The organism is Micromonospora sp. DT68 (assembly GCF_049847245.1).
Lineage (GTDB): Bacteria > Actinomycetota > Actinomycetes > Mycobacteriales > Micromonosporaceae > Micromonospora > Micromonospora profundi.
Genome location: NZ_JBNCNZ010000016.1, coordinates 1 through 56,338, shown reverse-complemented (window position 1 = coordinate 56,338; position 56,338 = coordinate 1). Strand labels below are relative to the sequence as shown.

Here is a 56,338-nt window from a genome sequence, read left to right as displayed (position 1 = left end):
CGGGTGACCGCGACGGGGGGTGGGTTGCCGCATGTCCGACCAACGGGTGCCACCTGGCGCGCGTCAGGCGTCGCAGGGATCGCCCGGAGCGTTCGAGGTGGCCCGCGGCGGCGCCGAGGCGCAGACACTGCACGACCTGGCCGGGCTGCTGCGCCAGCTGCGCCGCCGGGAGGCCCGTCAGCAGGGCGAAACCCGGCTGACGTACCGCCAGTTGGCGGCTAAGACCGGTTGGTCGCGGGGGATCATCGGGGAGTACTTCGCCGGCAACATCCTGCCTCCGCCGGAGCGGTTCGACGCCCTCATCCGACTGCTCGGGGCGACGCCGTCCGAGCAGGGCGTGCTGGCCACCGCTCGGGACCGCGTCGAGGAGTTGCGGCGACGCCCGAACCGGGATCCGGTGCCTACGGGGCGGCCGGCGGCCGGTACGGCACCCGCCCGGTTTCCCGTGCCCCGCCAACTGCCCCCGGCGCTGCCCGGATTCGTCGGACGTATCGCCCAGCTCGCCCAGCTCGATGCCGCGTCCGGGGCCTGCGGCGACGCCGGGATGGCTCCGGTCACTGTGATGACGCTGTCCGGCACGGCAGGGGTCGGCAAGACGACGCTCGCCGTGTACTGGGCGCACCGGGTGGCCGACCGCTTCCCGGACGGCCAGCTCTACGTCGACCTGCGCGGGTTCGACTCCACCGGTTCGGTGACGACCCCCGTCGAGGCGGTACGCGGCTTCCTCGAAGCCCTCGAAGTGCCACCCGAGCGGATCCCCACCCACCTGCCCGCGCAGGTGGGCCTCTACCGCAGCCTGCTCGCCGGCCGGCGGATGCTGGTGCTGCTCGACAACGCGCGAGACGCCGACCATGTCCGACCCCTGCTTGTCGGCAACCCGAGCTGCGTGGTCCTGGTCACCAGCCGCAACCGGCTCGCCGGCCTGGTCGCCGCCGAAGGCGCCCGGCCGATCGGCGTCGACCTGCTCAGCACCGCCGAGGCGTGGCAACTGCTGGCCCGCAGGCTCGGCACCGACCGGCTGGCCGTCGAGCCGAGTGCGGTGGACGAGATCATCGAGCGGTGTGCACGGCTGCCGCTGGCGCTGGCGGTGCTCGCCGCCCGGGGCGCGGCGAACCCGGCGTTCCCGCTGACCACCCTCGCCGCCGAGCTGCGCGAGGCGCCGCGCCCGCTGGACTCGCTCGACGGTGGGGACGCCGGCACCGACGTACAGGCCGTCTTCTCCTGGTCGTACCGGAGTCTGACACCCGCGGCGGCCCGCCTGTTCCGGCTGTTCGGCTGCCACCCGGGCCCGGAGCTGGGGGTTGCGGCAGCGGCCAGCCTGGCGGGCCTGCCCCGGGACCAGGTTCCTCGGCTGCTGGCCGAGCTGGCTCACGCGCACCTCGTCACCGAGCACGCCTCCGGCCGGTTCGGCGCGCACGACCTGCTCCGGGCGTACGCGGCCGAGCAGGCCGAACGCCTCGAACCGGCGCAGGAACGGCTGGCCGCGATCCGGCGCGGGCTCGACCACTACCTGCACACCGCCCACGCCGCCGCGCTGCTGCTGCAACCGGGCCGGGATCCGGTCGCCCTTGCCGCCGCCGCGCCGGGAGTGCTGCCCGAGGAGATCACCGACCACCCTCAGGCGCTGGCCTGGTTCACCGTCGAGTACCCGGTGCTCCTGGCGGCGGTCACCCACGCGCGGCGGGCCGGTTTCGACGGCCACGCCTGGCAGCTGGCCTGGACCCTTGTCGACTTCCTGCAACGACGGGGACGCTGGCCGGACCTGGCAGCCGCGCAGCGGACGGCCCTGGCCGGGGCGGTCCGGGCCGGTGACCGACACGGGCAGGCCAACGCGCACCGCGACCTCGCCCGGGTGCTGTCCCGGCTGGGTCAGGTGGACGAGGCGGCGAGAAACTACCGGCAGGCTCTGGTGATCTCTGAAGGGCTCGGTGACCACACCGGGCAGGCGCGTACCCACCGCGCGTTCGGCGCGATGCTCGACTGGCTCGGCCGGTACGCCGAGTCGCTGGACCACGGGCAGCGGGCCCTGGCGCTGTACCGGGCTGCCGGTCACCTGGCCGGCGAGGCCAGCGCCCGCAACGCGGTCGGCTGGGCGCATGCCCAACTCGGCCAGTACGGCCCGGCGCTCGCGCACTGCGAGCAGGCGCTGGCGCTGCTGCGCCGGACCGGTGACCGGCACGGCGAGGCGAACACCTGGGACAGCCTCGGCTTCATCCACGCCCGGCTGGACGACCACCACCAGGCGATCCGCTGCTACGGGCGGGCGCTCGCCCTGTACCGGCGGATCGGCGACCGCTACGACGAGGCGGACACCCTGTCCCGGTTGGGCGAGAGCCGACACCTGGCGGGGGACGTGGCCGGCGCCACCCGTACCTGGTGGCGTGCTGTCGGCATCTTCGACGATCTGGGCCACCCCGACGGCAAGCGGGTCCGCGACCTGCTGGCCCGGACCGCGCCCGAGCCTCGCCCGGGGTCGGGCCGGTGACGCTGGGCACACCGGTGGCTGCCGATCGAGGTACGCCGACCGGCGCGCGACCGCGTACTCCGTAGACTGGTACGGCACTGCACGTCCCACCCATGAAGGAGCCGTCCCGCGTGACCGTCCAGCCCATCCGTCTGTTCGGGGATCCGGTGCTGCGCACGCCGGCCGATCCGGTGGTCGATTTCGACGTCGAGCTGCGGAGGCTCATCGCCGACCTGACCGACACCATGCGTGAGCAGAGCGGCGCCGGCCTCGCCGCCCCGCAACTCGGTGTGGGTCTGCGGGTGTTCACCTTCGACGTCGACGACGTGCTCGGGCACCTTGTCAACCCGGTGCTCGAATTCCCCGACGAGGAGGAGCAGGACGGCCCCGAGGGCTGCCTGTCCATCCCCGGGCTCTACTTCGACACCAAGCGCCGCCAGAACGTCATCGCCAAGGGCTTCAACGGCTACGGCGACCCGTTGCAGATCGTCGGCACCGGGCTGATGGCCCGCTGCGTGCAGCACGAGACCGACCACCTCGACGGTGTGCTCTTCGTGGACCGGCTGGACGCCGCCGGTCGCAAGGAGGCGATGAAGGCGATCCGCCAGGCCGAGTGGTACGACGCCGCCGCCCCGCCAGTGGTCAAGGTCAACCCGCACGCCGCGGACAGCCCGTTCGGTCTGGGGCGGTGACCGGGATGCGCGTGATCTTCGCCGGTACGCCGGCCGTTGCCGTTCCCGCCCTGGCCGCCGTGGCGGCCTCCCAGCACGAGCTGGTGGCAGTGGTCACCAGGCCCGACGCGCCCGCCGGGCGGGGGCGCGGTCTGTCCCGCTCCCCGGTCGGCGCGTGGGCCGACGAGCACGGCGTCGAGGTGCTCACCCCGGCCCGCCCGCGCGACCCCGAGTTCCTCGACCGGTTGCGCGAGCTGGCACCGGACTGCGTGCCGGTGGTCGCCTACGGCGCGCTGGTGCCGCCGGCCGCGCTGGAGATCCCCACGTACGGCTGGATCAACCTGCACTTTTCGCTGCTGCCCGCCTGGCGTGGCGCCGCGCCAGTGCAGCACGCGGTGCTGCACGGCGACGAGCTGACCGGGGCCAGCGTCTTCCAGCTGGAGCAGGGCCTGGACACCGGGCCGGTCTTCGGCACCCTTACCGACGAGATCCGTCCCGCCGACACCTCCGGCGACCTGCTGGAGCGGCTCTCCGACTCCGGCGCGGGCCTGCTGGTGGCGGTGCTCGACGCGATCGCCGACGGCACCGCGCGGGCCGAGCCGCAGCCCGCCGACGGTGTGTCGCTGGCGCCGAAGCTGACAGTGGAGGACGCCCGGGTGCGCTGGGCTGACCCGGCCTTCGCCGTGGACCGGCGGATCCGCGCCTGCACTCCGGCACCGGGGCCGTGGACGACCTTCCGGGACGAGCGGGTGAAACTCGGCCCCGTCGTGCCGGTTCCCGACGGCCCTGACCTGAAGCCGGGGGAGCTGCTCGTGGAGAAGTCCCGGGTGCTCGCCGGCACGGCCACCGTGCCGGTGCGCCTCGGTGAGGTTCGTGCCGCGGGCAAGCGGGCCATGCCGGCGACGGACTGGGCGCGCGGCGTCCGGGTCAGCGCTGGCGAGGCCCTCGCGTGACGGCCCCCGAGGGCACCCGCCCGAGCCGTGGAGGCCCGTCGGCCGGCCGCGGTGGGGACCGCCGGCCCGTCCGGCCCCCGCTGGACCGGCCACGGCGCGCGGCGTACGAGGCGGTGGCCGCCGTGCACCGCGACGACGCGTTCGCCAACCTGGTGCTGCCCATCATCCTGCGTGACGAAGGGCTGTTCGGTCGGGACGCGGCCTTCGCCACCGAGTTGACCTACGGCACCCTGCGACACGTTGGCACGTTGGACGCGATTCTCAGCGACGCGGCCGGCCGGGACGTGGAGCGCATCGACCCGCCGGCCCGCGACGCGCTGCGGATCGGCGCGTACCAACTGCTGCACACGCGGGTGCCCGCCCACGCGGCTGTCTCGTCGACAGTGGACCTGGTCCGCTCGGTCGCGCCGGGTGCCACCGGGTTCGCCAACGCGGTGCTGCGGGAGGTGTCCACGCTCGACTCCGACGGGTGGGTGGCCAAGTTGGCCCCGCCGATGGAGACCGACCCGGTCGGGCACCTGGCGCTGGCGTACAGCCACCCGCAGTGGATCGTGCGGGCGTTCTCCGAGGCGCTCGGCGGTGACCTGGGCGAGACGGCCCGGCTCCTGATCGAGGACAACGAGCGCCCGCCGGTGCACCTGTGCGCCCGCCCCGGCCTCATCGACCCGATCGAGCTGGCCGACCAGGTGGGCGGTGCGCCGGGCGCCTTCTCGCCGTACGCGATCTATCTGCCCGGAGGCGCGCCGGGTGACGTGCCGGCGGTGGCCGACGGCCGCGCCCATGTCCAGGACGAGGGCTCCCAACTCGTGGCCGCCGCGCTCGCCGACGCACCGTTGGACGGCCCGGACGGGCGCTGGCTGGACCTGTGCGCCGGCCCGGGTGGAAAGGCCGGTCTGCTCGGCGCGCTGGCCGCGCAACGCGGCGCCCGGCTGACGGCGGTGGAGGTGGCCGAGCACCGGGCCCGGCTGGTGTCCCAGGCGACCCGGGGCCTGCCGGTGACGGTGCTTGCCACCGACGGCCGTGAGGTCGGCGCGGACCCGAAGCTGCCGGAGGAGCACTTCGACAGGGTGCTTGTGGACGCCCCCTGCACCGGGCTCGGGTCGCTGCGCCGCCGGCCGGAGTCGCGGTGGCGTCGTCAGCCGTCGGATCTGCCGCAGTTGACCCGGCTGCAACGGGAGCTGCTCGGCGCGGCGTTGCGGGCGGTCCGCCCCGGTGGGCTCGTCGCCTACGTCACCTGCTCGCCGCACACCGTGGAGACGCATGTGACGGTGACCGAGGCTGCGCGTCGCAGCGGCGTGTCGGTGGATTTCGTCGACGCCCGGCCGCTGCTGCCGGCGGGCATGCCCGGCCTGGGTGACGGTCCCACGGTGCAGCTCTGGCCGCACCGGCACGGCACCGACGCGATGTTCCTGGCCGTCCTGCGCCGAGGCTGAGTCCGCGCCAACGCGAAAGGAAGGGTCCCTTGTTAACGCGCAGCGTTAACAAGGGACCCTTCCTTTCAGCTCAGCTTGAAGCTCAGGTGACCGGGAGGCCCTTGGTGCCGGCGTTCTTCATCGAACGGGTCAGTGCCCGGTCGCTGATCCAGAGGAAGCACTGCACGCCCCGGTTGCCGTTCTTCCACTCCTGCTCGTACGGCTGGTAGAAGATCGTTCCGACGCGGAAGTCGAGCTGCGAGTTGTCCGGCACCTTCGCGTACTTGGCGGTCATCGACTGGCAGGCCCGGTGGGTCCGCTTGGCGGTGCGGTTGAACTCGGCGTAGCTGATGTCCGGGGCCTGCCAGATCCCGACGAACTCGGCGTGGTGCTTGGCGGTGCAGGAAACCGCCACCATCTCCTCGATCTTGTCCTTGACGAGCTTGGGGTTGAAGCAGCGGTACGCCAGCGGCGCCGCGCCGGTCAGTGACCCCCGGAGGCTGCCGGTGCGAAGGTCGACGGCGGTGTCGTCGATGCTGGCGATCTCCGCGACGTCGCAGCGGTACCAGCGCGCGCCGCCGGCCCAGGCGGGTTCGGACGGCAGGACGACGGTCAGGCCGAGGCGACCGCTGCGCCGGTCGGCGCCGACGGCTTTGCTGACCTCGGCCTCGCAGGCGTCCTGCGCGGCCCGCATGCCTGCCGAGCCGGGCGGCGGGGGCGTGCCGCGTTCGGCGGCCGGGCCGGTGAGCGTGCCCACGTGCATGGTCTCGACCCGGTGCGACTCGTCGCATCCCGTCGGGTTGTAGCCGCTGAGGAAGCCGACCTGCTGGGAGGCGTGGTGGCAGACGCCTGCCTCGGGTACGAACTGCTGCGCGGCGACCGGTGCCGGCCAGTCGTCGACGAGGTCGCGGTCGACTCCGGCGGGTGCGCCACAACCAGCGAGGCCCAGGGCCAACGCCGCGCCCCCGGCCACCGCCGCCAACCACCGTCGCATCTCCGACCTCCCGCCGCTGGTGGCCTCCCGCCAGCCCTCAGCCGGCCGGTAGCGCCACGGCGCAGCAGCATACGGCACCGTGGCTCAGATCGCGGGTAGTCCCTCGGGGCCGGCGCCGCGCATGGAGCGGGTGAATTTGCGGTCGTCCGTCCACAGGAAACACCGGACGCCACGGTCACCCTCCTCCCACTCCCGCTGCGACGGTGGGTAGTAGATGGAACCGGCCCGGTACGGCAGGTCGCTGTTGTTCGGCACGGCGGCGTACGTGGCGATCAACTCCATGCAGCGCTGGTGCGCCCGCTCTCCGGAGCGGGCGAACTCCGCCCAGGTCATGTTCTCTTCCTCGTAGACGCCGACGAACTCGGCGCGGTGCGGCTCGGTGCAGAGCACCGGTGCCATGTAGTTGAGGTTGTCGCCGATCAGCTTGGGGTCGAAGCAGCGGTGGAACAGGGGAGCGTCGCCGATCAGCGCGCCGCGCAGGCTGCCGACGCGGTTCACCGGACGGGTGTTGTCGATGCTGTCGGTCTCGGCGAGTTCGCAGCGGAACCAGCGCGCCCCGCCCGACCACGCGGGAGCCGAGGGCAGCGAGACCGACAGGGTGAGCCGTGCCGTGTGCCAGTCACCGCCGAGCATCTCCCGGGCCCGCTGGTCGCATTCGGCGCGGGCCGCCCGCAGTGCCGCCGAGCCGGGCCCTGGGCGGGCGGGGGCCAGCGCGGCGGGGCCGGTGAAGGTGCCGACGTGGATCGCCTCGGCGAGGTGGCTGCGCGCGCAGTCCACCGTCTCGTACGTGCTTGCCTGCACGATCGAGGTGACCCGGGGCAGGCAGGTGTCGCTGGCCGGGGTGAACGGGCGCGGAGCGCTCAGCGCGGGCCAGTCGTCGGTGAGGTCACCGTCCGCGCCGCGCGCCTGCCCGCAGCCGGCCAGCAGCATCGCGGTGACGCCGGCCAGCGCCAGCGCTGGAAGCCACCGTCGCATCGTCCGCCCTCCCGGAGCTGGCGGCCGGTCCCCGCGTCCCGCGGCGAGTCCCCGGCGGGCGTGCAGCCTATGGCACCGTCCCCGTTGGAGTGTCGTCGCGTTTCCGTCGATCGGCCAGCCACTGATGTCTGTTCGTCCGGATTTGATGGTCCGGGTCAGCCAGTTCTGCACTGTTGGTCACTGCCAGGTCACAACGCGCTCCAGGTGGTGCCGCGATGCGGGCAACGGATGGCCGCGTTCGTACACTGGCCCCGTGACCGTACCGCCGCCGATCGTCGCGCCGAGCATCCTGGCCGCCGATTTCGCCCGCCTCGCCGAAGAAGTCCGCGCCGTCGAGGACGCCGCGGACTGGTTGCACGTGGACGTGATGGACAACCATTTCGTGCCGAACCTGACCATCGGGCTGCCCGTGGTGCAGAGCCTGCGTGCCGCCACCACGATGCCGTTCGACGTGCACCTGATGATCGAGGACCCGCGTCGGTGGGCCCCCGGCTACGCCGACGCCGGCGCCTACAACGTCACGTTCCACGCCGAGGCGGCCGACGACCCGGTGGCGCTCGCCAAGGACCTGCGGGCCGCCGGCGCCAAGGCCGGGCTCGCCATCGACCGGGACACGCCGATCGAGCCGTACCTCGACCTGCTGCCCAGCTTCGACACCCTGCTGATCATGACGATCAAGGCTGGCTTCGGCGGGCAGCGGTTCATCCCGCAGATGCTGGACAAGGTCCGCGCCGTACGCCGGCACGTCGACGCCGGGCACCTGGAGCTGCGCATCGAGGTGGACGGCGGGATCGCCGCCGACACCATCGAGCAGGCCGCGGCCGCCGGCGCCGACGCGTTCGTGGCCGGCACCGCCGTCTACGGAGCCGCCGACCCGGCGGAGGCGGTCCGGCACCTGCGGGCGTTGGCGGAGCGCGCGGCCCCCGGCGCCTGAGGTGGAGCCCGACGGCGACCGTAAGGACGTCATCCTCGTCGTTGACGACGACGAGGACATCGCTCGGTTCGTCGAGTTCAACCTGCGCGTGCACGGCTTCGAGGTGATCCTCGCCAGCGACGGCCAGGAGGCTCTGGACGTCATCGAGCGGGAGCGACCCGACCTGGCGGTGGTCGACCTCATGATGCCCCGGATCGACGGTCTGGAGCTGACCCGCCGGCTGCGCGCCGACCCGATGACCTCCGCCCTGCCGGTGATCATGTTGACGGCCAAGGGGATGACCGTGGACAAGGTCCACGGGCTCAGCGCGGGGGCCGACGACTACCTCGTCAAGCCCTTCGACACCGCCGAGCTGGTGGCCCGGGTCTCCTCGACGCTGCGCCGCAACAAGGAGTTCCGCGAGGTCTCCCCGTTGACCGGGCTGCCCGGCAACAGCAGGATCCGCCGGGAGATCAGCGACCGGGTCCGGCAGGGGGTGGACTACGCGGTCGGCTACGTCGACATCGACCGGTTCAAGAGCGTCAACGACCGGTACGGCTTCGTCCGCGGCGACGACTTCATCTCCACGCTGGCTCGCAGCCTGCACCGAGCGGTGGTGGCGGTCGGGTTGCCGCCGGCCTTCCTCGGCCACGTCGGCGGCGACGACTTCGTCATCGTCTGCACCCCGGGCCAGGTGCGCCCGCTGACCTCCCGGGCGGTTGTCGACTTCGAGAACTCCGCCGACACGCTCTACGACCCCACCGACCGCGAGCGCGGTTTCGTCGAGCTGAAGGACCGCCGGGGCACCATCCGCAGGGCGGCCCTGGTCACCCTCTCCATCGGCGTCTCTCTCTCCGACGCCGGCAAGCGATTCACCGACCCCCTTGAGGCCATCGCTGTGGCCTCGGAGATGAAGACGGTCGCCAAGAGCCAACCCGGGTCGTACGTCGCTGTCGACCGCCGCCGTGGCGTCCCGTGAGCGTGACGAGGCTGTGAAGTAGCTCGCCTGGAGGAAGACGGAACCCCGTCGGCGTGTAAGACTTCGGAGTACCCACCACGCGCTGGCGGGACTCGGTGAAATTCCGAACCGGCGGTGATCCACGGTCCAGACCGTGGTCAGCCCGCGACCCGGACGGCTCTGCCGCCCGGTGGACCTGGTGAAACTCCGGGGCCGACGGTTGGGGGCGGCTCGTCTGCCCCCAGACAGTCCGGATGGGAGACAGCGCGCGGGACGGACGGGTCCGAGCCGGCCGCTGGCTTCAGCGTGCCGTGCCGACCTCCCGGGGGCGGCTCTGCCGTTCCCGGAATCCGCCGCCGCCTGCCCGCGGCCCCATGCCGCCTCCCGACCCGCCGCGCGCACTGGCGAGCGAGAGGGCAGGGCAGGACGATGGCCAGCGTCTCCGTCGATGAGGCGATGCGGCGTGCGATCGAACTGGCGGCGCGCGGTCTGGGCACCACAAGCCCCAACCCCGTGGTCGGCTGTGTGCTGCTCGACGCGGACGGCGAGGTCGTCGGGGAGGGCTTCCACGCCTACGCCGGCGGGCCGCACGCCGAGATCGTCGCGCTGGCCCAGGCCGGGCGGCGGGCCAGGGGCGGCACCGCTGTCGTCACACTGGAACCCTGCGACCACACCGGCCGCACCGGCCCCTGTAGCTCCGCGCTCGTCCAGGCCGGGGTGGCCCGGGTGGTGATCGCCGTACCCGACCCGAACCCGGTGGCCTCCGGTGGCGCCGCCACGTTGCGCTCCGCCGGGGTCCGTGTCGATCTGGGGGTACGCCGCGACGAGGCCGAGGCCGGAAACGTCGCCTGGCTGACCTCGATGCGCCGGGGCTGGCCGTACGTCATCTGGAAGTACGCCGCGACGGTGGACGGGCGGTCCGCGGCGGCCGACGGCACCAGCATGTGGATCACCTCGGAGGCGGCCCGGATGGACGTGCACGCGTTGCGCGGCACTGTCGACGCCGTCGTCGCCGGGGTCGGCACCGTGCTCGCCGACGATCCCCGGCTGACCGCCCGCAACCTGCGCGACGGCAGCCTGGCCATCCGGCAGCCGCTGCGGGTGGTGGTGGACAGCTCGGGGCGTACCCCCTCCGACGCCCAGGTCCGCGACGGCGCCGCACGGACGTGGATCGCGACCGCCGCCGAGGTGGGCACCGGCCCGGACGGCCGGGTCGACCTGCCGGCGCTGCTCGCGGAGCTGCACCAGCGCGGGGTCCGCGCGGTCCTGCTGGAGGGCGGCCCCCGGCTGGCCGGCGCGTTCCTGGCCGCCGGCCTGGTCGACAAGATCGTCGGGTACGTCGCGCCCCGGCTGCTCGGCGCCGGCCCGACCGCCCTTGTCGACGCGGGAGTGACGACCATCGCTGAGGCAATCGATCTGGAGTTCGTCGACGTTACGCAGATCGGTCCGGATCTCCGGATCACCGCTTTGCCCCGAAAGAGGGAGGGCTGACATGTTCACCGGCATTGTCGAGGAGCTGGGCGAAATCGTCGGAGTGACGCCGACTGCCGACGATTCGGCGCTCGTCGCCGTACGCGGCCCGCTCGTCACGTCCGACGCCCGGCACGGCGACTCCATCGCCGTCAACGGTGTCTGCCTGACAGTCGTCGAGGCGGCCGACGGCGTCTTCACCGCCGACGTGATGGGCGAGACGCTCCGCCGCTCCGCGCTTGGCGCGCTGCGCGCCGGTGACCCCGTCAACCTGGAGCGGGCCGCCGCGCTGGGCAGCCGCCTCGGCGGGCACCTGGTGCAGGGCCACGTCGACGGTGTCGGCGAGCTGATCTCCCGGGAGCCGGCCGAGCAGTGGGAGACGGTCCGGTTCCGGCTGCCCGCCGCCCTGGCCCGGTACGTGGTGGAGAAGGGCTCGATCACCATCGACGGCGTCTCGCTGACCGTTGCCGAGGTGGGCGCGGACGAGTTCGCCGTCGGGCTGATCCCGACCACCCTGAAGCTCACCACCCTCGGCGCCAAGGGCGTCGGCGACCCGGTGAACCTGGAGGTCGACGTGGTGGCCAAGTACGTCGAGCGGCTGCTCGGCGCCCGGCTCACCGACACCGACGCCGGGCTGGCCGGCACCACGGGCGGGGTGGCCTGATGGGCCCGCTCGGTTGGCTGCTCGACGCCCAGGTGCAGGTGGCCGGCTCGCCGGTGCTGGTCCGGGAGATCGTCGGCAACGGCTTCGGACTGCTGTCGGCGCTGCTCGGGCTCCGCCGGGTGGTCTGGGCCTGGCCGGTCGGCATGATCGGCAACGCGCTGCTGCTCACCGTCTTCCTCGGCGGGGTGTTCGCCACCCCGCAGGCCCACGACCTGTACGGGCAGGCCGGCCGGCAGGTGTTCTTCTTCTCGGTGAGCGTCTACGGGTGGTGGCGCTGGCGACGCAACCGCCGTACCGACGCAGGGCAGGCCGCTGTGGTGCCGCGCTGGGCCACCGGCCGGGAGCGCCTGGCGATGCTGCTGGCCGCCGTGGTGGGCACCGCGCTCGCGTACCCGGTGCTCGCCGCCCTGGGCTCGTGGGGCCCGCTGCCGGACGCCTGGATCCTCACCGGCAGCCTGCTGGCCACCTACGGCATGGCTCGCGGCTGGGTGGAGTTCTGGCTGGTCTGGATCGCTGTCGACGCGGTGGGCGTGCCGCTGCTGCTGCGTGGCGGTTTCTACCCGTCGGCTGCCATGTACCTGGTCTACGGCGCCTTCTGCGCCTGGGGTTTCGTCGCCTGGTGGCGCACGTCGCGCGTGACCCGGCCGAGAACCGTACTCCCGCCCACCTACACGGAGGCCGTCGCATGAGCGAGCGCAGCGAGCGAATCAGCAGGTTCAGCGCGGAGGTGCCTCATGGTGGCACGGAGCGAAGCGGAGTGTCGGCATGAGCGAGCGAATCAGCAGCTTCGGCAGCATCGAGCAGGCGATCGCCGAGATCGCCGCCGGGCGGCCGGTCGTCGTGGTCGACGACGCCGACCGGGAGAACGAGGGCGACCTCATCTTCGCGGCCGAGTTGGCGACGCCGGAGCTGCTGGCGTTCATGGTGCGCTACACCTCCGGGTACGTCTGCGTACCGCTGACCGAGAGCGAGGCCGACCGGCTCGACCTGCCGCCGATGCACCACACCAACCAGGACCGGCGGGGTACCGCGTACACGGTGACGGTTGACGCCCGGGAGGGTGTCAGCACCGGCATCTCGGCTGCCGACCGCGCGCACACCATCCGGCTCCTGGCCGGCGCGACCACCGACCCGACCGATCTGGCTCGACCGGGGCACGTGGTGCCGCTGCGGGCCCGCGAGGGTGGGGTGCTGCGCCGGCCGGGGCACACCGAGGCGGCGGTGGACCTGACCCGGCTGGCCGGGCTGCGTCCCGCGGGCGTGCTCTGCGAGCTGGTGAACGACGACGGCACGATGATGCGCCTGCCGGACCTGGAGAAGTTCTGCGCCGAGCATGGGCTCACCCTCGTCACCATCGCCGACCTGGTCGCCTACCGGCGACGTACCGAAAAGCAGGTCGAGCTGGTCGCGGACGCCCGGATGCCGACGCGGCACGGGGTTTTCCGGGCGCTCGGCTACCGCGCCGAGCACGACTCGGCCGAGCACATCGCGATGGTGCTGGGTGACCTCGGCGACGGCCAGGACGTGCTGGTCCGGGTCCACTCCGAGTGCCTGACCGGGGACGTGTTCGGCTCGCTGCGCTGTGACTGCGGCCCGCAGTTGGACGCCGCGCTGGCCCGGGTAGGGCGTGAGGGCCGGGGCGTGGTGCTCTACGTGCGCGGGCACGAGGGGCGCGGCATCGGGCTGCTGCACAAGTTGCAGGCGTACCAGTTGCAGGACCAGGGCCGGGACACTGTGGACGCGAACCTCGACCTGGGTCTGCCTGCCGACGCCCGCGACTACGGCACCGGCGCGCAGATCCTCTACGACCTGGGCGTGCGGTCGATGCGGCTGTTGACGAACAACCCGGCCAAGCGGGCGGGTCTGGAGGGCTACGGGCTGACCATCACCGGCCGGGAGGGGCTGCCGGTCGGCGCGCATCCGGAGAACCTGCGCTACCTGCGCACCAAGCGGGACCGGATGGGTCACCTGCTGGAGGAGTTGGACGAGATGTCCGAGGCGCCGTTGGGGCGTCCGGTCGTCGACGACGAGATCGGAGCATGACGATGGCGGGTTTCGGTGAGCCGGGAGTCGACGCGGTGGACGCCGCGGGGCTGACCGTCGGGGTGGTGGCCGCCCGGTGGCACGGCGAGCTGACCGACCACATGCTGGAGCGCGCGGTCGCGGCGGCGGAGGCGTGCGGAGCGCGGTCCGTAGTGGCCCGCGTCGCCGGCTCCGTCGAGCTGCCGGTGGTCGCGCAGGCCCTGGCGCGCCGCTGTGACGTGGTGGTCGCCCTCGGCGTGGTGGTGCGCGGCGCCACCGCCCACTTCGACTACGTGTGCCGGTCGGTCACCGACGGTCTGACCCGGGTGGCGCTCGACGAGGGCAAGCCGGTGGCACACGGTGTGTTGACAGTGGAGACCATCGAGCAGGCCCGGGACCGGGCCGGGCTGCCCGGCTCGGCCGAGGACAAGGGCTGGTCGGCGACCGTGGCGGCCCTCGACGCGGCGCTGGCCGTGCGGAGCGTGGCCACTGGCAACGTCCAGCGGGTCGGCTTCGGCGGCTGACCCTGGGCCGTCACAGTCGGCCGGCTTCGATGATCCGGCGCAGGAACTGCCTGGTACGCGGCTGGGTCGGCTCGCCGAGCACCTGCTCCGGCGGGCCGCTCTCCACGACCCGTCCCGCGTCGAGGAAGCAGACCTCGTCGGCGACCTCCCGGGCGAAGCCCATCTCGTGGGTGGCCAGCACCATTGTCATCCCGTCGGCCTTCAGGTCCCGGATCATCGACAGGACCTCACCGACGAGTTCCGGGTCCAACGCCGAGGTCACCTCGTCGAGCAGCATCAGTCGGGGCGAGTTGGCCAGCGCCCGCACGATCGCCACCCGCTGCTGCTGCCCGCCGGAGAGCCGGTCCGGGTAGGCGTGCGCCTTGTCGCCCAGCCCCACCCTGTCGAGCAGATCCCGGGCCTGGGCCTCCGCGTCGGCCCGTTCCCGCCGATGCACCCGCCGGGGCGCGAGGGTGATGTTCTCCAGCACGCTCAGGTGCGGAAACAGGTTGTACGCCTGGAACACCATGCCGATCCGCCGCCGGACCTGGTCGGGGTCCACCCGGGGATCGGAGATGTCCTCCCCGTCCAGCTCGATGGTGCCGTCGTCGAGGTCCTCCAGCAGGTTCACACACCGCAGCAGTGTCGACTTACCCGACCCGGATGCGCCGATCAATGCCACCACCCGGTGCTCGGCGACGCTCAGGTCCAGCCGGTCCAGGACGACGTGGCCGCCGAACTCCTTGCGCAGTCCGCGGCAGCGCAGCAGCTCCACGGTCAGCCTCCCGACTGTCGACGGGCCGAGCGCAGCGTCACCCAGTCGGTGACCGCGATCAGCGGGATCGCCAGCAGCACGAAGAGCACCCCGGCCACGACGTACGGCGTGTAGTTGAACGACTGGGCAGTGGCGATCTGGGCGGCGCGTACCGCGTCGATCGGCCCGGCGAGCGACACCAGACCGACGTCCTTCTGCAGGGCCACCACGTCGTTGAGCAGCGGTGGGGCCACCCGGCGGACGGCCTGCGGCAGGACGACGTGCCGCATCGTCTGCCGGTAGGTGAGACCCAGCGAGCGGGCCGCGGCGAGCTGGCTGGGGTGCACCGACTCGATGCCGGCCCGGAACACCTCGGCCAGGTAGCCGCCGTAGGTGAGGACCAGCGCGAGCCCGCCGAGCACCAGCACCGGCGGCATGCCCTGCAGGCGCAACCCGGGCACGCCGAGGGTGAGCAGGTACAGCACGATGATCAACGGCAGACCACGGAAGGTGTACGTGTAGCCGGCGGCCAGCGCCCGTACCGGGAAGAAGATCGGCCCGCGCAGCGTCCGCAGCACGGCGATCGCCAGCCCGAGCAGCAGGGCGCCCGCCGCGCAGCAGACGAGCAGCCGGACGTTGAGCCAGAGCCCGGTCAGCACGGCCGGCAGCGCGTCCCGGGCGATCTCCGGGTCCAGGAACGACTGCCGCACCCGGTCCCAGCCCGGCGCGCCGGTCACCGCCACCACCAGCAGCGTGCCGAGCGCCGCCGTGGAGGAGGCAGCGACCAGCACGCTGTACACGGTCTGCCGGCGGCGGTACGCCGAGCGCCGCAGCTGCGCCTCGGACGGGGTGTGCTCCAGCAGGGTCACCGGAGCTCGGTCGCTCCCGCCACCTGCGCGAGCCACTTGCGCTCCAACTCGCTGAGCGTGCCCGCCTCGCTGAGCTGCCCGACCGCGGTGCTCACGCAGGACGTCAGCGGGGAGTTCTTGTCAAGCAGCAGCCCGAACGCCTCGGGCACCCCTACCTGCGGCACCTGCCCGATGACCATCGCATCGGTGATCTCCGCGCCGGTGATGTAGAACGCGGTCGGCAGGTCCACCACGAGACCGTCGATCTGCCCGTTCTGCAGGGCCTTCTTGGCGTCGTCGTTGCTGTTGTAGACCTGCGGTTTGGTCGTCGGCTTGACCACGTCGGTGATCGCCTGGTAACTGGTGGTGCCGACCTGGGCGCCGAGGCGGGCGTCGCGGAGGTCGGCAAGCGACGTCTTGCCGGCGATCTTCGAGGACTTCAACGCGATGACTGTCTGCCGCACCAGGTAGTACGGCGCGGAGAAGTCGACAGCCTGCTTGCGCTCCTCGGTGATGGAGAACTGGTTGATGTCGAAGTCGAAGCTCTTCGGGCCGGGCGCGATTGCCGTGTCGAACTTGACCCGGGTCCAGGTGACGTCGGCGCGGGAGTAGCCCAGCTTCTCGGCCACCGCGTACGCGACGGCGGCCTCGAAGCCCTCACCGTTGTCCGGCTTGTCCTGCCGGAACCACGGCTCGTAGGCGGGCTGGTCAGTGGCGATGGTGAGCTTGCCCGGCGTCCGCGTGGGCAGGCTGTCCTTGGTGCAGGACCCCGCGGCGGTGACGGTGGGGGTGGGTTCCTCGTCCTGGGGAGCGCATCCGGCGGTGGCGGCGACGACGAAGCCGGCGAGGGTGAGCGCGAGGAGACGTGAGCGGCTGGCCATGGCGGTCAGCGTAGAGGCATCGACAGGCCTGCTTGAAGATCTTCCCACCATCCTGATGGGGAATTGTTCCCGACGCCGCCCTCCGGGCGTCCGGGAGGTGGACCATTCGGACCCGGGGGCGGTACCCGGCTGGGGCGGCTGGAAGAATCGCCTTCCGTGAAGACGTTCGAGGAGTTGTTCGCCGAGCTGCAGGCCAAGGCCGCTGCCGGCACCCCGGGCTCGGGCACCGTCGCCGCCCTCGACAAGGGTGTGCACTTCATCGGCAAGAAGGTCGTCGAGGAGGCGGCCGAGTCGTGGATGGCCGCCGAGCACGAGGGGCCGGAGCGTACCGCCGAGGAGATCTCCCAGCTGCTCTACCAGGTCCAGGTGCTGATGCTCGCCACCGGTCTCGACCTCAAGGACGTCTACCGACATCTGTGAGTGCGCCCCGTCGTTGATCACATCCGATCTGAAGGAGCACTCCGTCATGCTGCGTGTCGCCATCCCCAACAAGGGCACCCTGGCCGAGCCGGCCGCCCAGATGCTGCGCGAGGCGGGCTACCGCCAGCGCACCGACCCCAAGGACCTCGTCTGCCGCGACGAGGCCAACGACGTCGAATTCTTCTACCTGCGTCCCAAGGACATCGCGACCTACGTCGGCTCCGGTGACCTCGACCTCGGCATCACCGGCCGGGACCTGCTCATCGACTCGGCCGCACCGGCCGAGGAGGTCGTCGACCTCGCGTTCGGCCGGGCCACCTTCCGCTTCGCCGCCCGCCCCGACGACATCGCCTCCGTACAGGACCTCGGCGGGCACCGGGTCGCCACCGCGTACCCGGGGCTCGTCGAGCGGCACCTCAGCGAGCTTGGCGTCAAGGCCGACGTGATCCGCCTCGACGGCGCTGTCGAGAACGCCGTCCGACTCGGCGTCGCCGACGTCGTCGCCGACGTGGTGGAGACCGGCGCCACACTGCGTCAGGCCGGCCTTGTGGTGTTCGGCGAGCCGCTGCTGCGCTCGTCGGCCGTGCTGGTCCGCCGGGCCGGCGCGCCGTCGCACGCACAGGCCGAGCAGCTGCTGCGCCGCCTGCACGGCGTCCTGGTGGCCCGCCGCTACGTGATGCTCGCCTACGACGTACCGGCCGGTCTGCTGGACCGCGCCAGCGGGCTGACCCCCGGTATCGAGTCGCCCACCGTGTCGCCGCTGCACCGCGAGGGCTGGGTGGCCGTGCAGGCAATGGTGCTCCGCGACGACGTCCACCGGATCATGGACGAGCTGTACGACCTGGGCGCCCGCGCCATCCTCGTCACCAACATCCACGCCTGCCGCCTCTGACCCGTCGCCGGCTGGTTCGCCGTCGGCGGGACGAATCACACGATCCAGGATGCAGTGGCCTCCGGGTGCCGCCGAGCCCACTGCATCCTGGATCGAGCACGATCACCGCTGCGCCTGCGGCGTGCGGGTCCCGACGCGGATGGCTCGACGGCGGCTGTGTCGACGCTCGGCGGGTGGTGCGCTTCTCCCGCTGAGGTGGGTGGCAGACTGGTGGGGTGAGTGAAACAGAGCTGGTCCGCCTGAAGCCCCGCCGCATCCGGGTGGTCTGCTGGTCTGCGGCGGTCGCCCTGGTGGTGGTGTTCGGGGCGGTTGCCACATCGCTGAGCGGCCCGACAGGCAACGGCTACGGCACCTTCCAGCGCGGCGACCAGCTCGCCATGGTCGGCCTGGGCCTGTTCGGCGCGCTGGGCTTCCTGCTCTTCACCCGCCCACGGGTGGAGGCCGACGCGCACGGCGTGCGGGTGCGCAACGTCATCAGCTCGTACCAGCTGCCCTGGGAGGTCATCCGGGGTGTGCGCTTCGACCGGGGTGCGCCCTGGGCCAGCCTGGAGCTGCACGACGACGACCTGCTGCCGCTCATCGCCCTTCAGGCCGCCGACAAGGAGTCGGCAGTCGAGGGCGTCCGCGCCCTGCGCCGGCTGCACGAGGCACACCAGTCCCGCCTCGCCGAGCGCGCCGACCGCTAGTCGGGCGTGCCCGGTTTGGGGGTGACCAGGGCGGCGGTGTAGTCTTGTCAAGTCGACCAGGCTGTCTCCGCATGCGAGCAGACAGCCACGAAAGCGGAGCGCCTGCTCCCACCCGAGTCGCCGCCACGGTGGCCGGGTCCGGTCCCCGATTCCGGGCATGTCCCGGCGTCGGATGCGCGATCCTGTGATCGTGCCGACCGGTCGAGCGGGCCCTGGCATCTGCCGGGGCCTTCTGCTTTCCAGGATGACCCCCACCCGGGGGCCGCAGGGGTCGGCAACTGAGCAGAAACGACTCGAGGAGGCCCCATCAGCGTCGAACCACGCGTGAACGAGCAGATCCGGGCACGTGAGGTCCGACTGGTCGGCCCCGAGGGTGAGCAGGTGGGCATCGTCCCGCTGGAGCGCGCCCTTCAGCTGGCCGCGGACGTCGATCTGGACCTGGTCGAGGTTGCGCCGATGGCGCGCCCGCCGGTGTGCAAGCTCATGGACTTCGGCAAGTTCAAGTACGAGAGCGCACTCAAGGCGCGCGAAGCGCGGCGTAACCAGCAGCAGACCGTCATCAAGGAAATGAAGCTTCGGCCGAAGATCGACCCGCACGACTACGAGACCAAGAAGGGTCACGTGGTGCGGTTCCTCAAGGCGGGCGACAAGGTCAAGGTGACGATCATGTTCCGCGGTCGCGAGCAGAGCCGCCCTGAGCTGGGTTACCGGCTCCTGCGTCGGCTCGAATCGGAGATCACGGAACTGGGATACGTCGAGGCCGCCCCCAAGCAGGACGGTCGAAACATGATCATGGTTCTCGCTCCGCATCGGGCCGTCAAGGCCTCCGCGGTCGCCGCTACGGCGTCCCGTGGTGCACCTCGGGAGCGGGCAGGGGACGAGTCTGCCCCGGCAGCCGACGAGACCGCAGCGGCGGGCGAGACCGCAGCAGCCGTTGACAGCGGCACCGCCGCTGACACCAGCGGCCAGTAACAGGGGAGAAGACGTTCCACATGCCGAAGATGAAGAGCCACACGGGTATGGGTAAGCGGGTCAAGGTCACCGGCAAGGGCAAGATCGTTGCCCAGCAGGCCGGCCTTCGCCACAACCTGGAGAAGAAGCCCTCCACCCAGACCCGCCGGCTGACCGGCACGGTCGTGCTGGCCAAGGCCGACGTCAAGCGCATCAAGAAGCTGCTCGGCCGCTGACGCGCGCCACCTTTACGTAATAAGGAGTTGAGATGGCACGCGTCAAGCGGGCTGTGAACGCCCAGAAGAAGCGTCGTACCCTGCTGGAGACCGCGAGCGGTTACCGCGGTCAGCGCTCCCGGCTGTACCGCAAGGCCAAGGAGCAGGTGCTGCACTCGATGCAGTACGCCTACCGGGACCGTCGTGACCGCAAGGGCGACTTCCGGCAGCTGTGGATCCAGCGGATCAACGCGGGTGCCCGTGCGAACGGGATGACCTACAACCGCCTGATCCAGGGCCTGCGTCTGGCCGGCATCGAGGTTGACCGCAAGATCCTGGCCGACATGGCTGTCAACGACGCCGCTTCCTTCGCGGCGATCGTCGAGCTGGCCCGGGCCGCGGTCACGGCCGAGGGCACCGGCGGCGCGGCGGCTCAGGCCGCCTGATCCCCACGCACCAGAGCGAGGCGTCTCCCGTGTCGGCACCGCCGTCCGGGGGGCGCCTCAATCGTGCCGGAGGAACCCACACCATGGCCTTCACCCCGCGTACCCCAAGGGTTGTCGCCGCCCGCCGGTTGCAGCGCCGCCGGGACCGCGACGCCGCCGGCCGGTTCCTGGCCGAAGGGCCGCAGGCGGTCCGTGAGGCCCTCGCGCGGCCGGGGGTGGTCACCGAGTTGTTCGGTACGCCCGCAGCCCTCGACCGGTACCCGGAGCTGGCCGCCACGGCGGCCCGTGCCGACGTGCCCGTCTCCGAGGTGACCGACGACGCGCTCGCCGCGCTTGCCGAGACCGTCGCCCCGCAGGGGCTGGTCGCCGTCTGCCGGCACCTGGACGTGTCGTTGGAGCAGGCCCTCGCGGGTGCGCCGCGGCTGGTGGCGGTGCTCGCCGAGATCCGCGACCCGGGCAACGCCGGCACCGTGCTGCGCACCGCCGACGCCGCCGGGGCTGGCGCGGTGATCTTCGCGGGCGACGCCGTCGACCCGTACAACGGCAAGTGCGTGCGGGCGTCCGCCGGCAGCCTCTTCCACGTCGACGTGGTCCGCGCGCCCGATTCGGTCGCCGTTGTCGACGCGCTGCGCGCCGCCGGGCTGTCGATCTTCGCCACCACGGGGTACGGCGACAGCGACCTGGACGACCTTACCGACTACGGGCGGCTCGTCGGGCCCACCGCCTGGCTGTTCGGCTCGGAGGCGCACGGCCTGCCCGAGGAGTTGACCGCCGCCGCCGACGCCCGCGTGCGGGTGCCGTTGTACGGGCGCGCCGAGAGCCTCAACCTGGCTGCCGCCGCGGCGGTCTGCCTGTACGCTTCAGCGAGAGCACAGCGCTGACCGGTGACTGGTCGCGCGAGATCACAGGGGAGAGCCTCACTCGATGAACGCGCAACGGCGTTCGTTTAGCCAGCCCGCCGGTGTCGGCGGGCGGCGGGCCTGACCTGCTCCCTGCGTAACTCCTACCGGCGGGCTGCGGCACAGCCGCGCGTCCGTAGACTCGCCTAGCCGCCCCGGTGAGGGCTGGCGCCGCCGTGAGGGAGTGCCCGTACGCCATGAGCTACCGCAACGATCCGTACGACCCGAAGCAGGTCGCCCTGCTCGACCCGACCGCCCTGGCCGAGGCCGTCGACGACGCCGCGAAGGCGTTCGCGGCCGCCGCCGACCCGGACGCGTTGACCGCGCTGCGCCCCGCGCACCTCGGCGACCGGTCCCCGGTGTCCCTCGCGCGCCGGGAGATCGGCGCGCTGCCGCCGGCTGCGAAGTCCGACGCCGGTAAGCGGGTGAACGAGGCCCGCCGCGCCATCGAGGCCGCCTACGCCGAGCGTGCCGAGGTGGTGGAGCGCGAGCAGGCCGAGCGGGTGCTGGTCGAGGAACGGGTGGACGTCACCCTGCCGTACGACCGGCGTCCGCGTGGTGCCCGGCACCCGCTGAGCACACTGATGGAGTCGATAAGTGATCTGTTCGTCGGGATGGGCTACGAGGTGGCCGAGGGTCCCGAGGTCGACCTGGAGTGGGTCAACTTCGACGCGTTGAACATCCCCGCCGACCACCCGTCGCGTGGGCTGATGGACACCTTCCACATCGCACCGCAGGGCTCGGGCCTTGTTCTACGGACGCACACGTCGACGGTGCAGACCCGCACGATGCTCAGCCGCAAGCCGCCGATCTACGTGATCGTGCCCGGCCGCGTCTACCGCACCGACGAGATCGACGCCACCCACAGCCCGGTGTTCCACCAGGCTGAGGGCCTGGTGGTCGACAAGGGCATCACGATGGCGCATCTGCGGGGCACGCTGGACCACTTCGCCCGTGCCATGTTCGGCCCGGAGGCCAAGACCCGGTGGCGGCCGCACTACTTCCCGTTCACCGAGCCGTCGGCGGAGTTCGACGTGTGGTTCCCCGAGCACCGCGACGGCCCGCAGTGGGTCGAGTGGGGCGGCTGCGGCATGGTCAACCCGCGGGTGCTGCGCGCCTGCGGCGTCGACCCGGAGGTCTACTCCGGGTTCGCCTTCGGCATGGGCATCGACCGGACCCTGATGATCCGGCACGGGGTCAGCGACATCCGCCACCTCTTCGAGGGCGACGTGCGGTTCAGCCGGGCGTTCGGGACCGGAGCGTAGGGCGATGCGGGTACGAGACACGGGAACGGTGGTCTGAAGTCATGCGAGTTTCTGTCAGCTGGCTGCGGGAGTACGTCGACCTGCCCGCCGACCTGCCGACCGGCGATCTGGAGCAGGCCCTTGTCGACCTGGGCATCGAGGTCGAGTCCGTCGTGGACCTGCGCGAGTCGGTCACCGGTCAGCTCGTCGTCGGTGAGGTCCGCGAGATCGAGGAGCTCACCGGCTTCAAGAAGCCGATCCGGTTCTGCCGCGTCGACGTGGGTCACGCCAACGGCACCGGTGAGCCGCAGGAGATCGTCTGCGGGGCGCGCAACTTCGCCCCCGGTGACCGGGTGGTGGTGATCCTGCCCGGCGGTGTGCTGCCCGGCGGGTTCGCCATCGGCGCGCGCAAGACGTACGGGCACAACTCGGCGGGCATGATCTGCTCGGCGAAGGAGCTGGGCCTGGGCGACGATCACTCCGGCATCATCGTGCTGCCGCCGGACGTGGCCGCCAAGCCGGGCGACGACGCGCGGCCCGTCGTGGGCCTCGACGACGTGGTGTTCGACCTGGAGATCACTCCGGACCGGGGGTACGCGCTGAGCCTGCGCGGCCTGGCCCGGGAGTTGTCGCACGCGTTCGACGTGCCGCTGCGCGATCCGGCCCTGGTGCCGGCGCCGGGGGGCACGGAGGAGCCGGCGTACCCGGTGGAGGTGCGCGACCCGGTCGGCTGCGACCGGTTCACCGCCCGCCTGGTCCGCGGTGTCGACCCGACCGCGCCCACCCCGTCGTGGATGCAGCAGCGGCTCGTCACCGCAGGCATCCGCAGCATCTCCCTGCCTGTCGACATCACCAACTACGTGATGCTGGAGCTGGGCCAGCCGATGCACGCCTTCGACGCCGACCGGATCGCCGGCGCGCTCGTGGTCCGCCGCGCCGTGCCGGGGGAGAAGCTGACCACCCTCGACGGCGTCGACCGGGTGCTCGCCGCCGACGACATGGTGATCTGCGACGCCGGGCTGCCCAGCGCCGTGGCGGGCGAGGGCGCTGGCACGCCGATCTCTCTCGCGGCGGTGATGGGCGGGGAGACCAGCGAGGTCGTCGCCGGCACCACCACAGTGCTCTTCGAGGCGGCGCACTGGGACCCGGCGATGGTCGGGCGGACCGCCCGCAGGCACAAGCTGTTCAGCGAGGCCGCAAAGCGCTGGGAGCGGGGCGTCGACCCGGCCGTGGCGCTTGTCGCGCTGGAGCGGGCCGTGCGCCTGCTCACCGAGCACGGCGGCGGCACACCGAGCGTGGAGATCCTGGACATCGACCACGTCCGGCCGCGTACCCCGATCAGCCTGCCGGCGGATCTGCCCACCCGGCGGATCGGCGTCGAGTACCCGCCGGCGCGGGTGGTGGCCCTCTTGGAGCGGGTCGGTTGCACTGTCGCGCAGGGCGCGGACCGGTTGGCCGAGGACCCGGGAGCGGTCGGCACGGCCAGCGGGGCGGGCGTGGCGCTCAGCGTCACCCCGCCGTCGTGGCGGCCCGATCTCACCGACCCGGCCGACCTGGTCGAGGAGGTCGTCCGCCTCGACGGGTACGACAAGGTGCCGTCGGTGCTGCCCACCGCGCCGCCCGGGCGCGGCCTGACCCCGGCCCAGCGTCGGCGTCGGGCGGTCGCCGGGTCGCTTGCTGCTCGGGGGTACGTCGAGGTGCTCGCGCACCCGTTCGTGTCGCCGCAACTGGCGGACCTGCTCGGCCTGCCGGCCGACGACCCGCGCCGACCTGCGGTGCGGCTGGCCAACCCGCTGTCGGAGGAGGAGCCGCTGCTGCGCACCACGCTGCTCGGCCCGCTGCTCGGCATCCTCAAGCGCAACATCGGTCGGGGTCACCGCGACCTGGCGCTCTACGAGATCGGTGCGGTCTTCCACCCGCGCCGGGACGCCGGCAGCCCGCCGGAGATGGGCGTGGACCGGCGTCCCACCGACGCCGAGTTCGCCGCCGCCGACGCGGTGGTGCCGGCGCAGCCCGTGCACGCCGCAGTGGTGCTCGCCGGTGAGGTGGACCCGGCCGGATGGTGGGGTCCGGGCCGGCCGGCCGGCTGGGCGGACGCCATCGAGGCGGCCCGGGACACGCTGGCCGCCGCCGGTATCCCCGACGAGTGGGTCGAGGTGCGTGCCGCCGAATACGCCCCGTGGCACCCCGGCCGCTGCGCCGAGCTGCGGGTCGACGGCGTGGTCGTCGGGCACGCCGGTGAGCTGCACCCGACGGTGGTGGCGGCGTTGGAGCTGCCCCGGCGTACCTGCGCCATGGAGTTGAGCCTTGACGCGTTGCCGGTGGCGCCGGTGACGCCCGCCCCGGCGGTCTCCGGCTTCCCGCCGGCGCTCATCGACGTGGCACTGGTTGTGGACGAGTCGGTGCCGGCGGAGCAGGTGCGCCGGGCGCTGGAGGCCGGGGCGGGGGAGCTGCTGGAGGACGTGCGGCTCTTCGACGTGTACTCCGGCGCGCAGCTCGGCGAGGGTCGCCGGTCGCTTGCGTACAAGCTCACGTTCCGCGCACCGGACCGGACGCTGACGGTCGAGGAAGCGGTGGCAGCCCGCGACGCGGCGGTAGCCGTAGCGGCGGAACGCCTAGGAGCAACCCTCCGCGGAGCCTAGCGAAGCTGACAGGCACCTTTCCGGCTATGCGGAAGGGTGCCTGTCAATCGTCGCTGGATTCCAGGTTGCCAAGCCTGCGCAGGCTCGGCAGATCGCGGACGGTGATCCGGCGATAGTCGGTCTCGACCAATCCGTCCGTCCGTAGCTCCCGCAGCGCTTTCTGAATGGACGTCTCGGAGGCGCCGCAGATAGTGGCCAGGTCGGGCCGTGTGAGACGAACGTCGATGATGATGCCGTCCAAGCCTTGCCGACCGTGGGTGCGGCAGAGTTCGGCGACCACTCGGGCGACACGCAGTTTCACCGGGTACGAGGTGAAGTCGATCCGGCGCCGATTGGACCAGCGCAGCCTGTCGGACACCATCGCGGCGAGTTCGAGGGCAGCATCGGGATGTTCCTTGAGGAATCGCTTGAACCGGTCTGGCTGGATCACGCTGTACTTCGCCGGTCCGCAGGTCGTGACGGTGGCCGAGCGGGGCTCGTCGTTCAGTGCCGACATCTCACCGACGAGATCACCTCCAACCCGGAGCGACAGCAAGGCGGACCGACCGTCTGGCAAGGTAGCCGTGATCTTGGTTAGGCCCTCTTCGAGGAGCACCAGGTGCGATTCTCTTAAACCCTCGTGGATCACGATCTGACCGGCCGGAACTTGACGACGGACGCCCAGCCCCAGCAGCGTCGCCCGAACTGGCGGAGCGAGCCGTTGAAGGAACGTGCCGTAGGGCCACTCGCCGCCGGACATCTCGTGTGGTTGTCGCATCTGCAGCCTCCTTATCCATGGACGGCCGCCGAAGCGTAGCCGCTCCTGTGCGTAGCGCGATGCCCCAGTTCTGGCGGCCGCCTCAAGCAAGAGCCGAACGGCTATCAGTGCCAGCACCGTCATCGGCGACCATTCCAGGGTGAGCAGCAGTTCCACCAGATTCGCCCTCATACGACAAGGACATCGTGCGAAGGTGTGGCGGACTCCCCAGCAGGACGGGATGACTGATTTTCGACTTCGGCCGTGATGCCGTACTTCTACGGGATCCCGACCGGCCCTCACCGGTTCGATGGTTCCTGCGGTGCTTGCCCGCTGGGTGAGCCGAGTGGAGAGGGCGGGAGCTTGATGCAACATCCCGAGCGGCGATTGTTGATATCTGTGGATATGGAGAGGTACAGCCGACGGAGCAACCTCCAGCAGTATGAGGCGCAGCGGCATTTCCGAGAGTTGCTGCACGAGGCTGCTGGTGCTGTGGGCTTGGATCGCGTGGCCTGGACAACTCAGCAGGCGGGCGACGGTGAACTTGCAGTCGTGCCGCGCGAGGTGTCCGAGTCCCGGGTCATCGGTCGGTTCGTACCGGAGCTGAACCGGCGGCTGAGAACCCACAACAGCAGCCGCCTGCCGACCGCCCGGATCCGGCTCAGGGTGGCGGTACACCAGGGTTTGGTTCACCTGGATGGTGCGAACGGCTTCCCTGGCAACGCCGTCGTTTTCGTCTGCAGGCTGTGCGAGGCCGAGCCCGTCAAGAAGGCATTGGCCACCTTTCCGGACGCAGGCGTGGCGCTTGTCGTCTCGACCGAGATCTTTCGTGACGTGGTCACGGAGTATCCGGAGGAGATGCGACCCGAGCGTTTCGTGCGGATCGAGGTGGCACACCCCGACAAGGATTTTCGTGAGTACGCCTGGCTATGTGTGGTGGACGAGGATCTCACTGCCGTCACGGTCCCGGGCGTCTCTCCGGCCTCCGGTGAAAGTGCTGGCCAGGCAGCGAAAAAGCTGGTGGACGGCACGGAGGGGAAGCCGGCGAACAGCGCGACGGAGCACAGTGGAATTCGTACCGGCGATGTCCGCGTCAAGGGGCAGAGTGCGATCGGCCCGGGTGCGACGGCGATCGGCTCAATCGGTCGCGATGCGAACTCCGGCAAGAGGAGAGGCAATCGCCGATGAGCGGTCGATACGCACCTGTCGCTGCCGGCAGGGAGCGGGACCTGGACAACCTCTGGCACGACGTGTTGGAGGAGTCCTCTGGCGATGACCCCCTCGACGAAGCCGATGGGGGTGTGGTTCGCGGACCCCAGGACGGATCACCAACAGCTGCGGAGTCCGCCGACGGCGAGGGTGAGCCCGGCTCGGCGACGGCACCAGCCGTGGAGCCACCGGAGGAGGATGAGCCGGACGACCTCATAGACCCTGGGGACGTGCTGCGCAGGCTGGCTGGCTTGCTGGGCGGTTCAACGATCGACGTTGGCGATGTTCGGGTTCAGGGACAGAACGCCACCGGTCCTGGCGCTGTCGCCATCGGAACGGTCAATGTCACCGCCGGACGATCCAACGGGGCCGGCCGCGTCTGGTTCGAGACCCTAGTCGAGGCCAGTGTCCGTGAGACTGCGAGCGGATACGCGTACGCACCGAGCGACCAGCGGCTCGACCACCATCTCCAGCATCGTCACCTCGTCTGCCTCTCCGGCCTGGTCGGGAGCGGTCGGTTCACTTCGGCCACCCTGGCTGTGGCTCGGAGACACGGCTTCGAGCGGGTCCGTGTGCTTGGTGTCGACCAGTTGGCCGATCTGCTCAGGGCGGAGGCACCGTTGCCCGCTGGGTACGGCTACGTGCTTCGGCTGAGTGAGGCGGCTCTCCTCAAGGTCGACGGGTTCACACTCGTGGCGCTGGCTGCCAGGGCCGAGAGCTCCGCCACGACGCTGATTCTGGTCGGGGACTTCTCCCGGCGGAACCACGACCTTGTCGGTCATATCGTTGAACACCGCTCGGCCCCGGCGGCCGAGGTGTTTCGGGCGCAGCTTCGCAATCAGATCAGAGGACAGTGTGTCGGCTGGTGCACAGGCACATGCGTCGGCCGTTGCGTGGAGCGATACGTAGATGAGGACTGCGTCCAGAGTTCACTGCTGTCGGCCTACCTAGCCAGCGAACCTCGCCCCGGCGAAATCCTCGCGGTCGTCGCGACGATTGCCCGGACGGTTCCCAAGGGCGACGCACTGGCCGAGCGGCTCGAGCAGTTTCTGCCGCTTCAACTACGGGAGCGAGCGGTCGAGATCCTCGACGTGCAACGCGGCGGCGAGGATCTCGACGCGTTTCTTCACGATGAGGTGCGGGCCTTTCGTCTCTCGTGCGCCGTTCTTGCCGGGCAGCCTGTGACCGAGATACAGCAGGCAGCTCAGCGTCTGGCCCGATCCGACTTCCAGCAACCCGCATTGGGCAGCACTCCTTTTCGGGGGTCGGCGCTCGACGCACTGTTAGGGCCGACGCTGGGCCAAGCCGTCACACGGCTGAACGACGCGCGGTTGCCGGGTGGATGCCGAATCGACTTCGCTGCCGGCGCCGAACCACTCCGGTCGGCCTTGCTGGACGTCGCGTGGACAGAATGGTGGTCCCCCAAGCACCTGTTGAACTGGTTGGCAGACCTGATCCGCGGGGACGTTCCGGCGGTCCGACAGGCCGCAGCCGGCGCCATCGGTTGGTCGGCGACACGCGACGTGCAGTCAGCCCTCGACACCGTGGGGGAACTGGCCCGGGAACGGCGGGCAGGGGTTCGGCAGGCCGCGGCGATCGTACTCGTCGCCATGGCGATGCAGCCCGCGTTGCGCACTCGGGTTCGCACCGAACTCGGTCAGTGGGCAGCCGGTTCGGCAGCTCACCTGCGGGACACCGTTGCGCGTGCGTACAGTCTCGGACTGGCCCGGCTCTGGCCAGAGTCGGCGTTGGTCCAGTTGCGCCAGGTGGCGCAGGCCCGAATGCAGCGGCGGAACAACTCCGTCGTCCGAGGGCTGGTCGAGGTGTACCGCAACGGTCACGCGGCGAGCGTTGTGCCGACGCTTGTGGACTGGACGGTGTCCGTCGATCCTGAGGTGCAACTCCACGCCGCACGCACGCTGCGGGTGCTCGCGGACCGCTGGGCAGAACCGCCACGAGAGCACTGGCCGGAATTGCTGCACCTGGTGGACCAGCAAACGATCGATCTGGCAGACCTGTCCATCCTCTGGGCCACCGCCCTCAGTCTGCCGAAGACGGCGTACCGATCGTGGCGGACTCTCGGCTTTTGGCTGGACCGGGCGGACCAGCAGGCAGCCGTCGCCGGCCATTGCCTTCAACTCGTGAGTCACGTGATCGCTGGACATCCTTCCCTGTGTCATCGCCTCGACCATCAACTCCGCCATGTGTGGCGTCCCGTAATGCCCCACAACGACCTGCTAGATGACGTACGACGACTGATCGATGAGGAGACGCGATGACCACGGATCCCGCCGGTGGTCCCGGCACGAGGCCATCCCTACCTAGGCAGCTACAACGCCGTCGGTGGTGGCATGCCATCTTCCCGCCGACCGAACTCCCGTTGCCTCCCGCCCCGCCACCGAGGGTTGTACCTGCCACAGTGACATTCCGCCAGGACGCCCCGGTGCCGATCCTGGTGCCGGCGAAGGGGGATGCGTTCGACTTCCGCCTGCACGTCGTCTACAACTGGACGGCGCAGAACATGATCTACGAAGAGCTTCGGCTCCGCGCCGAACGCTACCTGGGCTGGGCTGCCGGGATTGTTCGGGAGCGGGCGGTGGATCTGGCACGCGAACACGAACCGCATCGCTCGCACGACCTTGAGCGTGCCTTGAACAGTCGTCTCAGTGGCCAACGCTGGCCGCGGGAGGGTGCCCCGCCGCACTTCGGCGTGCTTATCCGCGTCAGCCCGGACGAGCGGGTCCGGGAGCGGCTCCGGCCGTACTGGGAGGAGCGCATCAGGCTTGAGTGTGATCACGAGTTGCAGAAGATCAAGGCGACGCAGGCGGATGAACTGACTCGACGCTGGTGCGGGGTGCTGCAGAGCCTTGAGGACGATCCGGCCACATCGCATGCCGCACGGTTGACCGGCGAGCAGTTCGCTGAGGTGTTCCGTCGGTACGTGGAGGAACGCCGGGAAACCGTTCCCGATCTCGTGAAGCTCCTACGCGAGGCGGTCAGGGGGCACGGTGATCTCGGTATGGGGCCGAGCGAATACACGGAGGCGTGGGATGCGGCCCTGAGGACGTATGAGCGGCAGCACGGACTGTCCGAGCGGGTGAACTGATTCTTGGCGTCCTCTGACGGACAATCGAGGCAGAGGACGCCCCACCCGTCCGCGAGAGGAATCCACCCCTCATCACCATGCATGGGGCTGTATTAAGTTGCAGGTGACCTGCGCCGCTGCTAGCCTTCGTTGCATAGTCATGCGGAGGTGGGTATGGGGATTCGAGTCGCGGTCGCCGGGGCGAGCGGTTACGCCGGAGGTGAGCTGCTGCGCCTGATCGCCGGGCATCCGGAGTTCGATCTTGTCGCCGCCACCGCCCACAGCCAGGCCGGGCACCGCGTCGACGTGGCGCACCCGCAGCTCACCGGGCTCGACCTGGTGTTCGGCGCGACCGACCCGGCGATCCTGGCCGACGCGGACCTGGTCTTCCTGGCCCTGCCCCACGGCGAGTCGGCGACCCTCGCGGCCCAGCTCCCGCCCGAGGTACGCGTCGTCGACCTGGGCGCGGACCACCGGCTCGCCGACCCGTACGCCTGGGCGCAGTACTACGGCGGCACGCACGCCGGCCGGTGGACCTACGGCCTGCCCGAGCTGCCCGGCCAGCGGGAGCTGATCGCCTCTTCCACCCGGGTCGCCAACACCGGCTGCTACGCCGCCGCGATCACTCTGGCGCTCGCACCGCTGATCGCCGACGGCGCGGCCGACCCGGCCGACGTGGTGGTCGTCGCAGCCTCCGGCACGTCCGGGGCGGGCCGGGCGGCGAAGCCGCACCTGCTGGCCAGCGAGGTGCTGGGCGACCTGTCGCCGTACCGGGTGGGCACCCACCAGCACGTGCCGGAGATCAAGCAGGCCACCGGGGCGACGAGCCTGTCGTTCACGCCCGTTCTGGCGCCGATGCCGCGCGGCATCCTGGCCACTGTCACCGCCGTGCCGGCGCGCGGTGTCGACCCGCAGCAGGTGCTGGCTCAGGCGTACGCCGACGCGCCGTTCGTGCAGGTGCTGCCGGAGGGCAGATGGCCGCACACCGGCGCCACGCTGGGGTCGAACTCCTGCCACCTGCAAGCCACAGTGGACGTCGACTCCGGTCGACTGATCGTGCTCAGCGCCCTGGACAACCTGGGCAAGGGCGCTGCCGGCCAGGCCGTGCAGAACGCCAACCTGATGCTCGGCCTGCCGGAGACGATGGGCCTGTCGATCTGGGGGGTCAGCCCGTGAGCGCGAGGAGTGCAGCGCAGCGGAGCCCCGCGGTCGCGAACGAAAGGCAGGCATCGTGAGTGTCACCACCCCTCGTGGGTTCCGGGCGGCCGGGGTGGCCGCCGGTCTGAAGGCCAGCGGCGGCGCGGACGTCGCGCTGGTGGTCAACGACGGTCCGGACGCCGGTGTGGCCGGCGTCTTCACCACCAACCGGGTGAAGGCCGCGCCGGTGCTCTGGACGCAGCAGGTCGTGCAGGGTGGTGTGGTCCGCGCGGTGGTGCTCAACTCCGGTGGGGCCAACGCCTGCACCGGCCCGGCCGGTTTCCAGGACACGCACGCCACCGCCGAGCACACCGCCGCCGCGTTGACCTCGGTGAGCCCGCGGTTGATTCTCGGGGCCGGTGAGGTGGCGGTCTGCTCGACCGGCCTGATCGGTGAGCGGCTGCCGATGCCGAAGCTGCTGCCGGGCGTCCGCTCGGCGATCCGTGGGCTGTCCCGTGACGGCGGGGTGGCCGCCGCCGAGGCGATCATGACTACGGACACGCGGGCGAAGACGACTGTGGCCCAGGGCAGCGGCTGGACGGTCGGCGGGATGGCGAAGGGCGCGGGGATGCTCGCGCCGGGCATGGCCACCATGTTGTGCGTGCTGACCACCGACGCGGTGGCGGGGCCTGCCGTGCTGGACGAGGCGTTGCGTGCGGCCACCCGGGTCAGCTTCGACCGGGTCGACTCCGATGGCTGCATGTCGACGAACGACACCGTGCTGCTGCTGTCCAGTGGCGCGAGTGGCATCGAGCCGACTCCTGCCGAGTTGGCCGCAGCCGTCACCGCGGCCTGTCACGACCTGGCCCAGCAACTGGTCGCCGACGCCGAGGGCGCCACCAAGCAGATCGCCATCGACGTTGTCGGCGCGGCCGACGAGGACGACGCGGTCGAGGTGGGCCGGTCGGTGGCGCGCAACAACCTGGTCAAGACCGCGCTGTTCGGCAACGACCCGAACTGGGGCCGGATCCTCGCTGCGGTCGGCACCACCGCTGCCGCGTTCGAGCCGGACGAGGTGGACGTGGCCGTCAACGGGGTGTGGGTGTGCCGGAGCGGTGCTGCCGCCGAGGACCGGTCGAAGGTCGACCTGACCGGTCGGGACGTGACCATCCGGATCGACCTGCACGCCGGTGCGGCGGAGGCGACGATCTGGACCAACGACCTGTCCCACGCGTACGTACACGAGAATTCGGCCTACTCCACGTGAGCGCGAGGAACGCAGCGCAGCGGAGTCCCGCAGTCGCGATCGAAAGGCTGGCCCGGTGAGCCTCAGCACCGATCTCACCCGTGCCCAGGTCAAGGCGGAGACGCTTATCGAGGCGTTGCCGTGGTTGGCGCGTTTCTCCGGCTCCACAGTTGTCATCAAGTACGGCGGCAACGCCATGACCGACCCCGCGTTGCAGCAGGCGTTCGCCGCCGACATGGTGTTTCTGCGCTACGCCGGTCTCAAGCCGGTGGTGGTGCACGGCGGTGGTCCGCAGATTTCCGCCATGCTGGGCCGGTTGGGCATCGCCAGCGAGTTCCGTGGCGGCCTGCGGGTGACCACTGCCGAGGCGATGGACGTGGTCCGGATGGTGCTTGTCGGGCAGGTCGGTCGCGAGCTGGTCGGGCTGATCAACTCGCATGGCCCGTTCGCTGTGGGTCTCTCCGGTGAGGACGCCCGCCTGTTCACGGCGGTGCGCCGCCCGGCGTACGTGGATGGGCTGCCTGTCGACGTGGGTCAGGTCGGGGACGTCGAGTCGGTCGACGTGTCGGCGGTGACCGACCTCATCGAGGCGGGCCGGATTCCGGTGATCTCCACGGTGGCGCCGGACGTCGACGGGGTGCTGCACAACCTCAACGCGGATACCGCCGCCGCCGCGCTCGCGATCGCGTTGCAGGCCCGCAAGCTTGTCGTGCTCACCGACGTGGCGGGCCTGTACGCCGACTGGCCGGACACCAGCAGCCTGATCTCGGAGATCGTCGCGGACGACCTGGCGAAGCTGCTGCCCAGCCTGGAGTCGGGGATGGTGCCGAAGATGGAGGCCTGCCTGCGGGCGGTGCGTGGGGGAGTGCCTGCGGCGCACGTCGTGGACGGCCGGGTGGCGCACTCCACGCTGCTGGAGGTCTTCACCTCGGAAGGGTTCGGAACGATGGTGGTGCCGGGAGACGGGACGGACGGGGCATGAGCAGCCTGGCGCAACGCTGGACGCAGTCGATGATGGACAACTACGGCACGCCGCCGCTGGCGCTGGTGTCCGGCTCGGGTGCCGTGGTGGTCGACGACGCCGGCCGGGAGTATCTGGATCTGGTCGGCGGGATCGCGGTGAACGCGCTCGGGCACGCCCACCCGGCGGTGGTGGCCGCCGTGTCGAAGCAGGTCGCCACCCTCGGGCACGTCTCCAACCTCTTCATCGCCGAGCCGCCTGTCGCTCTCGCGGAGCTGTTGCTGGCGCTCGCCGGTCGTCCGGGCCGGGTGTTCTTCGCCAATTCGGGCGCGGAGGCGAACGAGGCCGCGTTCAAACTCTCCCGGCGTACCGGGCGCAGTCACGTGGTGGCCACCAACGGTGGCTTCCACGGTCGCACCATGGGCGCCCTCGCGTTGACCGGGCAGCCGGCCAAGGCCGATCCGTTCCGGCCGCTGCCCGGTGACGTGACCCACGTCGACTACGGCGACGTGGCGGCTCTCGAAGCGGCGGTCACCGACGCCACCGCGATGGTGATCCTGGAGCCGATCCAGGGCGAGAACGGTGTGGTGGTTCCGCCTGCCGGCTATCTCACCGCGGCCCGGCGGATCACCGACCGGCACGGCGCGCTGCTGGTGCTCGACGAGGTGCAGACCGGCATCGGGCGTACCGGCCACTGGTTCGCCCACCAGGCCGAGGGCGTGGAGCCGGACGTGATCACACTGGCCAAGGGGCTCGGTGGTGGGCTGCCGCTCGGCGCCACGCTCGCCTTCGGCCGCGCCGCCGACCTGCTCACCCCCGGCTCGCACGGTACGACCTTCGGCGGCAACCCGGTCAGCTGCGCCGCCGCGCTCGCCGTGGTGTCGACGATCGCCCACGAGGGGCTGCTCGACCACGTCAAGCGGGTGGGGGAGCGGCTGCGCCGGGGGATCGAGGCGCTGGGGCATCCGCTGGTCGGCGACGTACGCGGGGCTGGGTTGCTGCTCGGCGTGGTGCTCACCGCGCCGGTGGCGGCGGCGCTCGCGGCGTCACTGCGGGAGGCCGGTTTCCTGGCCAACCCGGTGCAGCCGGGCGTGCTGCGGCTCGTACCGCCGCTGATCCTCACCGCCGACCAGGCCGACGCCTTCGTGGCTGCCCTGCCCGCCGCCCTGGCCGCGGCGACGCCGACCGGCGCGGACCCGGCTCGACCGGGGTCCGAGACGTCCGGGATTCCGGCGCCGTTGACCTCACCCACCATCACCAGTACGGGGACGACCGCATGATCCGGCACTTCCTGCGTGACGACGACCTTTCGCCCGCCGAGCAGTCCACGGTTCTGGACCTGGCGGCGCGGATGAAGGCCGACCGGTTCGGCCACCGGCCGCTTGCCGGCCCGCGTTCGGTGGCGGTGCTCTTCGACAAGCAGAGCCTGCGGACGCGGTTCTCGTTCGACGTCGGCATCGCCGAGTTGGGCGGGCATCCGCTCGTCGTGGACACCCAGGTCACCCACTTCGGCCGGGGCGAGACCCTCATCGACGCCGGGCGGGTGTTGTCCCGCTACGTCGTCGCGATCGTGCTGCGTACCCACGGCGACGACCGGATCGCCGATGTCGCGGCGGGGGCGAGCGTGCCGGTGGTGAACGCGCTCACCGACGGTTTCCACCCCTGCCAGTTGCTTGCCGACCTGCTCACCATCCGCGAGCGGTGTGGTGGCACCGCTGGCCGCACCCTGACCTACGTGGGGGACGGCGCGAACAACATGGCGCAGTCGTACCTGCTGGCCGGTGCGATGGCCGGGATGCACGTGCGGATCGCCGGGCCGGAGGGTTTCGCTCCGGATCCGGACGTCGTGGCGCGGGCGGCGGAGATCGCCGCCGGCACCGGCGGGTCGGTGCGGGTCCTGACCGACCCGGTCCAGGCGGTACGCGACGCCGACGTGGTGGCCACCGATACGTGGACGTCGATGGGGCAGGAGGCCGACGGGTTGGACCGGATCACTCCGTTCCTGCCGTACCAGGTGAACAAGGAACTACTCGGCCAGGCCGCGCCGGACGCCGTCGTGCTGCACTGCCTGCCCGCGCACCGCGGCGAGGAGATCACCGACGAGGTGCTCGACGGGCCGCAGAGCGCGGTCTTCGACCAGGCGGAGAACCGGCTGCACGCCCAGAAGGCGCTCCTGACGTTCCTCCTGAACGCGAACGCCAACGCCGCCGACACGGCCGGCGCGAACGACGACGCCGTCAGTAGCACGGCCGAGGTGGCGCGGTGACCGCCCCGCTGACCCGCGCCGCCCGGCACGCCCGCATCGTGGAGCTGATCCGCGACCGGGCGGTCCGTTCGCAGACCGAGCTGGCCGACCTGCTCGCCGCCGACGGGGTCGGTGTCACCCAGGCCACCCTCTCGCGGGACCTGGAGGAGTTGGGCGCGGTAAAGGTGCGCGGCGGCGACGGCCCGGCCGTCTACCTGATCCCCGAGGACGGCCACCGGCCGCTGCGTGACGCCGAGGCCGCGCCGGCCCGGCTGGTGCGGCTGCTGCGCGAACTGCTCAACGGCGTCGACTCCAGCGGCAACATCGCCGTGCTGCGCACCCCGCCGGGGGCAGCCCAGTACCTGGCCAGCGCGTTGGACCGGGCGGGTCTGCCCGAGATCGTCGGCACCATCGCCGGCGACGACACCATCCTCGTCGTGGCCCGCGAGGCCGTCGGCGGGGCCGCGCTCGGTGAGAAGCTCACCGGTTGGGCCCGCCGGGAAGACACCGTTGAAGGGAACACAGCATGACCGAGCGGGTCGTCCTCGCGTACTCCGGAGGGTTGGACACCTCCGTGGCCATTCCCTACCTGGCCGAGCAGACCGGCGCCGAGGTGATCGCTGTGGCGGTCGACGTCGGGCAGGGCGGCGAGGACCTCGACGCGATCCGGCAGCGGGCGCTCGACTGCGGCGCCGCCGAGGCCGAGGTGGTCGACGCGCGCGACGAGTTCGCCGCCGAATACTGCGTGCCGGCGATCCGGGCGAATGCCCTCTACATGGACCGTTACCCGCTGGTCTCGGCGCTGTCCCGGCCGCTGATCGTCAAGCACCTGGTGGCGGCGGCGCGCCAGCACGGCGGCACCATCGTCTCGCACGGCTGCACCGGCAAGGGCAACGACCAGGTCCGGTTCGAGGTGGGCCTGAACGCGCTCGCCCCCGACCTGAAGATCATCGCCCCGGCCCGGGACTTCGCGTGGACGCGCGACAAGGCCATCGCGTTCGCCGAGGAGAAGGGCCTGCCGATCGACGTGTCGGCCAAGTCCCCGTACTCGATCGACCAGAACCTGTGGGGCCGCGCCGTGGAGACGGGCTTCCTGGAGGACATCTGGAACGCCCCGATCGAGGACCTCTACTCGTACACCGAGGACCCGGCGCAGAGCCGCGACCCGGACGAGGTCGTGATCACCTTCGACGGTGGCGTGCCGGTGGCGCTCGACGGCGAGACCGTCACCCCGTACCAGGCGATCCGGGAGCTGAACCGCCGCGCTGGCGCGCACGGCGTGGGCCGCCTCGACATGGTCGAGGACCGCCTCGTCGGCATCAAGAGCCGCGAGGTGTACGAGGCGCCGGGCGCCATCGCGTTGATCACCGCCCACCAGGAGTTGGAGGCGGTGACAGTGGAGCGGGACCTGGCCCGGTTCAAGAAGGGCGTCGACCAGCGGTGGGGTGAGCTGGTCTACGACGGCCTGTGGTTCTCGCCGCTGAAGGACTCGCTTGACGCGTTCATCGACGACGCGCAGCGGCACGTGAGCGGCGAGGTGCGCATGACGCTGCACGGCGGTCGTGCCACAGTCACCGGCCGGCGCTCCGAGGCGAGCCTGTACGACTTCGGGCTGGCCACGTACGACACCGGGGACACGTTCGACCAGTCCCTGGCGAAGGGTTTCGTGCAGCTTTGGGGGCTGCCGAGTGGAATGGCCGCGGCGCGTGACGCCCGGCTGGGCGGGTGACGAGCATGGGGACCACAATGGGCGGGGTGGACGACAAGAGCTTGACCGAGAACAGCGCGGCCACCAATCGGACAAGCCTGTGGGGTGGCCGGTTCGCCGGTGGCCCCGCCGAGGCGCTCGCCCGCCTGTCGGTGAGCGTGCAGTTCGACTGGCGGCTGGCCCCGTACGACATCGCCGGTTCCCGGGCGCACGCCCGGGTGCTTGCCGGCGCCGGCCTCCTCGACCCGGAGGAGCTGGGCCGGATCCTGGCGGCCCTGGACGACCTGGAGGCGGCGTGCGCCTCGGGGGCGTTCCGTCCCACCGTCGACGACGAGGACGTGCACACCGCGCTGGAGCGGGGCCTGTTGGAGCGGCTCGGCAGCCTCGGCGGCAAGCTGCGCGCGGGCCGGTCCCGCAACGACCAGGTGGCCACGGACCTGCGGCTCTACCTGCGCGATCACGCCCGGGGCGTGGCGAGCCGGCTCGTCGAGCTGGCCGAGGCGCTCATCGAGCAGGCCGAGCGGCACATCGACACCGCCGCCCCGGGCATGACCCACCTGCAGCACGCCCAGCCGGTCACGTTCGGGCACTGGCTGCTGGCGCACGTGCAGCCGCTGCTGCGCGACCTGGAGCGGTTGCACGACTGGGACCACCGGGCGGCGATCAGCCCGCTCGGCGCTGGCGCGCTTGCCGGCTCCGGCCTTCCGCTGGACCCGGTGGCGGTGGCCAAGGAGCTGGGGTTCCGCACGTCGTTCGCCAACTCGATGGACGCGGTGGCCGACCGGGACTTCGTTGCCGAGTTCCTCTTCACCACCGCGATGATCGGGGTGCACCTGTCCCGCCTCGGCGAGGAGGTGGTGCTGTGGACCTCGCACGAGTTCGGGTGGGTGGAGCTGGACGACGCCTTCGCGACCGGTTCGTCGATCATGCCGCAGAAGAAGAACGCGGACATCGCCGAGCTGGCCCGGGGCAAGTCCGGCCGGCTTGTCGGTGGCCTGATGACGGTGCTGACGATGCTCAAGGGCCTGCCGATGACCTACGACCGGGACATGCAGGAGGACAAGGAGCCGGCCTTCGACGCGGTCGACACCTTGGAACTGCTGCTGCCGGCCCTGGCGGGAATGATCTCGACGATGACGGTCCGGGTGGACCGCCTAGTGGCCGCCGCGCCGGTCGGGTTCTCGCTCGCCACGGAGGTCGCCGACTGGCTGGTGCGGCGCAACGTGCCGTTCCGCGACGCGCACGAGATCACCGGCCGTCTGGTGGCGCTCTGCGCGGCCCGCGAATGCGAGCTGGAGGAGGTCTCCGACGCCGACCTGGCCGCCGTCAGCGAGCACCTCGATCCGTCGGTGCGCGACGTGCTGTCGGTCCGCTCGGCGCTCGCGGCCCGGACCACCCCCGGCTCGACCGGCCCCGGCCCGGTCGCCGACCAGCTCGCCGCTGCGGCGGACCGGGTGGCCGGCTGGCGGGACTGGGCCACCGAGCGGGTCGTCCCCCGCTGACCTCGCCGTGGCGCCGGAGCTTCCCGCTTCCGGCGCCGCGGCCGGCTCAGGCCGTCGGGCGCTCGCGCTTCGGGAGCTTCGCCACCACCATGTCGTACGACGAGTCGACGGCCTCGGTCAGCTCGTCGGCGTCGATTCCGCCGTCGAGTTGCAGCGTGTTCCACCCGGACCGGCCGATGTACGCCATCGGACGGGCGTCGTCGGGGTGACGGTGCAGCCACTCATCGGCGATCTCGCGTGTCGCGCCGCACTTCAGACCGACAGTCGGCTGGCCGTCGCCGTTGCCGAGGAACGCGAAGATCCGGCTGCCGACCTTCACCACCTCGTCGTTCTCCCACGGCCGGTCCAGCCACGCTCCCGGCTTGGCCAGGCAGTACGCCAGCATCTCCGCGCGGTCCATGAAGCTCCTCCCGGAATCGTCGTGCGCACAGTGTGCCCGCCCGAGCATCACCCGCGTGCCGCCCTCGCTGGCCGGCGTGCCGGTCAGCCCTCGTGTCGCGGTGCGGGATCGGTGGTCTGCACGGCTGACCGGGCGGCGACCCGCTCGTAGCGCTGCCGGGCGGCCTGCGCGCTGCCCAGCCCCAGCCCGTACGCGATGGACTGCCAGGTGAGCCCCCGGTCGCGGGCCAGGGTCAGCAGCCCCGCCTCCAGGGCGTCGAGTTCGGCGCGTACGTGCGGCAGCAGCGTCAGCGCGGCGGTGAGGTCGGCCGTGTCGACCGGTTCCTCCGTCGGCTCCCGCTCGGCCCCGCCCACGGCCAGCGCGGTGACCAGTGCCACCGCCTCCCACGGGTCCAGCACGGACGGGTGTGCCCAGCGCTGCCGCCGGTCGGCGGTGCCGGCGTGCCGCTCGCTGATGCGGTACAGCGCCTCGTAGGTGCGGTGAGCGCGGGCTCGGGCGGGGTCGGGCGCGGTGAACGGGTCGTCGATGGCTGTCATACCTCGAGCACACCCCATCAACGCCAGATTGTCAACAGAACGTTGAAAGGCCCGCGTCGAGGCTGGAGGGCGACCTGTCCTGCACGCCGGGTTGCCGGCCACGGTTGAGGCGGGGTTTCCTGGTCGGATGAACTACCCCTGGTTGACCGCCCCCGCGAGCGACGTCGCCGAGACCGCACGGACCCTGCTCGGCTGGGAGATCTCGGCCAACGGCGTCCGGGTTCGGCTGACCGAGGTCGAGGCGTACGCGGGCACGGGAGAGGACCCGGCATCGCACGCCCACCGAGGCCCGACACCCCGTACCACCGTGATGTTCGGTCCGGCAGGACACGCCTACACCTACTTCGTGTTCGGCGTGCACTGGTGTCTGAACATCGTGTGCGGCGCTGAGGGGGAGGCGTCCGCCGTCCTACTGCGAGCCGGCGAGGTCGTCGACGGCGTGGACATCGCCCGCAAACGCCGGGGGGAGAAGGTGGCCGACCGCGACCTTGCTCGGGGACCTGCGAGGCTTGTGGTCGCGCTCGGGATCACCGCTTCCGCCAACGGCACGTCAGTGCTCGACGGCACCGGGCCCCTTCTGCTCACGCCGCCGACCCGCCCGGTCGCGGATACGGCCATCTCCGCCGGCCCGAGGGTCGGAGTCGCCGCCGCGCACGACGTCCCGTGGCGTTTCTGGATCACCGGCGACGCCACGGTGAGCACCTACCGGCGGCACACGCCCCGCCGCCGGACCGCGCGGGCGGCCGGTCGCTGATCTGGCGAGTAGATATCGGACACTGTGGAAACAGTGCGTCGGGTTAGGGTCGGCCGGGAGGTGCGGGCATGAGCTTCCGGCTGGCGGCCTACGCCGTGTGCGTCCAGAACGAGCGGGTCCTGCTCGCCCGTTTCGTGTCAGCGTCGGGCAGCCACTGGACCCTTCCGGGTGGCAAGGTCGAGCACGCGGAGGATCCGTTCGACGCGGTGATCCGGGAGGTCGCCGAGGAGACCGGCTGCGAGGCGGTGGTGGAGCGGCTCCTGGGCGTCGACTCCAGAGTCATCCCCGCTGCCGAGGCGCTGCGGGGCCGGGAGCACCAGAACGTCGGAATCTTCTATCAGGTCCGGATCACCGGTGGCACACTCCGGCCCGAGCCGAACGGCGCGACAGCCGAGTCGGTCTGGACTCCGCTAGCCGACGTGGCCTGCCTACGCCGATCAGGGTTGGTCGACGTCGGCCTCGCGCTCGCGCAGACGCTTCCGGCCACCGGCCACGTCGCCCCGGTTCCGGTCGGCGGTCTCGTCCAGCACTGAAACGGCAGGTGTGTGTCCGGCGAACCTGTCGGAGGGTGTGGCCATAATCACCGCACCTGTCCGTGGACGGTTCGGAGGACGTCATGGCAACACTGCTCGCGATCGGCACCGCCAAGGGGCTGTTCCTCGCCACGAGCGCCGACGACCGGCGCAGTTGGGAGGTCACCGGCCCGCACTTTCCGATGACCGGTGTGTATGCCGTGGCGGTCGACACCCGGCGGTCCACCCCTCGGCTGCTCGCCGGGATGACCAGCTCACACTTCGGGCCCAGCGTCGCCACGAGCGACGACCTCGGCGCCTCCTGGGACGAGCCCGACGAGGCACCCGTCGCGTTCCCGTCCGACACGGGCGCGACGCTGGGCCGGGTCTGGCAGTTGACTCCGGCCGGCCCCGACGAGCCGGACGTGGTCTGGGCGGGCACCGAGCCGTCGGCGTTGTTCCGCTCCACCGACGGCGGCCGTACGTTCGAGCTGGTCCGCTCACTCTGGGACCATCCGCACCGGCAGCAGTGGGAGGCCGGGTTCGGCGGCCAGGCAGTGCACACAGTGCTGCCCCACCCGCGTGACCCGGCTCGCCTGCTGGTCGCGATGTCCACCGGCGGGGTCTACCGCTCGCAGGACGCGGGGGCGAGTTGGGCTCCGGCGAACACCGGCATCCGCGCCTACTTCCTGCCCGACGAGTGGCCGGAGTTCGGCCAGTGTGTGCACAAGGTCGCGCGGGACGCCGGCAACCCCGACCGGCTGTACGCGCAGAACCACCACGGCGTCTACCGCTCCGACGACGACGGCACCACCTGGTCGTCCATCGCCGACGGGCTGCCCAGCGACTTCGGTTTCCCGATGGTGGCCCACCCCGGGCGTGCCGGCGTGGTGTGGACGTTCCCGCTTGTGGCCGACGGCGAGCGCTTCCCGGCCGACCACCGGTGCCGGGTGTTCCGTTCGGTCGACGCGGGGGCGAAGTGGGAGCCGCTGTCGGTGGGGTTGCCGGAGGGGCCGTTCTATCCGGCGGTGCTGCGCGACGCGATGTGCGCGGACGACGCCGCCCCGGGCGGGGTCTACTTCGGCACCCGCTCCGGCGAGGTCTACGCCAGCCGCGACGAGGGTGACTCCTGGTCGCAGGTGGCCGCGCATCTGCCCGATGTGCTCTGCGTCCGGGCCGCGGTGATCTGAGTGGTCACCGTGCTGCTGCCCGGCCCGCTGCGGGGCGAGGCCGGCGGCGCCAGTCGGCTGACCGTCGACGCCGGTGGCACGCTGCGGGCGGTCCTCGACGAGCTGGCCGCCGTCCACCCCCGGTTGGCCCGACGCATCCGCGACGAGCGCGGCGAGCTACGCCGCTACGTCAACGTCTACGTCGACGGGGAAGACTGCCGGCACTCCGGCGGGCTGGCCACGCCCGTCGGTGAGGGCGCCCAGGTGCAGGTGCTGCCGTCGGTGGCGGGCGGGTGAGCGGCCCCTGGCAGTGACCGGCGCCACTGCGAGGCGTCCCGCTGGCGGAATAGTTGACTCGTCAAATAAGTTGTGAGCTGCGTCCGGGTACCACAGACCCGGTTCGACACGCGAGGAGCTGGTCATGCAGTTCGGAGTCTTCACCGTCGGGGATGTCACGGTCGATCCGACCACCGGTCGGGAGCCGACCGAGCATGAGCGGATCAAGGCGATGGTCGCCATCGCGCTCAAGGCCGAAGAGGTCGGGCTGGACGTCTTCGCCACCGGCGAGCACCACAACCCGCCGTTCGTGCCGTCGTCGCCGACCACCATGCTTGGCTACATCGCGGCCCGCACCGAGCGGCTGCTGCTGTCCACAGCGACCACGCTGATCACCACAAACGACCCGGTGAAGATCGCCGAGGACTACGCGATGCTCCAGCACCTGGCCGACGGTCGGGTCGACCTCATGATGGGCCGTGGCAACACCGGCCCGGTCTACCCGTGGTTCGGCAAGGACATCCGCGCCGGCATCCCCCTTGCGATCGAGAACTACGACCTGCTGCGCCGGCTGTGGCGCGAGGACGTGGTCGACTGGAAGGGCCGCTACCGCACGCCGTTGCAGTCGTTCACCTCGACGCCGCGCCCGCTCGACGGCGTACCGCCGTTCGTCTGGCACGGCTCGATCCGCAGCCCGGAGATCGCCGAGCAGGCCGCCTACTACGGTGACGGCTTCTTCGCCAACCACATCTTCTGGCCCAAGGAGCACACCCAGCGGATGGTCGGGCTCTACCGCGAGCGGTACGCGCACTACGGCCACGGCACCGCCGACCAGGCCATCGTCGGCCTCGGCGGGCAGGTGTTCATGCGCCGCAACTCGCAGGACGCCGTCCGGGAGTTCCGGCCGTACTTCGACAACGCCCCGGTCTACGGGCACGGGCCGTCGCTTGAGGAGTTCACCCGGGAGACCCCGCTGACAGTGGGCAGCCCGCAGCAGGTCATCGACCGCACGCTGGGCTTCCGCGAGTACGTCGGCGACTACCAGCGCCAGCTGTTCCTGGTGGACCACGCCGGGCTGCCGCTGAAGACGGTGCTGGAGCAGCTCGACCTGCTCGGCGAGGAGGTCGTGCCGGTGCTGCGCAAGGAGTTCGAGTCGCTGCGCCCGGCGCACGTGCCGGACGCGCCCACGCACGCCTCACTTGTCGCCACGGCCGGCGGCGGCGCGGACAGCACAGTGCACGCCGTCGACGACGTCACCGGCAAGGCGCCCGAGGTGGCCCGATGACCCAGCGCACAGTGGCCGTGGTCTCGGCGGGGCTGAGCCAGCCCTCGTCCACCCGGCTGCTCGCCGACCAGCTCGCCGCGGCCACCCGCGACGAGCTGGCCCGGCGCGGCAACACCGTGCAGCTGCGCGTCGTCGACCTGCGGGAGTACGCCCACGACGTGGTGAACAACATGCTCACCGGGTTCCCGCCGGCCGCGCTACGCGAGGCCGTCGACGCGGTGACCGGGTCCGACGGGCTCATCGCCGTCACGCCGATCTTCAACGCGTCGTACAACGGGCTGTTCAAGTCCTTCTTCGACGTGCTGGAGGCCGAGTCGCTCGTCGGCCGGCCGGTGCTGATCGGGGCCACCGGCGGCACCGCACGGCACTCGCTGGCGCTGGAGCACGCCATCCGCCCGATGTTCAGCTACCTGCGGGCGGTGGTGGTCCCCACATCGGTCTTCGCCGCGCCGGAGGACTGGTCCGGTGGCACCGCCGACGGAGCCCTGCGGGGCCGCATCGGGCGCGCTGCCGGCGAGTTGGCCGACCAGGTGGAGCTCCGGCCGCCCGCCAGCGGCCCGGCCGACCCGTTCGCCCTCACCACCGACTTCCTGCAGATGCTCGGCAGAGGCGACGACGCCCCGGTCAACTAGGCCGGGTACGGATGCGCGACAAGCACAGGGCAGTGTGCGTGCTGGATGACTGCCTGGCTGACCGAGCCGAGCAGCAGACCGGTGAATCCGTGCCGGCCCCGGGTGCCCACGACCAGCAACGACGCAGTGGCGCTGGCCTCGATGAGCCCCTGGGCCGCGCCGGCTGCCCGGACCGGATGCTCGCGTACCACCAGGTCGGGATACTCGGCGCGGACGGCGGCGGACGCGTCGGCGAGCAGCCGCACCGCCTCGGCCTGGTACGCGGCCTGCGACTCCTCGATCTCCTCCGGCGTGGCGCGGTCCTCGCCGGGCGGGCCGACGTGCACAAGCACCAGCGGCACCTTCCGTAGCGTCGCCTCGGCCGCGCCGTAGCCGGCGGCGAGTCGGGACGCCTCGGAGCCGTCCACGCCGACAAGCACCGGAGCGTCCATGTCGATGGGCTGCTCGTCCGGGCGGACCACGAGCACCGGGCAGTGCGCGTGCGCGGCCACCTGCGCGTCCACCGAGCCGAGCAGCAGCCCGACGAACCCGCCCAGTCCTCGACTGCCCACCACCACCAGGTCGGCCCGGCGGGACTCCTCGACCATTGTGGCGCCGGGTCCACCGGCGACCTGGCGCACCTCGACGCTGAGGCCGGGCCACCGGTCGGCGAGGTCCGCCGCGGTGCGCTCAAGCATCTTCTGCGCCTCGGCCGACGGCGCCGGCACCCCGAGGTCGTACGGGTTGAGCGGCACGCCGTAGCCGAGGGGGTGCAGGTAGCCGTGCACAAGCAGCAGTGGCCGGGACCGGAGCAGGGCGGCGCGGGCGGCGTGTTCCGCGGCGACGAGGCTTGACGGCGATCCGTCCACGCCTGCCACGACAGGTCGGTTCATCGGGCTCTCCCAGGGTCGGTCAGCTCATTGTCGGCGGTGCGTCCCCGGCGACGCCGCCGAACGCGCCGGCACGGACCAGCCGGGCGGCTCCGCCCGCGTCGACGCGATCACGGGTCCGCGCCGACCCGGGTGCGGCCGGCGCGGACAACGCGACGTCAGTTCTTCTTGCTCTGCCGGATGACAGCCACCGGGCTCTGCGAGTGGTGCAGCACCGCGTGGCTCACCGAGCCGAGCAGGACGCCGGCCAGCGCGCCCCGGCCGCGTGCCCCGACAACTGTGAGCTGCGCCCCGGCCGACTCCTCCACAAGCAGCCGGGCGGGCGCGCCGTAGGCCACCCGCTGCCGTACGTGCACGTCCGGGTACCGCTCGGACCAGCCGGCGAGCGCCTGGGCGAGGACGCGCTCCTCTTCGGCGGCGAGCGCCTGCACGTCGTAGCCCAGCGGCAGGAGGTCGCTCGGCGGGACCGGGATGGTCCAGCCGTGCACGGCCACCAGGTTGGTGCCCCGCAACGAGGCGGCCTCGTAGGCGAAGCCCAGCGCCTCGGCGGACAGCGTCGAGCCGTCGACCCCGACCACTACCGGCCCGTCGGCGCGGGCCTCACCCTTGACCACGAGCACCGGGCAGTCGGCGCGGGCGGAGACCTGCACCGCCACCGAGCCGAGCAGCAGCCCGCCGAACCCGCCCAGGCCCCGGCTGCCGAGCACCAGCAGCTTCGCGTCCCGCGCCTCGGCCAGCAGCACCGGCGTGGCGGCGCCGTCGATCACGGCGCCGGTGACGGTGAGGTCCGGAGCGACCTTGGTGGCCTCGGTCACCGCTTCGGCGACGAGCTTGTCGGCCTGGGCGCGGAACCCGGCGTCGGCGGGAGCGCCCGGCGCCGGCGTCAGCGGCACCTCGTAGAGCGGCCAGATGAACGCGTGCACCACCCGCAGCGCCCGGCCTCGCGTTGAGGCCTCGCGGGCGGCGACCCGCACCGCCTCCAGCGCTGATGTCGAACCGTCAACAGCCACCACCACGGGGGCACCGGATCGCTTGGTCATCACGTTCCTCCTCTGTTCGAGCTCCATTCTCCTACGGCGTCGGCCCGATGATCAGGGCAGGAGGGTAGGAGGCCGGGGGCCATTGGTCCCGTCGCCGGCCCGCGACCGCCACCGGAAGGCGTCCGCGTGCCGACGACGGCGGCCCGGCATCCGCCTACCGCGACTGCCCGTCGGCGGCGTCCGGGCGCCTCGACTGCGGCACGGCGTCGGCGTGCTGCGGCTGCCTGTCGGTGGCGTCCGAGCGTCGCGACTGCGGCCCGGCGGTGCCGTCCACAGCACCGTCGGACGGTGCCGGCGGCGTCGGACGGCGTCGGGTCAGCCGCAGCACCAGGCCGGGCAGGGCGCTGACCGCCGCGCAGGCCAGCAGCACTGCCGGTGTCAGCGGCTCGGTGTCGAGCAGCTCGCGCAGCGGGGGGAGCAGCACTCCGCCGACCTGGAGCAGCGCCGACACGGCGACCGCGACGAGCAGGCCGGGGTTGCCGCGTCGAGTGCCCGCCGGCCGGGGAGCCCGGACCGCCAGCGCCACGCCGAGCTGGGCCAGCCCGAGCACGACGAAGACCACGGACTGCCAGGGCAGGTCCCGGGCAGCGGCGACCACGCCGGCGCCGAGCACCACGGCGGCGATCAACGCGCCGGTGAACAGGACGTCGCGGCCCAGACCGGCACCGAGCACCGACTCCTGCGGCGAGCGGGGCGCTCGACGCAGCGTGCCGGGTTCGGCCGGTTCCGCGCCGAGAGCCACCCCGGGCACTCCGTGGGTCAGCAGGTTCACCCAGAGGATCTGTGCGGGTTGCAGGGGCACTGCCAGGCCGAACAGCGGGCCGACAAGCATCACCAGGATTTCGGCGACTCCACCGGCGAGGGCGTACCGCAGGAACCGGCGGATGTTGTCGTAGATGCGCCGGCCCTCGCCGATCGCTGTGGTGACGGTGGACAGGTCGTCGTCGACGAGGACCAGGTCGGCGGCCTGCCGGGCGACCTCGGTGCCGCCGCCCATCGCCACCCCGATGTCGGCGCGGCGCAGCGCTGGCGCGTCGTTGACCCCGTCGCCTGTCATCGCTACCACATGGCCACGGGACTGCAGGTCGGCGATGATGTCGAGCTTCTGTTCCGGCTGTGTCCGGGCGAAGACCCGGGTGTCCGGATGCGTGGGCGTGGAGTCGTCGTCGCCACGGGCCAGCGGGTCACCGTCGCGCCACAGGCCCAGCTGTGAGCCGATCGCGGCGGCGGTGGCCGGGTGATCACCGGTGATCAGCAGCAGACGTACCCCGGCGGTGTCGAGACTGTCGGCGATCTCCGGAGCGGCCGCGCGTAGCGGGTCACCGACGGCGGTCAGCCCCAGCGGGCGCAGGCCGGTCGGCGCGGCGAGGTCTGGCACGGTGTCCACCAGGGCGGCGGCCACGGCGAGGACCCGCAGCCCTTCGGCGGCGAGTTGGTGGGCGCCGCGGGTCAGCGCGGCGATCTCGTCGTCGGTGGCGTCGAGCAGCGTCGAGTTGAGGACGCTCTCCGGAGCGCCCTTGCAGACCACGAGGTAGCGCTGGTCGCAGGACCGGTGCACGGTGACCATCCGGCGTTGCGCCTGGTCGAAGGGGTGCTCGGCTACCCGTGGCCAGGCAGCGCGGGTGGTCTGCGGGTCGAGGCCGGCGCGGGCGGCGAAGGCGACGAGCGCCGCTTCGAGCGGGTCGCCCACGGCACCCCAGTCCGGTCGCTCGTCGTCCGGAGGTGACAGGGCGGCGTCGTTGCAGAGCAGACCGGCCCGCGCCAGCCGGCGCAGGTCCTCCGGTACGGCCACCGCGGCACCATCCCGGTGTACGGCGCCGTGCGGGGCGTACCCGCTGCCGGTGACCTGGTATCGCGCCCCGTCGGTGGTGACGACCTGCTGCACCGCCATCCGGCCCTCGGTGAGGGTGCCGGTCTTGTCGGAGGCGATCACGGTCACCGAGCCGAGGGTCTCCACAGCGTGCAGCCGGCGCGGGATGGCCTTCGCGGCGGCCATCCGGCGTGCGCCCAGCGCCAGGGCCAGGGTCACCACCGCAGGCAGCGACTCGGGCACCGCCGCGACGACAAGGCTCACCGCCGTGACGGCCATGTCCACGACCGGTCGGCCGCCGATCACCCCGATCGCGAAGACCAGCCCAGACAGCGCGACAGCGATCAGACCGAGTGTGCGGCCCAGGGCCGAGAGCCGGCGCTGCAACGGTGTGGCCGACGGGCGGGTGCCCGCCACAAGTGTGCTGATCCGGCCCAGCGCGCTCGCCGGCCCCGTCCGGATCACGGTGCCGTCGGCGCGTCCGGTGGTGACGACAGTCCCGGCCAGCGCCTCCTGACCGGCGGTGCGCCCCACCGGCACGGACTCACCGCTCAACGCGGATTCGTCCAGTTGCAGCCGGTTGGCCTCGACCAGCAGCAGGTCGGCCGGCACGATGTCGCCGGCCTCGATCCGGACCAGATCGCCGTGCACCAGGTCGGCGGCCGGGACGGCCTGGTCGCGGCCGTCGCGCACCACCCGGGCGGCGGGGGCGGCGAGTTGGCCAAGCGCCGCGATGGCCCGGTCCGCGCGGATTTCCTGCACCAACCCGATGACCGTGTTCACCAGCACGACCAGGAGGATCACTGCGGTGTCCGGGTAGTCGCCGAGCGCGGTGGTGACCACTGCCGCGGCGAGCAGCAACGCGACCAGTGGGTCGGTGAGCTGGCGCAGGACCCGGAGGACCACATGCCGGCGCGGTGGCGGCGCCACCGCGTTGGGTCCGTTCGCCTGCAGCCGGGCGGCGGCCTCCGCCGAATCGAGCCCTCCCGGGGTGGGCACGTCGACCGTTGCCTCCAGCGTTCGGACCGGTACGCCGGTCTTGGCCACCGTGAGCTCCCTACCTCGCGCGGCGTGTCGAAGGCACGCCATCCCCACCCACCTTCGCGCGGTGGGCTCCGGGGAGGCAGGGGCGTTGCGCCCGCTGGACCCGGGACCAACGGCCCGTGTCGGGGCCGCGCCGCGAAACACCGCTTGCACGATACTACGTATGTTCGTAGTATCGACGCATGACGCACATCGAAGAGCGACTCGCCGCGCTGGAGGCACAGGTCGCCGCCCTGACCGAGCGCCTGACGTCGACACCCGCCCCGCCGGACACACCACCCGCGCCCGAGGGCACCTTCTGGGCTCTCGACGGCCTCAAGCAGCGCCTGCCGTCCGACGGCACGGGCGCCGTCCTCTACACCGGCACCGTCCGCGTCGCCGACCAGCACTACGACTGGCAGTACGGGCGCACCGTCGACGATCTGCTCGACGGCGACTGGACGGAGCTGGCCGCCACCCTGTCCGCGCTGGCCCACGGGGTGCGGCTCCGGCTGTTGCGGGAGGTTCTCGGCGGCCGGCAGGGCACTGGCGAACTGGCCGAGATCGAGGAGTTGGGCACCACCGGCCAGCTCCACCACCACCTACGCCAGCTCACCGCCGCCGGTTGGCTGCGCAGCGTCGGCCGGGGCCGGTACGCCGTTCCCGCCGAACGCGTGGTGCCGCTGCTGGCCATCCTCGCCGCCGCCGGCCGATAAGCCGGCCCACGCCCGTCGCAGCCCTCGATCGTCGAGCCACCGCCAGGTGGCCACCCCTCCGACCGAAGGAACAGCATGCGGAGAACAATCGTCACCGCACTCGTCGTGGCGCTCGCCGCCGGCCTCGTCGGGGCCGCGCTGATGCCCCGCGTCCCGCGTCTCGGCGCACAGGTGACCGGCGACCCCGACCTCGCTCGCACCGCCCGGGCGGCCGTGCCCGACCCGAAGGGGCACCGCGGGCTCGCCGTAGCCCTGGTCGAGAACGGGCGGATCCGCACCGCCGGCCTGGGCGACCGGGACCCCGACGGCCGGCCCGTCGAGACCGGCACCGCGTTCGAGATCGGGTCGGTCACCAAGGTCCTCACCGGAATGCTCCTCGCCGACCAGGCCGCCGCCGGTGTCGTGCGCCCCGACGACCGGCTCGGCGACACGTGGCCCACGGTCACCGGCCCCGCCCGCGACGTCACGCTGGCCGAGCTGTCCAGCCACCGGGCCGGCCTGCCTCGGCTGGCCGCCGGCTCCGCGCTGGGCTGGGCGCGCGTCCTCTGGTCCAACGTCTCCGGCGGCAACCCCTACGCCGGGCAGGACGTCCACGGCGTCCGGAACATCGCCGACCGGGCCACCCCCGGCGACGGGCGCGGCGAGGTGCACTACTCCAACGTCGGCCCGTCCGTTCTCGGCCAGGCGCTCGCCGCGAAGGCCGGCGCGACCTACCCCGATCTGCTGGAGGCACGGCTGCTGCGGCCCCTCGGAATGACCGCGACCGTGGTCGCCACCGGGGCCGACGACCTGCCGGCCGACCGCGCCCACGGAAGCCGGGCCGGTGGGCGGCCGTCCGACCCCTGGTGGGGAGCCGGGTACGCCGCAGCCGGTGTCGGCCCCTGGTCCACAGCCGAGGACCTGGCCCGCCTGGTCGCGGGCACCCTCGCCGGCACCGCGCCGGGCGCCGACGCCGCCACCGCCCGCTTCCGCAGCGACGACGACACCCGCATCGGGTACGGGTGGTTCACCACCCGCCACGGCGACCGCGAGATCGTCTGGCACAACGGCGGGACCGGCGGGTTCCGCTCCTACGTCGGCTTCGAGCGCGCCACCGGTCGGGCGGTGGTGGTGCTCGCCAACACCGACAAGGGCGTCGAGGCGGTCGGTCTGCGACTGCTCGGAGTGGCGCAGGAAGACGCCGAGGCGGCGACGCCGGCACTGCCACTGTGGATCGGCGCCGGTCTCGCGGTGGCCTTCACCTTCGTCGGCGGCCTCTCCCTGTTCGGCACCGCCCGCCGACGTGAACTGGACCGCGTGACCCTGCTGGCTTCCACGGTGTGGGCGTTCGCCTACCTCGGTCTCGGGCACCGACTGGGGGACTGGTCCCTGGTGCCCGCCTGGCTGTGGCCGCTCGGAGCGGGTCTGTCGGCGGCGGCGGTGGCCCTGGCGGCGACCCGGTGGCGTGCCCTGCCGGCGGTCGACGCGCGGGTGCCCTGGCGTCGCCTGCTGTCGGTGGCGAGTTCCCTGTGCGCCGCCGCGTTGGCCGTGGCGGCCGTGATCGCCTGAGCCGCACCGCATGTGGCCGGTCGTGCGGGTCACCACCGTGAGCGGACGGCCGTCGGAGCAGCTGCGGCCGGCTCAGACTGTCACCCCTGCTGCGTACCCTCGTCCGATGACCTTCGACGTGCGGCTGCGCCCGGTCCGCGAGGACGACCTCGTGGAGTTCTTCCTGCACCAGCAGGACCCGGAGGCCAACCGGATGGCCGCGTTCGGCCCCGAGGACCCGTCCGACCACCGGGAGTTCGCCAGGCACTGGGCGCGGGTGCTCACCGACCCGGCGAACGTGGTCCGCACCATCGAGGCCGACGGCGAGGTCGTCGGCCACGTCACCGCCTTTCCGGTGGGCGACCGCACCGAGGTCAGCTACTGGATCGATCCGGCCCGGTGGGGCCGGGGTCACGCCACGGCGGCCCTGACCGCCCTGCTGCGCGAGCTGCCCCGGCCGGTGCACGCCCGCGCCGCCAAGGACAACGCCGCCTCGCTCGCGGTGCTGCGCAAGTGCGGCTTCGTCGTGGTCGGCGAAGACTCGGGGTACGCCAACGGCCGCGGCGCCGAGGTGCAGGAGTGGCTGCTCGAACTGCCCACCGAAGGGCCTGACCTGGGCGGGCACTAGTCTCGCGGGGTGAACTGGTTGGATCTGGTCGGCTGGGCCGGCTCCGCGGTGCTGGTCTGGTCGCTGCTTCAGTCGCGCGTCCTGCGGTTGCGCGCCCTCAACCTCGTCGGCTGCGTGGTACTGATCGGCTACAACGCCGCCATCGAGGTCTGGCCCATGGTGGGTCTCAACATCGTCCTCGCGGTGATCAACATCTGGTACCTGCGGGCGATGCTCGCCACCCGCCACGACGAGCAGACCTACCAGGTGGTGGAGGTCGGCGTCGGCGACCAGTTCCTGGCCCACACGCTGCGGGTGCACGGGCCGGACATCGCCCGGTTCAACCCCGACTTCCACTGGGACCCGACCGCCGCGAACCGCTCGGCCTTCCTCGTGGTCACCGCCGACGAGGTCGTCGGCGTGGTGCTGTCGCACGCCGAAGCCCACGGGGTCGCCCAGATCGACCTGGACTACGTCACCCCGAAGTTCCGCGACTTCACCCCCGGCGAGTTCGTCTACCGGCGCAGTCGCCTCTTCACCGAACGGGGTTTCCACAGGGTCATCAGCCCGCCCGGCATGGTCGCCCCCTACTACCATCGGCTCGGCTTCCGCCCGGAGGGCGACTCGTACGTCCTGGACCTTCCCGCCGCGCCGGTCACCGGATCCGCGTAGCGCCGCCCCGGCAGGATTCGGCAGGCATCCGACGGGGCACAGACACGCGTACGCCGGGCGGGGTCACCGACCGGCGGGCGCCGCGCGGACCGGCCGGCGCCTCCACCGGAGAGGGAGCGAACGCGGCGTGCAGAGCTACGGGAGCCAACTGGCCCTGGTCGGAATTCTGATCGTCATCAACGCGCTCTTCGCCGGCAGTGAGATGGCGTTGGTGTCGCTGCGGGACAGCCAGATCCAGCGGTTGGAGCGCACCAGCCGCGCCGGGCGGGTGCTGGCCCGGCTGGCGAAGGATCCGAACCGCTTCCTGGCCACCATCCAGATCGGCATCACCCTTGCCGGCTTCCTGGCCTCCGCGGCGGCGGCGGTCTCGCTTGCCAAACCCCTCGTGCCCCTGCTCGGGGTGTTCGGCGGCGCCGCCGAGACGGTGGCGATCGTGGCGGTCACCCTCGTGCTGACCTTCGTCACCCTGGTCTTCGGCGAGCTGGCCCCCAAGCGGATCGCCATGCAGTCGGCCGAGCGCTGGGCGCTGCTGGTGGCACGCCCGCTCGACCTGCTCGCCGCCTTCACCCGCCCGGCCGTCTGGGCGCTCGGCGCGACAAGCGACCTGGTGGTCCGCCTGTTCGGACTCAACCCGAAGCACGAGCCGGACGAGATCGGCCCGGACGAGCTGCGCGACATCGTCGCCGGCAACCACGGCTTCACGAAGGAACAACGCACCATCATCGCCGGCGCAGTGGAGATCGCCGACCGACGGTTGCGGGCCGTGCTCGTACCCCGGTTGCAGGTCTTCACGCTCGACAGCGGGACCACGGCGGAGGCCGCGCGGCTGGTGCTCGCCGCCACCGGGCACTCCCGGGCGCCGGTGGTGCGCCACGGCGGCCTGGACGACACCGTCGGCATGATCCACCTGCGTGACCTGGTGGGTGTGCCCGACGAGCGTCCGATCGACGAGATCGCCCGCCCGCCGATGCTGCTGCCGGACTCGCTGCCCGTGGTGGACGCGCTGCGTCAGTTCAAGGCCGAGCGCCAGCACATCGCGCTGGTGGTGGACGAGCGCGGCGCCGTCGACGGGATCGTGACGCTTGAGGACATCCTGGAGGAGATCGTCGGGGAGATCTACGACGAGACCGACCGGGACGGCTTCTCGGTGCGCCGCGACCCGGACGGCGCGCTGCTGCTGCCCGGCACCTTCCCGGTCCACGACCTGCCGGACATCGGCGTCGAGCTGCCGTCGAGGCCGGCCGGTGACTACACGACGGTCGCCGGGCTGGTGCTCACCCACCTCGGGCACATCCCCACCGTCGCGGGGGAGGAGATCACCATGGACGGCTGGGTGCTCATGGTGGCCGGCATCGACCACCGGGCCATCGCCGAGGTACGCCTGAGCCGGGTACCCGACGAGGTCGACACCGATGCTGACAGCGACGCCGAGCCGGTGCTGGACGAGGCCCGCAGCTGACCGTCAGTCGTTGGAGAGGTTCTGGAGCCGGACCTGACCACGGGCGACCAGCCGCTCGTCGGCGTCGGTGATCTCCACCTGCCAGAGCTGCTGGCTGCGGCCCCGGTGCACGGGAGTGCCAACCGCCCGCAGCTCGCCGTCGCGGACGGCCCGCAGGAAGTCGGTCTGGTTCGACACTCCCACCACCGTGCCCCGGTCAGCCAGCCAGAGCCCGCCGCCGACACTGGCCGCGGTCTCCACCACCGAGCAGTACACGCCCCCGTGCTGGATCCCGAACGGCTGGTGCAGCTCCGGTCGGACCTGCCAGCTGATCACCACCCGATCGGCTGTCGCCTCCTCGAACTTCAGGCCCAGCAGGGCCACGAGCCCACCGGTCAGGTCCAGCATCTCCACGAAAAACCCCCTCGATCAACAATGCGCAAGCGTAACGGGGTCAGGTTGCGCGAAACCCGGTACGGGTCCGCGCCGGCGATGGGGGAGAATCGGTGACCGTGACCGACAGCAGCCTCCCGCCCTCCGGGCGGGCCTCCCTGACCGATGACCTGCTCTGGCGGGGCCTGATCCAGGACTCGACCGGCCCCGACGAGCTACGCGAGCTGCTCGACGGTGGGAGTGCCGCCACCTATTACGTGGGCTTCGACCCCACCGCGCCGAGCCTGCACGTCGGCCACCTCATGCAGGTCACCATGGCCCGCCGGCTGCAACTCGCCGGCCATCGGCCGTTGCTGCTGGTCGGCGGGGCGACCGGGCAGATCGGTGACCCGAAGGAGACCGCCGAGCGGACGCTCAACCCGCCCGAGGTGATCGCCGGCTGGGTCGACCGCATCCGCGACCAGCTCGCGCCCTTCGTGTCGTACACCGGTGAGAACGCGGCGCAGCTGGTCAACAACCTCGACTGGACCGGCGAGATGTCGGTGGTCGAGTTCCTGCGCGACGTGGGCAAGCACTTCCCCGTCAACAAGATGCTGGCGCGGGAGGTGGTGCGGGCCCGCCTGGAGACCGGCATCAGCTTCACCGAGTTCAGCTACCAGCTTTTGCAGGCAAACGACTTCTTCGAGCTGCACCGCCGGCACGGCTGCCAGCTCCAGTTCGGCGGCTCCGACCAGTGGGGCAACATCACCGCCGGCGTCGACTACGTACGCCGGCGTGGCGCGGGGCCGGTGCAGGCGTTCACCACGCCGCTTGTCACAAAGGCCGACGGCACCAAGTTCGGCAAGACCGAGGGCGGCGCCGTCTGGCTCGACCCCGCGATGACCAGTCCGTACGCGTTCTACCAGTTCTGGCTCAACGTCGAGGACCAAAAGGTCGACCGCTACCTGCGGTACTTCAGCTTCCGGTCGCGTGCCGAGCTGGAGGAGTTGGCACAGGCGACGGCCGAGCGACCTGCCGCCCGGTTGGCCCAGCGCGCGCTCGCCGAGGAGCTGACCACGCTGGTGCACGGCGCCGAGGAGACCCGACAGGCGATCGCCGCCAGCCAGGCGCTGTTCGGTCGCGGGTCGCTCGACGACCTGGCCCCGGAGACGCTGCGCGCGGCACTGGCCGAGGCCGGGCTGGTGCAACTCTCCGGCGACCTGCCGGACGTGGCGGGGCTGCTGCGGGAGTCCGGCCTCGTCAGCGGTCTCAAGGAGGCCCGCCGGGTGATCGCCGAGGGCGGCGCCTACGTCAACAACAACCGAGTGACCGAGGTGGACGCTGCCGTGTCGCCGACCGACCTGCTGCATGGGCGTTACCTGGTGCTGCGCCGCGGGAAGCGCTCCTTCGCCGGCGTTGAGCTGGGCGGATAGTCAACTGTCGACGGTGTGACGGGGGACGCGTCCGGCGGATTTGACGATCATCCCGCCGGACGCGTAACTTTCTCTCTGCCAGCGCGGAACGGACGAAACAGGCGAAAGCCTGCAAGGCCGGAGCGCGGGAAGGCCATCGGGTCGGAGGGGTTTTGCTCCTTGGATCTGGTGCCGGGTGGTGCCAAACGATCCGCTGCGAGGCGGATTTGGTGCGGCGAGACCGACCGGGTAAGGTAGTCAGTCGGCAGGGAAACGGGCGAGCGAGCGGGAAACCGCTGCGGCCGGCCTGTCGACACCCATGACGAGGCGGCGCAAGCCGGTCGAGACATGGCGCCTGCAACACGGGATGAAGCACGACGAACCGCGAAACACCGGTTTGACACGGCAGAAACCCGCAGGTAACGTAGTAAAAGTGCCTGGCGCTGGAAAGCGCCGGAGCGCAGAGCGGTAAAGCCCCGCGAAGGAGCCCACAAGTTGGGTTGCTGGTCGGTGTGTGGTTGTTCTTTGAGAACTCAACAGGGTGCTTTGTAAAGCCAGTGCCAATTATGATTTATACCCCGG

Annotated in this window: 55 protein-coding genes and 1 riboswitch; of the genes, 43 read left to right on the top strand and 12 right to left on the bottom strand. The window is 71.8% G+C overall.

Going from position 1 to position 56,338, the window contains the following annotated elements:
• The first annotated feature begins 31 nt into the window (after positions 1-31).
• The 4 genes from ACPXB1_RS24475 to ACPXB1_RS24460 all read left to right on the top strand — a co-directional run bounded on the left by ACPXB1_RS24475 (position 32) and on the right by ACPXB1_RS24460 (position 5,521).
• Positions 32-2,485: an ATP-binding protein gene (locus ACPXB1_RS24475; protein ID WP_425735833.1), complete on the top strand. Its 2,454-nt coding sequence runs from the start codon at positions 32-34 to the stop codon at positions 2,483-2,485.
• 110 nt (positions 2,486-2,595) lie between these two features.
• On the top strand, positions 2,596-3,156 hold the full coding sequence (gene def, locus ACPXB1_RS24470; protein ID WP_355596721.1) for a peptide deformylase: 561 nt from the start codon (positions 2,596-2,598) through the stop codon (positions 3,154-3,156).
• A gap of 5 nt (positions 3,157-3,161) precedes the next feature.
• Complete coding sequence (gene fmt / locus ACPXB1_RS24465; RefSeq protein WP_355629204.1) at positions 3,162-4,088, top strand: methionyl-tRNA formyltransferase; 927 nt, start codon at positions 3,162-3,164, stop codon at positions 4,086-4,088.
• On the top strand, positions 4,043-5,521 hold the full coding sequence (locus tag ACPXB1_RS24460) for an RsmB/NOP family class I SAM-dependent RNA methyltransferase (protein WP_355629269.1): 1,479 nt from the start codon (positions 4,043-4,045) through the stop codon (positions 5,519-5,521). Before fmt ends, ACPXB1_RS24460 begins: the two co-directional genes overlap by 46 nt.
• Before the next feature lie 82 nt (positions 5,522-5,603).
• Here ACPXB1_RS24460 and ACPXB1_RS24455 read toward each other — a convergent pair whose 3' ends face one another.
• Positions 5,604-6,494 carry a septum formation family protein gene (locus ACPXB1_RS24455; protein ID WP_355596725.1) on the bottom strand — a complete coding sequence of 297 codons (891 nt, stop codon included), beginning with the start codon at positions 6,492-6,494 and terminating at the stop codon, positions 5,604-5,606.
• 84 nt (positions 6,495-6,578) lie between these two features.
• Complete coding sequence (locus ACPXB1_RS24450; RefSeq protein WP_355596727.1) at positions 6,579-7,469, bottom strand: septum formation family protein; 891 nt, start codon at positions 7,467-7,469, stop codon at positions 6,579-6,581.
• A gap of 253 nt (positions 7,470-7,722) precedes the next feature.
• Here ACPXB1_RS24450 and rpe point away from each other — a divergent pair, with 253 nt between their 5' ends.
• The 7 genes from rpe (at position 7,723) to ribH (ending at position 14,020) form a co-directional block, all read left to right on the top strand.
• Positions 7,723-8,403 (top strand): ribulose-phosphate 3-epimerase, encoded by a 681-nt coding sequence (gene rpe, locus ACPXB1_RS24445; protein WP_053655481.1) that lies wholly within the window; start codon positions 7,723-7,725, stop codon positions 8,401-8,403.
• A gap of 1 nt (position 8,404) precedes the next feature.
• Positions 8,405-9,361 (top strand): GGDEF domain-containing response regulator, encoded by a 957-nt coding sequence (locus ACPXB1_RS24440; RefSeq protein ID WP_053655482.1) that lies wholly within the window; start codon positions 8,405-8,407, stop codon positions 9,359-9,361.
• A 77-nt stretch (positions 9,362-9,438) separates the two neighbouring features.
• A riboswitch (FMN riboswitch) is annotated at positions 9,439-9,610 on the top strand.
• Between the two features lie 159 nt (positions 9,611-9,769).
• Positions 9,770-10,831 (top strand): bifunctional diaminohydroxyphosphoribosylaminopyrimidine deaminase/5-amino-6-(5-phosphoribosylamino)uracil reductase RibD, encoded by a 1,062-nt coding sequence (ribD, locus tag ACPXB1_RS24435; protein ID WP_425735832.1) that lies wholly within the window; start codon positions 9,770-9,772, stop codon positions 10,829-10,831.
• Between the two features lies 1 nt (position 10,832).
• Positions 10,833-11,474, top strand: a complete 642-nt coding sequence (locus ACPXB1_RS24430) for a riboflavin synthase (protein ID WP_425735831.1) — start codon at positions 10,833-10,835, stop codon at positions 11,472-11,474.
• The gene (pnuC, locus tag ACPXB1_RS24425) at positions 11,474-12,163 is read left to right on the top strand and encodes a nicotinamide riboside transporter PnuC (protein ID WP_355596733.1); all 690 of its coding nucleotides are present in this window, start codon (positions 11,474-11,476) and stop codon (positions 12,161-12,163) included. Before ACPXB1_RS24430 ends, pnuC begins: the two co-directional genes overlap by 1 nt.
• An 88-nt stretch (positions 12,164-12,251) precedes the next feature.
• Positions 12,252-13,517, top strand: a complete 1,266-nt coding sequence (locus ACPXB1_RS24420; protein ID WP_355596785.1) for a bifunctional 3,4-dihydroxy-2-butanone-4-phosphate synthase/GTP cyclohydrolase II — start codon at positions 12,252-12,254, stop codon at positions 13,515-13,517.
• Between the two features lie 2 nt (positions 13,518-13,519).
• Complete coding sequence (gene ribH, locus ACPXB1_RS24415; protein WP_053655487.1) at positions 13,520-14,020, top strand: 6,7-dimethyl-8-ribityllumazine synthase; 501 nt, start codon at positions 13,520-13,522, stop codon at positions 14,018-14,020.
• A 10-nt stretch (positions 14,021-14,030) separates the two neighbouring features.
• Here ribH and ACPXB1_RS24410 read toward each other — a convergent pair whose 3' ends face one another.
• The 3 genes from ACPXB1_RS24410 to ACPXB1_RS24400 are packed head-to-tail and all read right to left on the bottom strand — an operon-like array spanning position 14,031 to position 16,482.
• On the bottom strand, positions 14,031-14,774 hold the full coding sequence (locus ACPXB1_RS24410; protein WP_355596735.1) for an amino acid ABC transporter ATP-binding protein: 744 nt from the start codon (positions 14,772-14,774) through the stop codon (positions 14,031-14,033).
• A 2-nt stretch (positions 14,775-14,776) separates the two neighbouring features.
• Positions 14,777-15,622, bottom strand: a complete 846-nt coding sequence (locus ACPXB1_RS24405) for an amino acid ABC transporter permease (protein WP_355596737.1) — start codon at positions 15,620-15,622, stop codon at positions 14,777-14,779.
• Positions 15,619-16,482 carry a transporter substrate-binding domain-containing protein gene (locus tag ACPXB1_RS24400; RefSeq protein WP_355596739.1) on the bottom strand — a complete coding sequence of 288 codons (864 nt, stop codon included), beginning with the start codon at positions 16,480-16,482 and terminating at the stop codon, positions 15,619-15,621. The genes ACPXB1_RS24405 and ACPXB1_RS24400 overlap by 4 nt, the downstream gene beginning before the upstream one ends.
• A gap of 156 nt (positions 16,483-16,638) precedes the next feature.
• Between ACPXB1_RS24400 and ACPXB1_RS24395 the strand changes: the two genes are divergently transcribed.
• From ACPXB1_RS24395 to pheT, 9 genes are all read left to right on the top strand, one after another.
• Positions 16,639-16,902, top strand: a complete 264-nt coding sequence (locus ACPXB1_RS24395) for a phosphoribosyl-ATP diphosphatase (protein WP_053655491.1) — start codon at positions 16,639-16,641, stop codon at positions 16,900-16,902.
• A 46-nt stretch (positions 16,903-16,948) separates the two neighbouring features.
• Positions 16,949-17,794 carry an ATP phosphoribosyltransferase gene (gene hisG / locus ACPXB1_RS24390; RefSeq protein WP_355596740.1) on the top strand — a complete coding sequence of 282 codons (846 nt, stop codon included), beginning with the start codon at positions 16,949-16,951 and terminating at the stop codon, positions 17,792-17,794.
• Positions 17,795-18,009: 215 nt separating this feature from the next.
• Positions 18,010-18,480, top strand: coding sequence for a PH domain-containing protein (locus tag ACPXB1_RS24385; RefSeq protein ID WP_355630303.1), 471 nt, complete (start codon positions 18,010-18,012; stop codon positions 18,478-18,480).
• 324 nt (positions 18,481-18,804) lie between these two features.
• A complete protein-coding gene (infC, locus tag ACPXB1_RS24380) occupies positions 18,805-19,452 on the top strand; it encodes a translation initiation factor IF-3 (RefSeq protein ID WP_053655494.1) in 648 nt (215 codons plus the stop codon).
• A 20-nt stretch (positions 19,453-19,472) separates the two neighbouring features.
• A complete protein-coding gene (gene rpmI, locus ACPXB1_RS24375; RefSeq protein WP_007458415.1) occupies positions 19,473-19,667 on the top strand; it encodes a 50S ribosomal protein L35 in 195 nt (64 codons plus the stop codon).
• Positions 19,668-19,699: 32 nt separating this feature from the next.
• Positions 19,700-20,092, top strand: a complete 393-nt coding sequence (gene rplT, locus ACPXB1_RS24370) for a 50S ribosomal protein L20 (protein ID WP_007458417.1) — start codon at positions 19,700-19,702, stop codon at positions 20,090-20,092.
• Positions 20,093-20,175: 83 nt separating this feature from the next.
• On the top strand, positions 20,176-20,973 hold the full coding sequence (locus tag ACPXB1_RS24365) for a TrmH family RNA methyltransferase (RefSeq protein WP_425735830.1): 798 nt from the start codon (positions 20,176-20,178) through the stop codon (positions 20,971-20,973).
• 215 nt (positions 20,974-21,188) lie between these two features.
• Positions 21,189-22,256 (top strand): phenylalanine--tRNA ligase subunit alpha, encoded by a 1,068-nt coding sequence (pheS, locus tag ACPXB1_RS24360; RefSeq protein ID WP_355596746.1) that lies wholly within the window; start codon positions 21,189-21,191, stop codon positions 22,254-22,256.
• A 41-nt stretch (positions 22,257-22,297) separates the two neighbouring features.
• A complete protein-coding gene (gene pheT, locus ACPXB1_RS24355; RefSeq protein ID WP_355596748.1) occupies positions 22,298-24,877 on the top strand; it encodes a phenylalanine--tRNA ligase subunit beta in 2,580 nt (859 codons plus the stop codon).
• Positions 24,878-24,920: 43 nt separating this feature from the next.
• Here pheT and ACPXB1_RS24350 read toward each other — a convergent pair whose 3' ends face one another.
• Positions 24,921-25,790, bottom strand: coding sequence for a Crp/Fnr family transcriptional regulator (locus ACPXB1_RS24350; protein ID WP_425735829.1), 870 nt, complete (start codon positions 25,788-25,790; stop codon positions 24,921-24,923).
• A 189-nt stretch (positions 25,791-25,979) separates the two neighbouring features.
• Between ACPXB1_RS24350 and ACPXB1_RS24345 the strand changes: the two genes are divergently transcribed.
• The 11 genes from ACPXB1_RS24345 (at position 25,980) to argH (ending at position 38,706) form a co-directional block, all read left to right on the top strand.
• Complete coding sequence (locus ACPXB1_RS24345) at positions 25,980-26,801, top strand: hypothetical protein (RefSeq protein WP_355630294.1); 822 nt, start codon at positions 25,980-25,982, stop codon at positions 26,799-26,801.
• Positions 26,802-27,052: 251 nt separating this feature from the next.
• The gene (locus ACPXB1_RS24340) at positions 27,053-29,101 is read left to right on the top strand and encodes a hypothetical protein (RefSeq protein WP_355630291.1); all 2,049 of its coding nucleotides are present in this window, start codon (positions 27,053-27,055) and stop codon (positions 29,099-29,101) included.
• Between the two features lie 164 nt (positions 29,102-29,265).
• On the top strand, positions 29,266-29,928 hold the full coding sequence (locus ACPXB1_RS24335) for a hypothetical protein (RefSeq protein ID WP_355630288.1): 663 nt from the start codon (positions 29,266-29,268) through the stop codon (positions 29,926-29,928).
• Between the two features lie 153 nt (positions 29,929-30,081).
• Complete coding sequence (gene argC / locus ACPXB1_RS24330; RefSeq protein WP_355630286.1) at positions 30,082-31,083, top strand: N-acetyl-gamma-glutamyl-phosphate reductase; 1,002 nt, start codon at positions 30,082-30,084, stop codon at positions 31,081-31,083.
• A gap of 55 nt (positions 31,084-31,138) precedes the next feature.
• The gene (argJ, locus tag ACPXB1_RS24325) at positions 31,139-32,311 is read left to right on the top strand and encodes a bifunctional glutamate N-acetyltransferase/amino-acid acetyltransferase ArgJ (protein ID WP_425735828.1); all 1,173 of its coding nucleotides are present in this window, start codon (positions 31,139-31,141) and stop codon (positions 32,309-32,311) included.
• 55 nt (positions 32,312-32,366) lie between these two features.
• Positions 32,367-33,272 (top strand): acetylglutamate kinase, encoded by a 906-nt coding sequence (gene argB, locus ACPXB1_RS24320; RefSeq protein ID WP_355596758.1) that lies wholly within the window; start codon positions 32,367-32,369, stop codon positions 33,270-33,272.
• Positions 33,269-34,531: an acetylornithine transaminase gene (locus ACPXB1_RS24315; protein ID WP_355630280.1), complete on the top strand. Its 1,263-nt coding sequence runs from the start codon at positions 33,269-33,271 to the stop codon at positions 34,529-34,531. Before argB ends, ACPXB1_RS24315 begins: the two co-directional genes overlap by 4 nt.
• Positions 34,528-35,517, top strand: a complete 990-nt coding sequence (gene argF / locus ACPXB1_RS24310) for an ornithine carbamoyltransferase (protein ID WP_425735827.1) — start codon at positions 34,528-34,530, stop codon at positions 35,515-35,517. The genes ACPXB1_RS24315 and argF overlap by 4 nt, the downstream gene beginning before the upstream one ends.
• Positions 35,514-36,026 carry an arginine repressor gene (locus ACPXB1_RS24305; protein WP_377670201.1) on the top strand — a complete coding sequence of 171 codons (513 nt, stop codon included), beginning with the start codon at positions 35,514-35,516 and terminating at the stop codon, positions 36,024-36,026. Before argF ends, ACPXB1_RS24305 begins: the two co-directional genes overlap by 4 nt.
• Positions 36,023-37,225, top strand: a complete 1,203-nt coding sequence (locus tag ACPXB1_RS24300; RefSeq protein ID WP_053655504.1) for an argininosuccinate synthase — start codon at positions 36,023-36,025, stop codon at positions 37,223-37,225. The genes ACPXB1_RS24305 and ACPXB1_RS24300 overlap by 4 nt, the downstream gene beginning before the upstream one ends.
• A 17-nt stretch (positions 37,226-37,242) precedes the next feature.
• The gene (gene argH, locus ACPXB1_RS24295; protein ID WP_355596788.1) at positions 37,243-38,706 is read left to right on the top strand and encodes an argininosuccinate lyase; all 1,464 of its coding nucleotides are present in this window, start codon (positions 37,243-37,245) and stop codon (positions 38,704-38,706) included.
• 46 nt (positions 38,707-38,752) lie between these two features.
• Here the strand turns inward: argH and ACPXB1_RS24290 are convergent, their stop codons facing one another.
• Positions 38,753-39,106 (bottom strand): MmcQ/YjbR family DNA-binding protein, encoded by a 354-nt coding sequence (locus ACPXB1_RS24290; protein WP_053655506.1) that lies wholly within the window; start codon positions 39,104-39,106, stop codon positions 38,753-38,755.
• A gap of 83 nt (positions 39,107-39,189) precedes the next feature.
• On the bottom strand, positions 39,190-39,642 hold the full coding sequence (locus tag ACPXB1_RS24285; protein ID WP_425735826.1) for a DNA-binding protein: 453 nt from the start codon (positions 39,640-39,642) through the stop codon (positions 39,190-39,192).
• A 127-nt stretch (positions 39,643-39,769) separates the two neighbouring features.
• On the opposite strand from ACPXB1_RS24285, the gene ACPXB1_RS24280 reads away from it, so the two are divergent.
• The 6 genes from ACPXB1_RS24280 (at position 39,770) to ACPXB1_RS24255 (ending at position 44,270) form a co-directional block, all read left to right on the top strand.
• Entirely contained in the window at positions 39,770-40,396 is a 627-nt protein-coding gene (locus ACPXB1_RS24280) for a DNA-3-methyladenine glycosylase (RefSeq protein ID WP_425735825.1), read from the top strand.
• A gap of 68 nt (positions 40,397-40,464) precedes the next feature.
• Positions 40,465-40,929: an NUDIX domain-containing protein gene (locus tag ACPXB1_RS24275; RefSeq protein ID WP_425735824.1), complete on the top strand. Its 465-nt coding sequence runs from the start codon at positions 40,465-40,467 to the stop codon at positions 40,927-40,929.
• A gap of 83 nt (positions 40,930-41,012) precedes the next feature.
• A complete protein-coding gene (locus tag ACPXB1_RS24270; protein WP_425735823.1) occupies positions 41,013-42,098 on the top strand; it encodes a WD40/YVTN/BNR-like repeat-containing protein in 1,086 nt (361 codons plus the stop codon).
• Positions 42,099-42,374 carry a ubiquitin-like small modifier protein 1 gene (locus ACPXB1_RS24265; protein WP_425735822.1) on the top strand — a complete coding sequence of 92 codons (276 nt, stop codon included), beginning with the start codon at positions 42,099-42,101 and terminating at the stop codon, positions 42,372-42,374.
• Between the two features lie 124 nt (positions 42,375-42,498).
• Complete coding sequence (locus tag ACPXB1_RS24260; RefSeq protein ID WP_425735821.1) at positions 42,499-43,638, top strand: LLM class flavin-dependent oxidoreductase; 1,140 nt, start codon at positions 42,499-42,501, stop codon at positions 43,636-43,638.
• Positions 43,635-44,270 (top strand): FMN reductase, encoded by a 636-nt coding sequence (locus tag ACPXB1_RS24255; RefSeq protein WP_425735820.1) that lies wholly within the window; start codon positions 43,635-43,637, stop codon positions 44,268-44,270. Before ACPXB1_RS24260 ends, ACPXB1_RS24255 begins: the two co-directional genes overlap by 4 nt.
• On the opposite strand, the gene ACPXB1_RS24250 is transcribed toward ACPXB1_RS24255, so the two are convergent.
• From ACPXB1_RS24250 to ACPXB1_RS24240, 3 genes are all read right to left on the bottom strand, one after another.
• On the bottom strand, positions 44,267-45,142 hold the full coding sequence (locus ACPXB1_RS24250; protein WP_425735819.1) for a universal stress protein: 876 nt from the start codon (positions 45,140-45,142) through the stop codon (positions 44,267-44,269). The two genes, ACPXB1_RS24255 and ACPXB1_RS24250, sit on opposite strands and share 4 nt — an antisense overlap.
• 155 nt (positions 45,143-45,297) lie before the next feature.
• Positions 45,298-46,179 carry a universal stress protein gene (locus ACPXB1_RS24245; protein ID WP_355630266.1) on the bottom strand — a complete coding sequence of 294 codons (882 nt, stop codon included), beginning with the start codon at positions 46,177-46,179 and terminating at the stop codon, positions 45,298-45,300.
• A 154-nt stretch (positions 46,180-46,333) separates the two neighbouring features.
• Positions 46,334-49,036, bottom strand: coding sequence for a cation-translocating P-type ATPase (locus ACPXB1_RS24240; protein WP_355630264.1), 2,703 nt, complete (start codon positions 49,034-49,036; stop codon positions 46,334-46,336).
• Between the two features lie 179 nt (positions 49,037-49,215).
• Here ACPXB1_RS24240 and ACPXB1_RS24235 point away from each other — a divergent pair, with 179 nt between their 5' ends.
• The 5 genes from ACPXB1_RS24235 (at position 49,216) to ACPXB1_RS24215 (ending at position 53,993) form a co-directional block, all read left to right on the top strand.
• Positions 49,216-49,728 (top strand): ArsR/SmtB family transcription factor, encoded by a 513-nt coding sequence (locus tag ACPXB1_RS24235; protein WP_355630261.1) that lies wholly within the window; start codon positions 49,216-49,218, stop codon positions 49,726-49,728.
• 75 nt (positions 49,729-49,803) lie between these two features.
• The gene (locus ACPXB1_RS24230; protein ID WP_425735818.1) at positions 49,804-51,276 is read left to right on the top strand and encodes a serine hydrolase domain-containing protein; all 1,473 of its coding nucleotides are present in this window, start codon (positions 49,804-49,806) and stop codon (positions 51,274-51,276) included.
• Between the two features lie 106 nt (positions 51,277-51,382).
• Positions 51,383-51,883, top strand: a complete 501-nt coding sequence (locus ACPXB1_RS24225) for a GNAT family N-acetyltransferase (RefSeq protein WP_355630255.1) — start codon at positions 51,383-51,385, stop codon at positions 51,881-51,883.
• 9 nt (positions 51,884-51,892) lie between these two features.
• A complete protein-coding gene (locus ACPXB1_RS24220) occupies positions 51,893-52,534 on the top strand; it encodes a hypothetical protein (RefSeq protein WP_355630252.1) in 642 nt (213 codons plus the stop codon).
• Between the two features lie 127 nt (positions 52,535-52,661).
• Positions 52,662-53,993, top strand: coding sequence for a hemolysin family protein (locus ACPXB1_RS24215; protein ID WP_425735817.1), 1,332 nt, complete (start codon positions 52,662-52,664; stop codon positions 53,991-53,993).
• Between the two features lie 3 nt (positions 53,994-53,996).
• Here ACPXB1_RS24215 and ACPXB1_RS24210 read toward each other — a convergent pair whose 3' ends face one another.
• Positions 53,997-54,380 (bottom strand): PaaI family thioesterase, encoded by a 384-nt coding sequence (locus ACPXB1_RS24210; RefSeq protein WP_355630315.1) that lies wholly within the window; start codon positions 54,378-54,380, stop codon positions 53,997-53,999.
• A gap of 104 nt (positions 54,381-54,484) precedes the next feature.
• Between ACPXB1_RS24210 and tyrS the strand changes: the two genes are divergently transcribed.
• Positions 54,485-55,777, top strand: a complete 1,293-nt coding sequence (gene tyrS, locus ACPXB1_RS24205) for a tyrosine--tRNA ligase (RefSeq protein WP_425735853.1) — start codon at positions 54,485-54,487, stop codon at positions 55,775-55,777.
• The last annotated feature ends 561 nt before the right edge of the window (positions 55,778-56,338 follow it).

Excerpts from the sequence above, each read along its gene's own strand:
- ACPXB1_RS24225 (WP_355630255.1), top strand. The coding sequence starts at position 51,383 with ATGACCTTCGACGTGCGGCTGCGCCCGGTCCGCGAGGACGACCTCGTG.
- ribH (WP_053655487.1), top strand. The coding sequence starts at position 13,520 with ATGGCGGGTTTCGGTGAGCCGGGAGTCGACGCGGTGGACGCCGCGGGG.
- argH (WP_355596788.1), top strand. The coding sequence starts at position 37,243 with ATGGGCGGGGTGGACGACAAGAGCTTGACCGAGAACAGCGCGGCCACC.
- ACPXB1_RS24450 (WP_355596727.1), bottom strand. The coding sequence starts at position 7,469 with ATGCGACGGTGGCTTCCAGCGCTGGCGCTGGCCGGCGTCACCGCGATG.
- ACPXB1_RS24290 (WP_053655506.1), bottom strand. The coding sequence starts at position 39,106 with ATGGACCGCGCGGAGATGCTGGCGTACTGCCTGGCCAAGCCGGGAGCG.
- rpmI (WP_007458415.1), top strand. The coding sequence starts at position 19,473 with ATGCCGAAGATGAAGAGCCACACGGGTATGGGTAAGCGGGTCAAGGTC.
- ribD (WP_425735832.1), top strand. The coding sequence starts at position 9,770 with ATGGCCAGCGTCTCCGTCGATGAGGCGATGCGGCGTGCGATCGAACTG.
- ACPXB1_RS24400 (WP_355596739.1), bottom strand. The coding sequence starts at position 16,482 with ATGGCCAGCCGCTCACGTCTCCTCGCGCTCACCCTCGCCGGCTTCGTC.
- ACPXB1_RS24260 (WP_425735821.1), top strand. The coding sequence starts at position 42,499 with ATGCAGTTCGGAGTCTTCACCGTCGGGGATGTCACGGTCGATCCGACC.
- ACPXB1_RS24250 (WP_425735819.1), bottom strand. The coding sequence starts at position 45,142 with ATGAACCGACCTGTCGTGGCAGGCGTGGACGGATCGCCGTCAAGCCTC.
- ACPXB1_RS24455 (WP_355596725.1), bottom strand. The coding sequence starts at position 6,494 with ATGCGACGGTGGTTGGCGGCGGTGGCCGGGGGCGCGGCGTTGGCCCTG.
- fmt (WP_355629204.1), top strand. The coding sequence starts at position 3,162 with ATGCGCGTGATCTTCGCCGGTACGCCGGCCGTTGCCGTTCCCGCCCTG.
- pheS (WP_355596746.1), top strand. The coding sequence starts at position 21,189 with ATGAGCTACCGCAACGATCCGTACGACCCGAAGCAGGTCGCCCTGCTC.
- pheT (WP_355596748.1), top strand. The coding sequence starts at position 22,298 with ATGCGAGTTTCTGTCAGCTGGCTGCGGGAGTACGTCGACCTGCCCGCC.
- ACPXB1_RS24255 (WP_425735820.1), top strand. The coding sequence starts at position 43,635 with ATGACCCAGCGCACAGTGGCCGTGGTCTCGGCGGGGCTGAGCCAGCCC.
- ACPXB1_RS24275 (WP_425735824.1), top strand. The coding sequence starts at position 40,465 with ATGAGCTTCCGGCTGGCGGCCTACGCCGTGTGCGTCCAGAACGAGCGG.
- argC (WP_355630286.1), top strand. The coding sequence starts at position 30,082 with ATGGGGATTCGAGTCGCGGTCGCCGGGGCGAGCGGTTACGCCGGAGGT.
- ACPXB1_RS24280 (WP_425735825.1), top strand. The coding sequence starts at position 39,770 with ATGAACTACCCCTGGTTGACCGCCCCCGCGAGCGACGTCGCCGAGACC.
- ACPXB1_RS24315 (WP_355630280.1), top strand. The coding sequence starts at position 33,269 with ATGAGCAGCCTGGCGCAACGCTGGACGCAGTCGATGATGGACAACTAC.
- rplT (WP_007458417.1), top strand. The coding sequence starts at position 19,700 with ATGGCACGCGTCAAGCGGGCTGTGAACGCCCAGAAGAAGCGTCGTACC.
- pnuC (WP_355596733.1), top strand. The coding sequence starts at position 11,474 with ATGGGCCCGCTCGGTTGGCTGCTCGACGCCCAGGTGCAGGTGGCCGGC.
- ACPXB1_RS24345 (WP_355630294.1), top strand. The coding sequence starts at position 25,980 with ATGCAACATCCCGAGCGGCGATTGTTGATATCTGTGGATATGGAGAGG.
- ACPXB1_RS24475 (WP_425735833.1), top strand. The coding sequence starts at position 32 with ATGTCCGACCAACGGGTGCCACCTGGCGCGCGTCAGGCGTCGCAGGGA.
- ACPXB1_RS24245 (WP_355630266.1), bottom strand. The coding sequence starts at position 46,179 with ATGACCAAGCGATCCGGTGCCCCCGTGGTGGTGGCTGTTGACGGTTCG.
- ACPXB1_RS24235 (WP_355630261.1), top strand. The coding sequence starts at position 49,216 with ATGACGCACATCGAAGAGCGACTCGCCGCGCTGGAGGCACAGGTCGCC.
- ACPXB1_RS24430 (WP_425735831.1), top strand. The coding sequence starts at position 10,833 with ATGTTCACCGGCATTGTCGAGGAGCTGGGCGAAATCGTCGGAGTGACG.
- ACPXB1_RS24285 (WP_425735826.1), bottom strand. The coding sequence starts at position 39,642 with ATGACAGCCATCGACGACCCGTTCACCGCGCCCGACCCCGCCCGAGCC.
- ACPXB1_RS24230 (WP_425735818.1), top strand. The coding sequence starts at position 49,804 with ATGCGGAGAACAATCGTCACCGCACTCGTCGTGGCGCTCGCCGCCGGC.
- ACPXB1_RS24210 (WP_355630315.1), bottom strand. The coding sequence starts at position 54,380 with ATGCTGGACCTGACCGGTGGGCTCGTGGCCCTGCTGGGCCTGAAGTTC.
- hisG (WP_355596740.1), top strand. The coding sequence starts at position 16,949 with ATGCTGCGTGTCGCCATCCCCAACAAGGGCACCCTGGCCGAGCCGGCC.
- ACPXB1_RS24365 (WP_425735830.1), top strand. The coding sequence starts at position 20,176 with ATGGCCTTCACCCCGCGTACCCCAAGGGTTGTCGCCGCCCGCCGGTTG.
- ACPXB1_RS24300 (WP_053655504.1), top strand. The coding sequence starts at position 36,023 with ATGACCGAGCGGGTCGTCCTCGCGTACTCCGGAGGGTTGGACACCTCC.
- argF (WP_425735827.1), top strand. The coding sequence starts at position 34,528 with ATGATCCGGCACTTCCTGCGTGACGACGACCTTTCGCCCGCCGAGCAG.
- ACPXB1_RS24270 (WP_425735823.1), top strand. The coding sequence starts at position 41,013 with ATGGCAACACTGCTCGCGATCGGCACCGCCAAGGGGCTGTTCCTCGCC.